This window comes from Kitasatospora sp. NPDC089913, from assembly GCF_044748625.1.
GTDB lineage: Bacteria > Actinomycetota > Actinomycetes > Streptomycetales > Streptomycetaceae > Kitasatospora.
In genome coordinates this window covers 1-57151 of record NZ_JBIVGI010000021.1, presented here as the reverse complement: position 1 = coordinate 57151, position 57151 = coordinate 1, and the positions used below count along the sequence as shown (strand labels likewise).

General features: G+C 75.0%; 47 protein-coding genes and 3 pseudogenes (1 of these 50 cut by a window edge). 28 read left to right on the top strand and 22 right to left on the bottom strand.

Annotated features, from left to right (window positions below; genetic code table 11):
• Both ACIPYS_RS27575 and ACIPYS_RS27570 read left to right on the top strand, forming a co-directional pair.
• Nucleotides 1-626, top strand: partial view of a hypothetical protein gene (locus tag ACIPYS_RS27575; RefSeq protein ID WP_093859783.1) — the 3' portion only. It extends 70 nt beyond the left edge of the window; 626 of the gene's 696 nt are visible here — the last part of the coding sequence; the start codon falls outside the window, past its left edge; its stop codon occupies nt 624-626.
• 256 nt (nt 627-882) lie between these two features.
• Nucleotides 883-1359, top strand: coding sequence for a hypothetical protein (locus tag ACIPYS_RS27570; RefSeq protein ID WP_093859782.1), 477 nt, complete (start codon nt 883-885; stop codon nt 1357-1359).
• Nucleotides 1360-1741: 382 nt separating this feature from the next.
• Here the strand turns inward: ACIPYS_RS27570 and ACIPYS_RS27565 are convergent, their stop codons facing one another.
• Nucleotides 1742-1981 carry a hypothetical protein gene (locus ACIPYS_RS27565; RefSeq protein ID WP_400750841.1) on the bottom strand — a complete coding sequence of 80 codons (240 nt, stop codon included), beginning with the start codon at nt 1979-1981 and terminating at the stop codon, nt 1742-1744.
• 37 nt (nt 1982-2018) lie between these two features.
• On the opposite strand from ACIPYS_RS27565, the gene ACIPYS_RS27560 reads away from it, so the two are divergent.
• The 5 genes and pseudogenes from ACIPYS_RS27560 to ACIPYS_RS27540 all read left to right on the top strand — a co-directional run bounded on the left by ACIPYS_RS27560 (nt 2019) and on the right by ACIPYS_RS27540 (nt 5201).
• Nucleotides 2019-2957, top strand: coding sequence for a MerR family transcriptional regulator (locus ACIPYS_RS27560; RefSeq protein WP_400750838.1), 939 nt, complete (start codon nt 2019-2021; stop codon nt 2955-2957).
• 84 nt (nt 2958-3041) lie between these two features.
• A complete protein-coding gene (locus ACIPYS_RS27555) occupies nt 3042-3497 on the top strand; it encodes a hypothetical protein (protein WP_400750835.1) in 456 nt (151 codons plus the stop codon).
• 104 nt (nt 3498-3601) lie between these two features.
• Nucleotides 3602-3733, top strand: coding sequence for a hypothetical protein (locus tag ACIPYS_RS27550; protein WP_400750833.1), 132 nt, complete (start codon nt 3602-3604; stop codon nt 3731-3733).
• Nucleotides 3734-3813: 80 nt separating this feature from the next.
• A pseudogene (locus tag ACIPYS_RS27545) lies at nt 3814-4464 on the top strand (Scr1 family TA system antitoxin-like transcriptional regulator); the annotation flags it as partial.
• A 155-nt stretch (nt 4465-4619) separates the two neighbouring features.
• Nucleotides 4620-5201: a DUF3995 domain-containing protein gene (locus tag ACIPYS_RS27540; protein WP_400750830.1), complete on the top strand. Its 582-nt coding sequence runs from the start codon at nt 4620-4622 to the stop codon at nt 5199-5201.
• Nucleotides 5202-5244: 43 nt separating this feature from the next.
• Here the strand turns inward: ACIPYS_RS27540 and ACIPYS_RS27535 are convergent, their stop codons facing one another.
• From ACIPYS_RS27535 to ACIPYS_RS27525, 3 genes are all read right to left on the bottom strand, one after another.
• Nucleotides 5245-7296, bottom strand: a complete 2052-nt coding sequence (locus tag ACIPYS_RS27535; RefSeq protein ID WP_400750827.1) for a hypothetical protein — start codon at nt 7294-7296, stop codon at nt 5245-5247.
• Between the two features lie 214 nt (nt 7297-7510).
• Nucleotides 7511-9103, bottom strand: coding sequence for a GNAT family N-acetyltransferase (locus ACIPYS_RS27530; RefSeq protein ID WP_400750824.1), 1593 nt, complete (start codon nt 9101-9103; stop codon nt 7511-7513).
• A gap of 160 nt (nt 9104-9263) precedes the next feature.
• Nucleotides 9264-10301, bottom strand: a complete 1038-nt coding sequence (locus ACIPYS_RS27525) for an aldo/keto reductase (protein ID WP_093859770.1) — start codon at nt 10299-10301, stop codon at nt 9264-9266.
• Nucleotides 10302-10395: 94 nt separating this feature from the next.
• On the opposite strand from ACIPYS_RS27525, the gene ACIPYS_RS27520 reads away from it, so the two are divergent.
• The 3 genes from ACIPYS_RS27520 to ACIPYS_RS27510 all read left to right on the top strand — a co-directional run bounded on the left by ACIPYS_RS27520 (nt 10396) and on the right by ACIPYS_RS27510 (nt 12969).
• Nucleotides 10396-10998, top strand: a complete 603-nt coding sequence (locus ACIPYS_RS27520) for a TetR/AcrR family transcriptional regulator (protein ID WP_400750819.1) — start codon at nt 10396-10398, stop codon at nt 10996-10998.
• A gap of 456 nt (nt 10999-11454) precedes the next feature.
• Entirely contained in the window at nt 11455-11673 is a 219-nt protein-coding gene (locus ACIPYS_RS27515; protein WP_093859769.1) for a ferredoxin, read from the top strand.
• A 90-nt stretch (nt 11674-11763) separates the two neighbouring features.
• Entirely contained in the window at nt 11764-12969 is a 1206-nt protein-coding gene (locus ACIPYS_RS27510) for a cytochrome P450 (protein WP_400750815.1), read from the top strand.
• Nucleotides 12970-13064: 95 nt separating this feature from the next.
• Here the strand turns inward: ACIPYS_RS27510 and ACIPYS_RS27505 are convergent, their stop codons facing one another.
• Nucleotides 13065-16259: a putative bifunctional diguanylate cyclase/phosphodiesterase gene (locus ACIPYS_RS27505; RefSeq protein ID WP_400750812.1), complete on the bottom strand. Its 3195-nt coding sequence runs from the start codon at nt 16257-16259 to the stop codon at nt 13065-13067.
• A gap of 128 nt (nt 16260-16387) precedes the next feature.
• On the opposite strand from ACIPYS_RS27505, the pseudogene ACIPYS_RS27500 reads away from it, so the two are divergent.
• From ACIPYS_RS27500 to ACIPYS_RS27485, 4 genes and pseudogenes are all read left to right on the top strand, one after another.
• Nucleotides 16388-16618, top strand: a pseudogene (locus ACIPYS_RS27500) (MbtH family NRPS accessory protein); the annotation flags it as partial.
• A gap of 132 nt (nt 16619-16750) precedes the next feature.
• Nucleotides 16751-20032, top strand: a complete 3282-nt coding sequence (locus tag ACIPYS_RS27495; protein WP_400751054.1) for an amino acid adenylation domain-containing protein — start codon at nt 16751-16753, stop codon at nt 20030-20032.
• Nucleotides 20029-20892, top strand: coding sequence for a leucyl/phenylalanyl-tRNA--protein transferase (locus ACIPYS_RS27490; RefSeq protein ID WP_400750809.1), 864 nt, complete (start codon nt 20029-20031; stop codon nt 20890-20892). The genes ACIPYS_RS27495 and ACIPYS_RS27490 overlap by 4 nt, the downstream gene beginning before the upstream one ends.
• 141 nt (nt 20893-21033) lie before the next feature.
• On the top strand, nt 21034-21807 hold the full coding sequence (locus tag ACIPYS_RS27485; RefSeq protein ID WP_093859766.1) for a serine hydrolase: 774 nt from the start codon (nt 21034-21036) through the stop codon (nt 21805-21807).
• A gap of 122 nt (nt 21808-21929) precedes the next feature.
• Here the strand turns inward: ACIPYS_RS27485 and ACIPYS_RS27480 are convergent, their stop codons facing one another.
• The 5 genes from ACIPYS_RS27480 to ACIPYS_RS27460 are packed head-to-tail and all read right to left on the bottom strand — an operon-like array spanning nt 21930 to nt 27862.
• Nucleotides 21930-23063 (bottom strand): FAD-dependent monooxygenase, encoded by a 1134-nt coding sequence (locus ACIPYS_RS27480; protein ID WP_093859765.1) that lies wholly within the window; start codon nt 23061-23063, stop codon nt 21930-21932.
• A gap of 44 nt (nt 23064-23107) precedes the next feature.
• Nucleotides 23108-23728 carry a GTP-binding protein gene (locus ACIPYS_RS27475; protein WP_400750804.1) on the bottom strand — a complete coding sequence of 207 codons (621 nt, stop codon included), beginning with the start codon at nt 23726-23728 and terminating at the stop codon, nt 23108-23110.
• Between the two features lie 3 nt (nt 23729-23731).
• Nucleotides 23732-24163, bottom strand: a complete 432-nt coding sequence (locus ACIPYS_RS27470) for a DUF742 domain-containing protein (RefSeq protein WP_400750801.1) — start codon at nt 24161-24163, stop codon at nt 23732-23734.
• A gap of 7 nt (nt 24164-24170) precedes the next feature.
• A complete protein-coding gene (locus tag ACIPYS_RS27465; RefSeq protein WP_045941106.1) occupies nt 24171-24602 on the bottom strand; it encodes a roadblock/LC7 domain-containing protein in 432 nt (143 codons plus the stop codon).
• Nucleotides 24599-27862 (bottom strand): nitrate- and nitrite sensing domain-containing protein, encoded by a 3264-nt coding sequence (locus tag ACIPYS_RS27460; RefSeq protein ID WP_400750797.1) that lies wholly within the window; start codon nt 27860-27862, stop codon nt 24599-24601. Before ACIPYS_RS27460 ends, ACIPYS_RS27465 begins: the two co-directional genes overlap by 4 nt.
• A gap of 549 nt (nt 27863-28411) precedes the next feature.
• Here ACIPYS_RS27460 and ACIPYS_RS27455 point away from each other — a divergent pair.
• Entirely contained in the window at nt 28412-28909 is a 498-nt protein-coding gene (locus tag ACIPYS_RS27455) for a YbaK/EbsC family protein (RefSeq protein ID WP_400750794.1), read from the top strand.
• A gap of 61 nt (nt 28910-28970) precedes the next feature.
• On the opposite strand, the gene ACIPYS_RS27450 is transcribed toward ACIPYS_RS27455, so the two are convergent.
• Nucleotides 28971-29510: a GNAT family N-acetyltransferase gene (locus ACIPYS_RS27450; protein ID WP_093859762.1), complete on the bottom strand. Its 540-nt coding sequence runs from the start codon at nt 29508-29510 to the stop codon at nt 28971-28973.
• 305 nt (nt 29511-29815) lie between these two features.
• A complete protein-coding gene (locus ACIPYS_RS27445) occupies nt 29816-31267 on the bottom strand; it encodes an MFS transporter (RefSeq protein WP_400750791.1) in 1452 nt (483 codons plus the stop codon).
• A gap of 130 nt (nt 31268-31397) precedes the next feature.
• Between ACIPYS_RS27445 and ACIPYS_RS27440 the strand changes: the two genes are divergently transcribed.
• Nucleotides 31398-32075, top strand: coding sequence for a helix-turn-helix domain-containing protein (locus ACIPYS_RS27440; RefSeq protein WP_400750788.1), 678 nt, complete (start codon nt 31398-31400; stop codon nt 32073-32075).
• A gap of 151 nt (nt 32076-32226) precedes the next feature.
• Here the strand turns inward: ACIPYS_RS27440 and ACIPYS_RS27435 are convergent, their stop codons facing one another.
• Nucleotides 32227-33387, bottom strand: coding sequence for an NAD(P)-binding protein (locus tag ACIPYS_RS27435; protein ID WP_400750786.1), 1161 nt, complete (start codon nt 33385-33387; stop codon nt 32227-32229).
• Between the two features lie 212 nt (nt 33388-33599).
• Here ACIPYS_RS27435 and ACIPYS_RS27430 point away from each other — a divergent pair, with 212 nt between their 5' ends.
• The 4 genes from ACIPYS_RS27430 (at nt 33600) to ACIPYS_RS27415 (ending at nt 39291) form a co-directional block, all read left to right on the top strand.
• Complete coding sequence (locus ACIPYS_RS27430) at nt 33600-35543, top strand: acyl-CoA dehydrogenase (protein ID WP_400750784.1); 1944 nt, start codon at nt 33600-33602, stop codon at nt 35541-35543.
• 239 nt (nt 35544-35782) lie between these two features.
• Nucleotides 35783-36910 carry a tyrosine-protein phosphatase gene (locus tag ACIPYS_RS27425; protein ID WP_400750781.1) on the top strand — a complete coding sequence of 376 codons (1128 nt, stop codon included), beginning with the start codon at nt 35783-35785 and terminating at the stop codon, nt 36908-36910.
• A 108-nt stretch (nt 36911-37018) separates the two neighbouring features.
• The gene (locus ACIPYS_RS27420; protein ID WP_093859757.1) at nt 37019-37693 is read left to right on the top strand and encodes a helix-turn-helix domain-containing protein; all 675 of its coding nucleotides are present in this window, start codon (nt 37019-37021) and stop codon (nt 37691-37693) included.
• 89 nt (nt 37694-37782) lie between these two features.
• Nucleotides 37783-39291 (top strand): ArnT family glycosyltransferase, encoded by a 1509-nt coding sequence (locus tag ACIPYS_RS27415; RefSeq protein ID WP_400750777.1) that lies wholly within the window; start codon nt 37783-37785, stop codon nt 39289-39291.
• A 21-nt stretch (nt 39292-39312) separates the two neighbouring features.
• On the opposite strand, the gene ACIPYS_RS27410 is transcribed toward ACIPYS_RS27415, so the two are convergent.
• Nucleotides 39313-40764: a LuxR C-terminal-related transcriptional regulator gene (locus ACIPYS_RS27410; protein WP_400750775.1), complete on the bottom strand. Its 1452-nt coding sequence runs from the start codon at nt 40762-40764 to the stop codon at nt 39313-39315.
• Nucleotides 40765-40941: 177 nt separating this feature from the next.
• On the opposite strand from ACIPYS_RS27410, the gene ACIPYS_RS27405 reads away from it, so the two are divergent.
• On the top strand, nt 40942-41898 hold the full coding sequence (locus ACIPYS_RS27405) for an NADP-dependent oxidoreductase (RefSeq protein ID WP_400750772.1): 957 nt from the start codon (nt 40942-40944) through the stop codon (nt 41896-41898).
• 77 nt (nt 41899-41975) lie between these two features.
• On the opposite strand, the gene ACIPYS_RS27400 is transcribed toward ACIPYS_RS27405, so the two are convergent.
• The 5 genes and pseudogenes from ACIPYS_RS27400 to ACIPYS_RS27380 all read right to left on the bottom strand — a co-directional run.
• Nucleotides 41976-43241: a PP2C family protein-serine/threonine phosphatase gene (locus ACIPYS_RS27400; RefSeq protein ID WP_400750770.1), complete on the bottom strand. Its 1266-nt coding sequence runs from the start codon at nt 43239-43241 to the stop codon at nt 41976-41978.
• 127 nt (nt 43242-43368) lie between these two features.
• Entirely contained in the window at nt 43369-43791 is a 423-nt protein-coding gene (locus ACIPYS_RS27395) for a MarR family winged helix-turn-helix transcriptional regulator (RefSeq protein WP_093859752.1), read from the bottom strand.
• A gap of 52 nt (nt 43792-43843) precedes the next feature.
• Entirely contained in the window at nt 43844-45100 is a 1257-nt protein-coding gene (locus ACIPYS_RS27390) for a M48 family metalloprotease (protein WP_400750765.1), read from the bottom strand.
• Nucleotides 45101-45259: 159 nt separating this feature from the next.
• Nucleotides 45260-45595 carry a dsRBD fold-containing protein gene (locus ACIPYS_RS27385; protein ID WP_286158647.1) on the bottom strand — a complete coding sequence of 112 codons (336 nt, stop codon included), beginning with the start codon at nt 45593-45595 and terminating at the stop codon, nt 45260-45262.
• Nucleotides 45581-46018: pseudogene (locus tag ACIPYS_RS27380) on the bottom strand (universal stress protein); the annotation flags it as partial. The gene ACIPYS_RS27385 and the pseudogene ACIPYS_RS27380, both read right to left, overlap by 15 nt.
• Before the next feature lie 242 nt (nt 46019-46260).
• Here ACIPYS_RS27380 and ACIPYS_RS27375 point away from each other — a divergent pair.
• Entirely contained in the window at nt 46261-47550 is a 1290-nt protein-coding gene (locus ACIPYS_RS27375) for a CapA family protein (protein WP_093859750.1), read from the top strand.
• A gap of 339 nt (nt 47551-47889) precedes the next feature.
• Here ACIPYS_RS27375 and ACIPYS_RS27370 read toward each other — a convergent pair whose 3' ends face one another.
• The 3 genes from ACIPYS_RS27370 to ACIPYS_RS27360 all read right to left on the bottom strand — a co-directional run bounded on the left by ACIPYS_RS27370 (nt 47890) and on the right by ACIPYS_RS27360 (nt 50797).
• Nucleotides 47890-48591 carry a siderophore-interacting protein gene (locus tag ACIPYS_RS27370; RefSeq protein WP_400750761.1) on the bottom strand — a complete coding sequence of 234 codons (702 nt, stop codon included), beginning with the start codon at nt 48589-48591 and terminating at the stop codon, nt 47890-47892.
• A gap of 99 nt (nt 48592-48690) precedes the next feature.
• Nucleotides 48691-49449 carry a TetR/AcrR family transcriptional regulator gene (locus ACIPYS_RS27365; protein WP_400750758.1) on the bottom strand — a complete coding sequence of 253 codons (759 nt, stop codon included), beginning with the start codon at nt 49447-49449 and terminating at the stop codon, nt 48691-48693.
• A gap of 4 nt (nt 49450-49453) precedes the next feature.
• Nucleotides 49454-50797 (bottom strand): MFS transporter, encoded by a 1344-nt coding sequence (locus ACIPYS_RS27360; RefSeq protein WP_400750755.1) that lies wholly within the window; start codon nt 50795-50797, stop codon nt 49454-49456.
• 371 nt (nt 50798-51168) lie between these two features.
• Between ACIPYS_RS27360 and ACIPYS_RS27355 the strand changes: the two genes are divergently transcribed.
• The 6 genes from ACIPYS_RS27355 (at nt 51169) to ACIPYS_RS27330 (ending at nt 57017) form a co-directional block, all read left to right on the top strand.
• Nucleotides 51169-52026: a 2,3-dihydro-2,3-dihydroxybenzoate dehydrogenase gene (locus ACIPYS_RS27355; RefSeq protein ID WP_400750752.1), complete on the top strand. Its 858-nt coding sequence runs from the start codon at nt 51169-51171 to the stop codon at nt 52024-52026.
• Nucleotides 52027-52267: 241 nt separating this feature from the next.
• The gene (gene dhbC / locus ACIPYS_RS27350; protein WP_093859745.1) at nt 52268-53467 is read left to right on the top strand and encodes an isochorismate synthase DhbC; all 1200 of its coding nucleotides are present in this window, start codon (nt 52268-52270) and stop codon (nt 53465-53467) included.
• An 83-nt stretch (nt 53468-53550) separates the two neighbouring features.
• Nucleotides 53551-55230 carry a (2,3-dihydroxybenzoyl)adenylate synthase gene (locus ACIPYS_RS27345; RefSeq protein WP_400751050.1) on the top strand — a complete coding sequence of 560 codons (1680 nt, stop codon included), beginning with the start codon at nt 53551-53553 and terminating at the stop codon, nt 55228-55230.
• Nucleotides 55231-55369: 139 nt separating this feature from the next.
• On the top strand, nt 55370-56002 hold the full coding sequence (locus ACIPYS_RS27340) for an isochorismatase family protein (protein ID WP_093859744.1): 633 nt from the start codon (nt 55370-55372) through the stop codon (nt 56000-56002).
• Nucleotides 56003-56007: 5 nt separating this feature from the next.
• Complete coding sequence (locus ACIPYS_RS27335) at nt 56008-56232, top strand: phosphopantetheine-binding protein (RefSeq protein WP_030391815.1); 225 nt, start codon at nt 56008-56010, stop codon at nt 56230-56232.
• Between the two features lie 17 nt (nt 56233-56249).
• Nucleotides 56250-57017 (top strand): AMP-binding protein, encoded by a 768-nt coding sequence (locus tag ACIPYS_RS27330; protein ID WP_400750747.1) that lies wholly within the window; start codon nt 56250-56252, stop codon nt 57015-57017.
• Nucleotides 57018-57151: the final 134 nt, after the last annotated feature.

Below are 57151 nucleotides of genomic sequence, written 5' to 3'. Positions count from 1 at the left end.
TGAGGTGCGCGGTCGGCCACTACTGCCCGCTCGGGTTCGACTCGACGTGGTCGTATCTCAGTACGGCAGGAGCTCTGAGGACGGACGAACGGGCGCTGCTGCTGGCCCTGGACATGCTGGAGCTCAGCCGGGCAGCGTGGCTCGCCGAGCTCGGCGCCTTCGCCGACCGGCGCCGGACGGCGAAGCGGCAGCAGCAGCGGGCACCCTCGGTGGCGGAGCTCCGTCGTCTGAACGGATGGCGGTGGCCCGGGCCCGACGGGCACCGGGCCATGTTCCGTGAGATCGGGCTTCTGTGGGCTGTGCACGCCGCAGAGCCGTTCCCCGAGGTTCCGACTGCGGACAAGGGCGATCTGGCGTACTTGGACGCGACGGTCTCCGGTTGCCTCTCCACCTACCTCGCCCGCGGAGGCGCGCTGGGACCGGGCCACGAGGAAGTCCTGCGAAGCTGTCTGCCCAAGCTGCGCAGGGGCCTTGTCCACCTCGGCCACCCGGCGACGTTTCCCGGGGCGTTCGCCTACTTCCGCCGTCTGCTCAAGCTGGCCGAGCTGGCCGTCCACGACGACTCCCGGGACATTCCGGAGCGTCATGGGGCGGTCTCCGCCGGGAACGGACACTCGCGGGCCTGAGCCCGAGCCCGAGCCCGAGCAGGTCCACGCCTCGATCGAACTCGCCGAACTCGCCCGGGGCGCCCCGACCCTCGGGGGGTCGACTCACCCGGTCAAGATCACCTGGAGACCCACCCGGGGCGAGTAGGGGGCGGGTGCTCCTGCGCGGAAGTCGGCCGGCCCGACTTTCTGCGCAGGGTGGATTGCGCTCCCGCCGCGATAGCCTGCCCGACGGCCTGCAGGTAAGAGGGCTGGTACGAACGGGGGAGACGCGCGAGTGCTGATCGTCTTCAGATGCCGGCTGTGCGGTGCTGCGCTGTCGACTCCGCTGGAACTGCGCGAGTGGCAGCCTCTCGCGCGGGTGAAGGGGAGGGGCCATTACACCTACGGCCCGTCGACGATGGCGCAGGGTTCCGTCGCCGCCGACCCGGATCCGTACGGCCGTGACGGCGGGACCAGGACCTGGGTGATCAACCCGCTGGACGGCTTGCGGATGCGGCCCCATACGAACACGGCTCGGCTCTACGGGTGCTGCAGGCGGGACGGGATCGACGGCCCGAACCTGTTGTGCGCCGGTTGTGGCAGCGAGGTCGGCATCGAGATCTCGGACTGCTGGACCGAGTACGACATCCGGCTGGTGACCACAGCGGTGTCCGTGGATCCGCACCCCGTCGAAGCCGCCGATTCCGCGACCACCGATGCCGCCGTCGAACCGGGAAGCCTTGGCGGACTCTCGGGGCCGGACGGGTCGTAGGCTCTCCGCTCCCAGCCGACGACTCTCGCGGGAGGGGCCTCGTCCGCGCGGACGAGGCCCCTCCGCTGCGGTACTGACGTGGTGGAGCCGTGTCGATCAAGGGCCGTACGGGGCGTTTCCGGTGCGAGGCGGCACTATCGGCTTTCCCGTAGTGGAAAGCCGATGTCCGTGCGCCCGGGCCGCCCGAGCGTGAAGCATCGTCTCGAAGCCGGGACGAGGAGGAGCAGTGGCCCTGCGGAACGTGTCCGGAGACCCGGACTGCCTTCGCGTCGTCCGTGTGCCCGCGAAGGCGCCACCGGCTGGAGCCGGATGGGCGAGCTCCAGGTCGACTGACTGACCGGGTGGACCGACCGCGTTGACGGGGCCGTCGGAACGGCGCGTGTCAGGCCGTCGGTCCCGGCCCGTCCAGCAGCCGCGCGGCGAAAGCGTGCGCGGCTGCCAGGTCCGCGTCGTCCGGCCGCTGCTTGTTGATGCCGCCCACCGGCCGGAACGGCGCCCAGGTGTCGAACGCCCGGCACGAGAAGCTTCCGGCCACCTCGAAGCCCTTGCGTGCGAGCAGCCGGGACAGCGGCCGGGCGAACGGCATCGGCGGAAACTCGGGGAGCCCGCTGGTGGCGAACACTTGAGTCTCCCGTGGGGGGAGACGCGAGAGTAGGCGCATGGACGGGGACACGCTCTTCACGATCGGCGACCTGGCCCGGCGGACCGGGCTGACGGTCAAGACCATCCGGTTCTGGTCGGACTCCGGGATCGTGCCGCCGACCGACCGCAGCCCGGCCGGCTACCGGCTCTACGACCTCGACGCGCTCGCCCGGATCGACCTGGTGCGCACCCTGCGCGAACTCGGCCTCGAACTCGCCGCCGTCCGGCGGGTGCTGGACCGCGAGGTCTCGCTGACCGAGGTCGCGGCCGCGCACGCCGACGCGCTGGAGGCGCAGATCCGCGTCCTGCGCCTGCGGCGCGCGGTGCTGCGGGCAGTAGCGAAACGCGACCACTCCACTCCCGAGGAAATGGACCTCATGCACAAGCTCGCAAAGCTCTCCGACGACGAACGCCGCCGCCTGATCACCGACTTCGTCGACGACACCTTCGGCGGGCTCGACGCCAACGCCGAGTTCGTCGACATGATGCGCTCGGCCGTGCCCGAACTCCCCGACGACCCAGAGCCCGAGCAGCTCCACGCCTGGATCGAACTCGCCGAACTCACCCAGGACCCGGACTTCCGCGCCGCCGTCCGCCGCATGGCCGAGTACCAGGCGGCCGAACGCGGGCGCGGCGACACCACCGGCCTGCACCACGACCTCACCGAGGCCGTGCGCGACGCCGTCGGCCGCGCACTCGACGCCGGCCTCGCCCCGGCCTCGCCCGAGGCCGCCGCCGTCGTCGACACCCTGACGGCCGCCTACGCGCGGACCTTCGACCGGCCCGACGACGCGGACCTGCGGCAGTGGCTGCTGGCCCGCCTGGACATCGCCGCCGACCCGCGCGCCGAGCGCTACTGGCACCTGCTGTCCGTCGTCAACGGCTGGCCCGTCCCACCGAGCCTGGCACCGGTGTTCGGCTGGTTCACCGCCGCCCTGCGCGCCCGCGGCGCGTAGGCGCCGGGTGCCCCCTGCGCAGGAAGTCGGCCTGCCCGACTTCCCGCGCGGGAGCTCCACGGTGAGAGGTGATCTGATGGCCGCATGAGCCTTCCGCCCGACGACGAACCCCCCGAGCACCGGCGCTACCACTCCTACCTCCGCGCACTGGAGGGCGTCGTGGAGGCGGAGGAGGCCGACCTGTTGAGCGCCGTCCTGCGCGACGACGATCCGGCCATGGCCGAAGCCGCCGTGAACCAGCACCTCGAACGGCGGGCCGCCGAGCTGCTGACCGGTCCCGGGTTCCCGGCCTGGGCCGCTGCGACGGCCGCGGTCGTCGGTGACCGGGACTTCCTCGCCCGTCGGCTGCGCGAGTGGGCCCTGCTCAGGACGGTCGCCCTGGACGAGCCCTGGACGGACGAGGAACTGCTGACCGCGTCCGACTGGTTCCAGCGCACGGCGGTCACCGCCCGGTTCGTCACCTCCCCCGCCGCCCTGGGCCTGCTCGCGGAGCACGGCCGCACCCGCCGCGTCCGCAACGCGGCGAGCGGCCGGGGCTGACGCCACGAGGCACTCCTGGCTTTCCCGTAGCGGAAAGCCGATGACCTTGCGCCCCGGCCGCCCGAGCGTGAAGCATCAGCTCGACGCCGGAACGAGGAGGAGCAGTGGCCCTGCGGAAACTGTCCGGAGACCTGGACTGCCTTCGCGTCGTCCGCGTGCCCGCGGGCGTATGGGGGAGCTACTACCGGAACATCGCCCAGACCCACGCGACCCCGTTCGCCGACTACTGGCGGTAGCTCCCGTCTTGAGCGCTGCCGACGACATCGGAAAGGCCCTGCGAGCCCTGCGTGATGCCTCGGGACTGACCGGAGACGCGGTGGCCCGCAGGGCTTCCATGTCTCCGGGCAAGCTGAGCAAGATCGAGCACGGCAAGGTGCTCCCGAGTGTCCTGGACGTCGATCTCGTCCTCACAGCACTCGGCGTCTCGTGCGCGGCGAAGGAACAGTTCCTGGAACAGGCTCGTTCTGCCGCGACCGAGGAGACCGCCTGGCGGCTCATCCGTCGCACGGGCTTCTGGAAGCATCAGCAGGCGATCCAGGCCGTCGAAGACAGAACGCGGGAACTCAAGCTCTTTCAGGGACAGTTGATTCCAGGGCTGCTCCAGACTCCGGAGTACATCGCGGCGGTCTTCGATCTCTCGCCCGATCTGTCCGAGGAATCGCGGACTCGGACTATCGCCGCACGACTGGCCCGGCAACAGGCGCTTCACGATCCCGGCCGGTCTTTCCATTTCCTCATCTGTGAGCACGTACTCCGGTGGAGGATCTGCGACTCGACCGTCATGGCTGTGCAGTTGGACCGGCTGGTGTCGCTCTCCCGGCTCCCCAACGTAGTTCTCGGTCTGCTGCCCCAGGGTGCCCGGATGCCGGATTTCCCCATGACCTGCTTCAGTCTCCACGACGACCGCCTCGTCATCGTCGAGACGTTCCACTCGGAGATCACCACGCGCGATCCCAAGGATCTCGCGACCTACCTGGACACCTTCGAGCGCTTCGCCGCAGTGGCTGTCTACGACGCCAGGATGAGGGCGGCGGTCGAAGCCGTCCGGGGTGGCTCGCGCGGGGGAGGGGGATCGTCCCCGGGGACGATCCCCCGGGTCCCCGGAATCGCCACCGTGGAGTCATGGCGATCAAGGGCAGTGCGGGGGGCGTCCGGCCGGGAGCGCGGTGGGGGTACGCGGTCGCGGTGTGGGGGGTGCTGTTCGCGGTGCCCAGCTTCCTCTGGGCGGCGGGGAGTACCTTCGGCGCGCGGTCGACGGTGGCGCCCGAGCTGGTGCGGCTCGCCCAGGACCGGGTGCCGTGGTTCCTGGCCGTTCTCTGGATCACCGGTCTCCTCAAGCTCCTCGGGGCGGCGATCGGCCTCGGCCTGACCCGGATCCGGAGCCGACGGGTCGGCCGCTTCCTGGAGTTCTGCGGCGGCGGTGCGGCCGTCCTCCTCGTCTGGCACGGCGGCCTCTTCGTCGTCCACGGCATCCTCGTCGAGACCGGTGCCGCCACCGTCGCCCCCGACCTGGCCGGCCTCACCCGTTGGTACCTCTACTTGTGGGGCCCGTGGTTCATCGCCGGTGGCCTCGCCTTCGCCGCCGCGACCGCCCGATACCTCCGCGCCTACGACGCCCGCCGCCCCACCCGTCTCCTCGCCACCGTCGGCGCCCTCGGCGCCCTCCTCCTCTCCCTGGCCTCCACGGCCACGGGCCTCGGCTGACGCGCAGGAAGTCGGACCGCCCGACTTCCTGCGCGGCAGGCCGCTACAGGTAGCGGACCTGCGGCGGATGGCCGGTGGAGATGGAGAGCCTGGACTGCTGGATCTGGACGTCGCCGCGGATCAGGACGCCGTACTTCTCGGTCATCTCGACGCTGCCGTTCTGGAAGGCGATCGCGACGCCCTGGTCGAAGGTCACCCACTTCTTGAACTCGTTGATGCCGTAGAAGATGATCCGGTCCGGCATGGTGAAGAACAGCCGCTCGCCGTCGTGGTAGAGCTTCATCCCGCCGCTGGCGGTCAGCAGTCCCTTCACCCGCGCCTCGCCCGAGACCCGGGCCTCGACGGTGTGCAGTTCGTTGAGGTCGGCCTTGCCCGCGGTGACGGTGCCGAGGTCGTGGCCGCCGTCGCGCAGGACCCGGAGGCCCTCGGGCGGGAACTCGATCCAGCCGTCCGAAGTGCTGCGGCCCTGCACCCACTTGGTGTTGATGCCGTCGACGTCGGCCTTGTCGGCGTGCACGGTGCCCCACCCCTGGCCGCCGTCCTTGCGGATGTCGATGCCGTCCTGGGGGAAGCCGATCCAGCCGTGGCCGCCGTCGCGGTCGCCGACCCACTTGGTGTTCAGGCCGTTCAGGTCCGCCTTGTCGGCGATGACGGTGCCGAGGTCGTGGCCGCCGTCGCGCAGGACGCGGACGCCCTCGGCGGGGAACTCGATCCAGCCGTCCGAAGTGCTGCGGCCCTGCACCCACTTGGTGTTGATGCCGTTCAGGTCCGCCTTGTCGGCGGCGACGGTGCCCCAGTCCTGGCCGCCGTCCTTGCGGACGTCGATGCCGGACTGCGGGAAGCCGATCCAGCCCTTCCCGGCGTCGCGGTCGCCGACCCAGGTGGTGTTGATGCCGTTGACGTCCACCTTCTCCGCGGTGAGGGTGCCGAGGTCCTGGTTCCCGTCCTTGTGGAGGGTGGCGCCGGGCTGGGTGAAGTCGAGCCAGCCCTTTCCGGCGTCGCGGCTGCCCGCCCAGGTGGTGTTGACGCCGTCCGCGTCGACGCGGCCGGCGGTGAGGACGCCGGGGGTGCTGTCGTGGCCGTGGAAGACGTTGACGCCGCGGTCCGGGAAGGTGAGCCAGCCGGCGGTGTCGGTGCGGCCCTGGACCACCCTCGTCGTCACGTTGTCGACGTCGGCCTTGTCGGCCGTGATCCGGCCCAGGTCGCCGGCCGGGGTCCGGACGTCCGCGCCGTCGGCGGTCAGGGTCAGCCGGCCCTTGTTCGCGACGCCCTCCACCCACGGGGTGCGGGTCCCGCCCGCGAACTCGGGGACCACCGCGTGCACGGTGGTGGTGAGGAAGTAGCCGCGCTGCGGCCCGCCGCCGGCGGCCTTCGCGACCAGGGTGTAGGTGGTGCCGCGCTTCGGGGCGGCGGTGGTCCAGGAGTACTCCTGGTGGGCGGGAGCGGCTCCCGCCACCGCCGGTTCGCTGTGGACCTCGGTGCCGGTCTGGTCGAGGATCGCGTAGTCGAGGCCGTTGGGGCCGTCCCAGCGGAGCACGAGCTGCTCGCCCGCGTCGGTGTCCAGCAGGGACTTGTCCGGGCGGAAGTTGCGCGGGACGCGCGGGGTCTGCTTCGCCAGCCCGAGGTGGGTGGTGTAGTGGTCCTGCCGCATCGCGAGGTTGTCGTCCCCGCCGCCGGACCGCTCGCGGATCTCCAGCAGGCTCAGGCCGGCGCCCTCGGCGACCGGGATGTTCTCCAGCTTCAGCACCAGCGCGCCGTGGGCGTCCAGGAGCGCGAACTGCCGGGTGGACGGCCGCGCCTGGGAGAGCCGGGCCCGGAAGCAGTTGTTCGCGGCGTCCCAGGTGAACTCCAGCGGGTCGTCCCAGGGGTTGTTGTACGTCCGCTCGATGGTGGCGGTGACCGCCGAGGGGGTGTCGGTCAGGTCGGAGGACTGGGCGAGCAGCGGCAGGGCCACGTCGATGTAGTCCCACTCCACCTGGGCCTGGTGGGTGTTGGAGACGATCAGGTACACCGTCCCCACGGAGGGCTCGTTCGGGAGCGATGCTCGGAGTGATGTCGGATCCGCGACGATCTCGTAGTGCAGCAAGGACGGCACAGTACGGACTCCCTGGCTCGGCGGTGCGCGAGGTGCGGGCTGACGACGGAAGGGATGCCAACAGGCTCCTCGACCGTAGGCACCGCTCGGTCGTCCGGGTGCCACGATTTCCCGGAGCTGGCCCGAACCGGCCGCCGTCTGGCCGGAACGGACACGTGAACTGCGGTGAAACACAAGGTAGTTGGGAGAGTCGAGGCGGACCGGCCGCAGGTGCTCAGAGAGACGGCGCGGCGGCGGGCAGCGGCTTGGCCAGCACCAACTCGCGGGAGACGCCGTCCGGGAGCAGGTCGCCCGGCTCGCCGGTGTCGGTGAAGCCGCAGCGCTCGTACAGGGCGATGGCGTGCGGGTTGTGCGGCATCACCGCGAGGCGCAGGACGGGGAAGCCCCGTTCGACGGCCCAGCGTTCGATCTCGCCGATCAGCCGGGCCCCGGCGCCCCGTCCCCGGGCCTTCGGGCCGACCCACATCGAGATCAGCTCCGCGTGCCCGTCCGCCGGTACCCCGGTGGCCATCGCGGCGGGTTCGCCGTCCACGAGCGCGACGAGGTCGAGGGCGCCCGGGATCTCCAGCCGGGAGCGCCAGCGCTCCTCCCGGTCGCCCTCACCCTGCCAGTCGGCGAGGCGGGAGCCGAAGGCGTAGGGGGCTTCGGCCAGGGCGGCGAGGCGCAGCTCGCGGAAGAGCGGCCAGTCGTCGGAGGTCAGGGTGCGGAGTTCGATCATGGCAATGACCATGCACCGTCCCGACCTGCGACGACAAGTGGATTTGCGGGTCCCGCCGGCGGCCTCGCCGCCGGTCCGGCCGGTCCGGCCGGACCGCGCCCGGGCCATCGGGCGGGGCTCGCCGTAGCGCGCCTCGAACTGCGCGTCGTCCAGCGCCGCGAGCTCCTCGGGCGTGGCGCGGCCGCTCAGCAGGTCGGCGAGGAAGGCGGGCAGCGGGGTGGCCCGCATGGCGTCGGTCAGCGGGCCCGGTACGGTGCGGACCTCGGTCTCGACCCGGCCGTCGGGGTGCAGCAGGTAGGTGCGGTAGCCGGGGCCGTCGAGGCGGCGCAGTTCCGTGTCGATGCTCATGAAGCTGGACGGGCACACGTACACCGGCCGCCCCTCGAAGGTGCCGGAGAGGTCGCCGTGCAGATGGCCCGCGCCGATCGCCCGGATCGCCGGGAAGTCGCGGACGAGGAGCGCGAGTTCGCTGTCGCCCTGGGCGGCCGGGGCGGTCTCGGGCAGCGGCGGCTGGTGGAGCCAGAGGAACACGTGCTCCGCCCGGGCGGCGGTGAGGATCGCGCGGGCGCGCGCCGCCTCGACCGGGGTCAGGTTCGGCTGCGAGGCCGCGTGGACCCGGTCCTCGCGGTCGCGGTGGCCGCCGTCGGCCGTGGACTCGCGGCCGTCGGCGTTGGTGTCCAGGAGCAGCAGCAGCCAGTTCTCGATCCGGACGGCGGGTTCCAGGTGCACATTGGGGCGGGGCAGGCAGGCCTGGAGCGGGTCCTGGCGGTCGTGGTTGCCGGGCAGGCAGTAGACGGGGGCGGGCAGCGGGTCGAGCGCCTCGCCCAGCCGCTCGTACGCGGCGGGCTCGCCGAGGTCGGCCAGGTCGCCGGTGACGACGACCGCTGCGGCCTCCTCGACGGCGCGGGCGGCGTCGGCGAGCACGGCCGCGAGGCCGTCCTCGGGCTCGTGGGCGGTGAACGAGCGGGCGCCGGGGGCGGCGCGGAAGTGGGTGTCGGAGAACTGGACGACGCGGACGACGTGGACGTCGCCGGGGGCGGTGGCGTCCGGGGCGACGGGGCTCGGGGCAGGGTTCGCGGAAGGCGTCATGCGGGCGACGCTAAGGAAGTGGCAGAACTGCCACATGGCAGTCGTGTTAACTTCTGCGGGCCGTTCGCCGACGCCTCTGCCTCCCAGCCGCCCCCGCCCGGCCGTGCCCCGCCCCCGCCCGGCCGTGCCGCCCCCTGCTCGCCCGCCCCCGTCCGCCCGGTCACCCGACGAGCGGCGGGTTCAGCCGGGCGAAGGCTTCCTGACGCCGGTACGGGAAGTAGGGGTACGGCGCGGTGCGCACGCTCGCCGCGTCCAGCCGGGCGACCTGCTCCGCCGTCAGTTCCCAGCCGACCGCGCCGAGGTTCTGGCGCAGCTGCTCCTCGTTGCGGGCGCCGATGATGACGGACGAGACGGTGGGGCGGCGCAGCAGCCAGTTGATCGCCACCTGGGGCACGGTGCGCCCGGTCTCGGCGGCGATCGCGTCCAGCGCGTCCACCACGTCGTACAGCAGCCCGTCCTCGACCGGCGGACCGTAGTCGGCGGTGTCGTGCAGGCGGCTGCCGGGCGGGACCGGGGCGCCGCGGCGGATCCTTCCGGTGAGGCGGCCCCAGCCGAGCGGGCTCCACACCAGGGCGCCGACGCCCTGGTCCCGGCCGAGCGGCATCAGCTCCCACTCGTAGTCGCGGCCGACCAGGGAGTAGTAGACCTGGTGGGCGACGTAGCGGGGGCGGGCGTCGCGGTCGGCGGCGGCGAGGGACTTCATCAGCTGCCAGCCGGAGAAGTTGGAGACGCCGGTGTAGCGGACCTTGCCGGCCCGGACCAGCTCGTCCAGGGTGCCGAGCACCTCCTCGACCGGGGTGGCGGCGTCGTAGGCGTGCAGCTGGAAGAGGTCGAGGTGGTCGGTGCCGAGGCGGCGCAGGGCGGCGTCGACGGCGGTGGTGAGCCGGGCGCGGGAGGTGCCGGCGTCGTTGGGGCCGTCGCCGGTGGGCAGGCCGGCCTTGGTGGAGATCAGCACCTGGTCGCGGCGGCCCTTGACGGCCCGGCCGAGGACCTCCTCGGAGGCGCCGTCGGAGTAGACGTCGGCGGTGTCGAACAGGGTGACACCGGCGTCGATGGCGATGTCCAGCAGGCGGCGGGCCTCGGTCTCGTCGGTGGTCCCCCAGGCGCCGAACAGGGGGCCGCGGCCGCCGAAGGTGCCGGTGCCGAGGGAGAGTGCGGGGACGCTGAGGCCGGACGCGCCGAGGCGGCGGTACTCCATGGGGGATCTTCCTCTCGCTAACGGGACTGTGATGCCGTTAAGATGTCCCGACCCTAGCACCACCCTCACTACTAATGGAACAGGAATCCCGTTAATGACGCCCTCGGACATGCAGCGCCCCGGCGGCCGGACCGCCCGCGTCCGCACCGCCGTCCTCAAGGCCGCCGAGGACGCCCTGGTGGAGGCCGGGTTCGCCGGGCTCGACCTCGGCGACGTCGCCCGCCGCGCCGAGGTCGGCCGCACCACCGTCTACCGGCGCTGGGGCTCGGTCGGCGCCCTGCTCGCCGACCTGCTCACCGACATGGCCGAACAGTCCCTCCCGCGCGCCCGCACCGGCTCCCTCGCCGAGGACCTCCGCGGCAACGCCCGTCTGGTCGCCCGCACCCTCGCCGACCCCCGGCAGGGTGCCCTCTTCCGCGCCGTCCTCGTCGCCGCCGCCTGCGACCCCGACGCCGCCGCGGCCCTGCACCGCTTCTACCGCGTCCGGGTGCAGGAGTGGGCCCCGTGTGTCACCGAAGCCGTCGACCGCGGTGAACTCCCGCCCGACACCGACCCCGTCGAGGTCGTCCGCGCCGTCTCGGCGCCCCTCTACTACCGGATGCTCACCACCCCCGATCCCCTCGACGAGGCGACCGCCGACCGCGCCGCAGCCGCCGCCCTCGCCGCCGCCCGGGCCGGCGCCTTCCGCCGCGCCTGATCCCGCCGGGGTGCGGGGGAGGGCGGAGCGTTGCGCTAACAACCGTTTTCAGAAGAATTGTTGACGATTCGTCCGCTCCGCGCGGGTGCTCTCTGCACGCACGGGCAGACACCTTCTGTCCATGTGCGCAGACCTGCCCTCCGCGTATTCCCGGTGGCCGGGGCATGTCGCAGTATCGGGGCACGTGATCGTCCCAGGGCTGTGGCGATCCGTACCGGATCCGCCGTCAGAAACACCCGGCAGCGGATCATTTGTGCCGGTCATCGGGTGGGTGCGGCCACACCGAAGCGGGCCGGACCGGCGGCACACCGTCACGGGGCGCGGTGATCGCGACTGCCGGGAACAGGATCCGGCCACCGTGCGCCTCCGTGAGCGGACCGGCGGCGGCCGGGCCGACCACGACAACGAGAGGCGGCCGCCGGGCAGCCGGCGCCGCCCTGGCGAAAGGAGCCCGACATGCAGGTGAGCGTCGACCGGGACCGTTGCTGCAGCTCCGGACTGTGCGTGACGAACGCCCCCGCGGTCTTCGACCAGGACGACCGGGACGGTCTGGTGAGACTCCGTCAGGTCGTGCTGCTGCCCGAGCAGTTCGACGACGTGAGGACCGCCGCCGAGCTCTGTCCGGGCCTGGCGATCACCGTCACCGGGGACGAGCCCGCGCGGACCGGGGCCTGACGGACCCCGCCGCCGGCCCCGCGGGCCGCCGGGAACCTTCCCGCGCCCCGAACCTCACGAGAACACCCGCGACACGAGGAGACCCCCGCTGTGACCGCCGCACCCACCACGCCCGTCCTCGCGCTGCCGGCCCGGCACTCCGACGGCTGCCCGTTCGGCCCGCCGCCCGCGTACCCCGAGGCCGCCGCCACCGGGCCGATGACCAGGGCCGAACTGCCCGACGGCGACCTCTGCTGGCTGGTCACCGGCTTCGCCGAGGTCCGCACCGTGCTGTCCGACCGCCGGTTCAGTGCCGACATCCGCCACCCGGCCTTCCCGCTGCTGGTCGCCGGCGCTCGCGAGCTGATCACCGACAACCCGGACTTCCTGCGGCTCGACGACCCCGAGCACGCCCGCCAGCGCCGCATGATCACCGGGGAGTTCCTGGTCAAGCGGGTGGAGACGCTGCGCCCGGAGATCCAGCGGATCGTGGACGGGGCACTGGACCGGATGACCGAGGGCCGGACCACGGCCGACCTGGTCACCGACTTCGCACTGCCGGTGCCCTCGCTGGTGATCTGCCTGCTGCTCGGCGTGCCGTACGAGGACCACGACCGCTTCCAGAGCCTGAGTCGCACGATGCTCAGCCGGGACAGCACCGTGGAGCAGCTCCGGGAGGCCCAGGAGGGGGTCTGGAACTACCTGCGCGACCTGACGGCCCGCAAGCGCGCACAGCCGGAGGACGACGTCCTGAGCCGGCTCGCGGCGCGGGACGACCTGACCCCGGAGGACGTGGCCAGCACGGCCGTGCTGCTGCTGGTCGCCGGGCACGAGACGACCGCGAACATGATCGCGCTGTCGACCGCGCTGCTGCTGGAGCACCCCGAGCAGATCCCCCACCTGGCCGACCCGGCCACCCTGCCGGGCGCGGTGGAGGAGCTGTTGCGGCTGCTGACCATCGTGCACACCGGCCTGCCCCGGGTGGCGCTGGAGGACGTGGAGCTGGGCGGCGTCACCGTCCGGGCCGGGGAGGGCGTGATGGCGTTGCTCTCCACCGCCAACCGGGACGAGGCGGTGTTCGGCGGCGCCGGCCACCGGGCGACGGACGAGCTGGACCTGGGCCGGGACGCCCGGCGGCACCTGGCGTTCGGATTCGGCGTGCACCAGTGCCTGGGCCAGCCGCTGGCCCGCGCCGAACTCCAGATCGCCCTGGAGACGCTGTTCCGCCGGCTGCCGGGGCTGCGGCCGGCCGGCGAGCGCGAGTTCCGTACCGAGTCGTTCATCTACGGGATGCGGACCCTGCCCGTGACCTGGTGAGCGGGGCCCGGGGGAGCACCCGACCGGGAGCACCGCCCCGTGCCCGGAACAGAGGGCGGAGCAGGTGACAGCCGCATGATCGGCCGGCCCGCGTCCTAGTTGGGCGGGACGCCGGGCCGGTCGACCGGGGCGGTGTGCTGTTCGATGAAGGCGCGGGCCTGGTCGGGCGTGAGCGGGCGGGCGAAGAGGTAGCCCTGGCCGAGGGGGCAGCCCATGGCGGCGAGCAGGTCGCGCTGGTCCGGGTGCTCGATGCCCTCGGCGATGACCTGGACGCCCAGGGTGTCGGCGATCCTCGTGATGCCCTCCACCAGGGCGTACTGCTGCTGGGAGAGGCTGAGTCCGTCGATGAAGGACTTGTCGATCTTCAGGATCGAGATCGGGAACTCGCGCAGGTAGGAGAGCGAGGAGTAGCCGGTGCCGAAGTCGTCGATGGCGATGCCGACACCGAGGTCGCCCAGGGTGCGCATGTCGGTGTGGACGCGGTCGTCGCGGCGCATCAGGACGGACTCGGTCAGCTCCAGGACCAGCGACTGCGGCTGGATCCCGGAGGAGCGGATCGCACCGCGCACGACGTCCACGAAGCCCGCGTCGCGGAACTGGCGGGCCGAGACGTTGACGTTGACCCGCAGCGGCGGGAGGCCGGCGGCGGCGCGGGCGGCGGAGCTGGTGGCGTGCCAGGCGGCGGTCTCCTGGGCGGCGCGTTCCAGTACCCAGGCGCCGAGCGGCACGATCTGGCCGCTCTCCTCGGCGAGGGCGATGAACTCGTCCGGCAGCACCATGCCGCGCCGGTCGTGCGGCCAGCGCACCAGTGCCTCGAAGGCCACCAGCGCCCCCGAGGCCAGGTCGACGATCGGCTGGTAGTACAGCCGGAACGCGGACTCGGCGATCGCCGAGTCCAGGTTCTCGTTCAGCTCGTGCCGCGCGACCAGGCCCGCCTGCAACGACGGCTGGTAGTGGCACCACTGCCGCTTGCCCGCCGACTTCGCCGAGTACAGGGCCAGGTCCGCGTGGCTCAGCAGCTCGGTGGCGTCCACACTGTCCTCCGTCGTCGCCACCCCGATGCTGGCCGACACCCGCACCGCGCCCGCGCTCAGCCGGAACGGCTCGGCGAACGCCGCCAGCACGCCGTCCGCGAGCGCCCCGACGTCGGCCGGCTCCAGCGCGTCCTCCACCAGCACCGCGAACTCGTCGCCGCCGAGCCGCGCCGCCGTGTCCGAGGTCCGCAGCGCCGTCGACACCCGCAGCGAGACGGCGATCAGCAGCTCGTCCCCGACCGCGTGCCCCTGGGTGTCGTTGACCATCTTGAAGTCGTCCAGGTCGATGAAGAGCACCCCGGTGACGGCGCCGCTGCGCTCGCCCCGGGAGAGCGCGTGGCCGACCCGGTCGAGGAACAGCACCCGGTTCGCCAGGCCGGTCAGCGAGTCGTGGAAGGCCCGGTGGGTCAGCTCGCGCTCCATCTGCCGCTGCTCGGTGACGTCGCGCAGGGTGAGCACCAGCCCGCCCACGGTCGGATCCGCCCGCAGGTCGTTGGCGTGCACCTCGACCTCGATCGGGGTGCCGTCGGCGCGCAGCAGCCGCCAGTGGTCGCGCTGGGTGTCCAGTCCGGAACGGCCGGAGCGCGCGGCGGGGAGGCTCGCGTCCCGGCTGCGCATCCGGGCCAGCGCCTTGCCGACCGACCGGCTGTCCTCGGTCGGGACGAGGTCGGTGATCAGGGTGCCGGAGAGGCTGGGGTAGCCGAGGACGCGCTCGGCGGAGGAGCCCGAGGCGTAGCGGACGGAGTCGTCGCCGTTGAGGATCAGGATGACGTCGCTGGCGCTCTGCACCAGGGTGCGGAAGTAGGCCTCGCTGTCCCGTCGGGTGATCTCCTGGCTCAGCATGACCCGCTCGACGGCGAACGCGGCCTGGCCGGCCAGGATCTCCAGCGAGCCCCAGAGGCTGGTCAGCTCCTGCTCGGTGCCGGTGACGATGAGGGCGCCGATCAGCGGGTCCCCGGACGGGCGCTCGGCCAGGGTGAGCGGGCACAGCAGGGCGCTCGGCATGCCGTCCAGCCGGGTGGCGAGGTCGTTGCCGATGTCCTCGACGGACAGCAGCCTGGTCTCCCGGTAGGCGGCGAGGGCGAGCACCTCGTCGGAGTCGTGCTCGGCGCCGAGCAGGTGACGGCCGGCGCCGCGCTCGGCGTGCCGCACGTGCAGGACGCCGCCCTCGGTGACGGCGAGCAGCGCGACATGGCCGGGTTCGGTCGGCATCAGGGTGGAGGCGGCGGCCTGGACGGCGTCGGCGACCTCCTCGACGGTGACGGCGGAGGTGAGGGCGGAGCCCGCGAGCCGCAGCGCGCGTTCCCGGGCGACGGCCTGGCGGCGGGCCCGGACCACGACCGCCAGCCGGGCGAGCACGAGCAGGTAGATCAGGGCGGAGAAGGCGCCGATCACCCCGGCGTTGCTGGTGTTGCCCGCGCCGGCCTCGATCATCAGGATGGTCGGCGCGATCAGTGAGGCGGCGGTGAGCAGGGCCAGCCGGCCGGGGCCGAGGTCCGGCTGCTGGCTGGGGATGGGCCGGGTCAGCTCGACCATGGACGGATGCAGGGCGGCCGCGCCCCAGGCGGTGTAGAAGGCGGCCCAGCCGAAGTCCACGGGGGTGCCGATGTGCCAGTTGCCGTGCAGCACGATCAGCCCGTAGGCGATGTCGGCGACCAGCAGGCCGACCGTGCCGACGGTGAGCAGTTGGAGCGAACGGCTGACGCCGCCGCGTGGTACGACCAGACGGAGCAACAGGGCCAGTACCACGACGTCACCCAGCGGGTAGGCGATCGAGACGGCCTTCTGGAACCAGTCGAGGTCGGGGTTCCGCGCGTAGGGGAGGATCAGGTAGATCCAGACCAGCAGGGCCAGGCCCATGGTGAGGATGAGCGCGTCCAGCAGGCTGGCCCGGTCCTGGTGCGCCGTCCGCCAGCGGATGAAGCCCAACACGCCTGCCGCGTACAGCAGGTACTCGGCCAGGTAGAAGCCGTCGGCGATGGACGGGAACGGGCTGCCCAGATGCAGGAACTGCATCTGGATCACCTGGACCACCTCGCCCGCCGTGAAGCTGAGGTTGGCGAGCGCGAGCAGGTACCAGTAGCGGGCGTGCGAGGGGTGGTTGAGGCGGACGCCGACCACGATGGCGGCGACGCCGCCCAGGCCGATGCCCGTCCACCAGATGATCCGCTGGGAGGGATTGGCGTAGTAGATGCCGGTGAACACCACCATCCACACCAGGTAACAGGCCATCAGGCGTTGGCGCCGACGTGTCAACGAGCTACCTCCTCCGCGACATCACCCCGTCCTCCCGAGGTGACGGGTGGTGGGATTTCCGGGCAGGGGCTCGCGAGCGTCCGGGCCGGACCGGGGTGGTCCGGTCGAACGTTCGAAATGGGCCTTGAGTGCGTATAGTCGGAAATGTCGCACCTCCCAGCATTCTGCCGCTACAGCACGAGGTCAAGCCGGTGGATGAAGCAGCGGACAGCGCACGGGGTGTACGTGCCGGAGTGGGCTCCGGACGTCACGCCGTGCTGGTCAACGAGGACGGTCAGTATACGATCTGGCCTGGGGACTTCACGGTTCCGAGCGGTTGGCGGACGGTCTTCGGGCCCGCCGGGCGCGAGGAGTGCCGCCGGTACGTCGATCGCGAGTGGCGTGCGCCGGGGCTCGGCACGGGCCCGGGCGGCCCCGGGAGCGCCGTCGGCCGCCGAGGTCGCGACGCCGGTGACGCCGGTGACGCCGGCCGGACGGGCCCCGAGGGCACCGTGCACGGGCTCGTCCGGGCCCGGGCGGCGGACGCCCCGGACGCCGTCGCGGTGGTCACCGACGAGGAGACGCTCACCTACCGTGACCTGGACACCCGCAGTGACCGGCTGGCGGGCGTGCTGCGCGGCCTGGGCGTCGGCCCGGAACGGGTCGTCCCGGTCTGCCTGGAACGCGGCGCGGACCTGGTGACCGCCCTGCTCGGCGTGCTCAAGGCGGGCGGCGCGTTCCTGCCGCTGGACCCGGCGCACCCGCGGCGGCGGCTGGCCCGGCTGGTCGAGGACTGCGGGGCGGACGTGGTGGTCTCGGCGGACGGGCGCCCCTTCCCGGGGGTGCGGACGGTGACGCCGGACGGCGGAACGGGCGAGGGTCTCGACGCGGGCGGGCGCGGGGGCCTCGACCCGGGCGAGGACCCGGCCGGGCCGGACGACCTCGCCTACCTGATCTACACCTCGGGGACCACCGGCACCCCGAAGGGCGTGCCGGTCACCCATCGGGCGCTGGTCTTCACCCTGGGCCGGGTGGTCCACGCCTACGGGCTCACTCCGCGCGACCGCGTGCTCCAACTGGCCGCACTCGGTTTCGACACCTCGCTGGAACAGGTCTTCGCGACGCTGGCCGCGGGGGCCACCCTGGTGCTCGGCGGCGCCCGTACCTGGGCGCCCACCGAGCTGGCGCACCGGATGCGCGAGCTGCGGCTGACCGTCGCCGACCTCACGCCCGCGTACTGGCACCACCTGCTCGGCCTGTTCCCGCCGGGCGGTCCCGCGCCGGAGGGCCTGCGACTGATCATCGTGGGCGGCGACACCGTGCACGCCGACGACTGCCGGGCCTGTCTGGAGCGGCTGCCGGGGGTCCGGCTGGTCAACGCCTACGGGGTGACCGAGGCCGCCGTGACCTCCACGCTCTGCGAGCTCACGGCGGAGGTGCTGGAGCCCGGGGCGCAGCACGCCGGTCCCGGCCATCCGTCCGCCGCGCCGGTCCCGATCGGGCGGCCGCTGCCCGGGGTGCGGCTGCACCTGCTGGACGCCCGGCTCAGCCCGGTGCCGCCCGGCGAGAAGGGCGAGATCCACCTCGGCGGCCCGGGCCTCGCCCGGGGCTACTGGCGGGCGCCCGGGCTGACCGCGGAGACGTTCCTGCCCGACCCGTACGCGCCGGAGCCCGGAGAGCGCATGTACCGCACCGGCGACGCCGGCCGCTGGCGGGCGGACGGCAACCTGGAGATCCTCGGCCGCTTCGACGACCAGCTGAAGGTCCGCGGCCACCGGGTCGACCCCGCCGAGGTCGAGTCCGTGCTCGCCGCTCACCCCGACGTCCGGCAGGCCCGGGTCGCCGCCGAGGGCAGCGCCGACGGCAGCCGCGTCCTCATCGCCTACTACACGCTCACCGCGCGTGCAGCCTCCGGACCGCACGCCCGGCGCGGGCGGATCCGCTCCTACCTGGCCGAACGGCTGCCGGACTTCATGGTCCCGGCGGACTTCGTGCTGCTCGACAGCATGCCGCTCACCGCGGCCGGGAAGATCGACCGCCGCCGGCTGCCCGACGCCGTCCCCCAGTTGCAGCGGCGGGACGGCCGGGGCGGCCGGGACGGACGGGACGCGGCCGGGGGCGGCGACCCGGCCGGCGCCCGCCGGGCCGGGGCGGGGGCCGGGGCCGGGGCGGGCTCCGCCTCCCCGAACGGCTCGGCCCCGGCCGGGGGCACCGCCTCCGCCGTCGAGGTGGGCGTCGCCCAGTTGTGGTCCGAGCTCCTCGGCGTCGAGCAGGTCGGGCCCGAGGACGACTTCTTCGACCTCGGCGGCAACTCCCTGCTCGCGATGGAGATGCTCGCCCGTGCCCGGATCATGTTCGGCATCGACGTCACCCGGATCCGCTTCCTCACCCGCTCGCTGCTGCGCGACGCCACCCTGAGGGCCTTCGCCGCCGACACCCTCGCCGCCCGCACCGGCGGCCCGGCCCGGGCCGAGGGCACCGCGGACGGCGGCACCGCGGGCAGCGGCCACGACCACGACGGCGGGCACGGTGGCGCCCCGGTCGACGGCAGCGGCGAGACCGCCGTCGACTGGGCCGCCGAGGCCCGCCTGGACACACCCGTCCGGCAGTCCTGGAGCCCCGCGCCCTCCCGCGCCGAACCCACCGAGATCCTGCTCACCGGCGCCACCGGCTTCTGCGGCGCCCACCTGCTCGACGCCCTGCTGCACACCACCGACGCCCGCATCCACTGCCTGGTCCGCGCCCCCGACGAGGAACACGCCCTGGAACGTCTCCGCGCCGCCCAGCAGCGCTTCCTCCGCCAGGACCTCGCCGACCGCCGCGTCGTCCCGCTCGTCGGCGACCTCGCCGAACCCCTGCTCGGCCTCACCCAGCAGCGCTTCGAACACCTCGCCAACACCCTGGACGCGATCCACCACCTCGGCGGCCTGGTGAACTTCATCTACCCCTACCACCAGCTGCGCGGCGCCAACGTCGACGGCACCCGCGAGATCGTCCGGCTCGCCGGGCACTCGCGCGGCATCCCCGTCCACTACCTGTCCACCCTCGCGGTGGTGGCGGGCTTCGGCGCGGCGGGCATCGCCGAGGTCACCGAACGCACCCCGCTCGACCACGCCGACCGGCTCGCCGTCGGCTACGTCGAGAGCAAGTTCGTCGCCGAACAGCTCCTCCACCACGCCGCCGAGGCCGGGCTGCCGGTCACCGTGCTGCGCACCAACGACGTCACCGGCGACCTCCGCACCGGCGTGATGAACACCGGCACCGAGATGTGCGCGCTGATCAAGTACATGGCCGAGAGCGGGAGTTGCCCGGATGTCCGGCTGCCCCTGGACTTCGTCCCGGCCGACCGGTTCAGCCGCGCGATCTGCCACATCGTCACCCACGCACCCGCCATCGGCGAGGTCTACCACCTGACCTCGCCCGCACCGGCCGGGCTCCCCGAACTCGCCGAACGGCTGCGCGCCCGGGGCCACCCCGTCGAGGAAGTCCCGTACGAGCAGTGGGTGCAGGGCCTGGTCCGGTTCGCCGCCGGGCACCCCACCCACCCGATGACGCCGTTCGTACCGCTGTTCGTCGACCGCGTGCCCGGCACCGGACTGTCCATCAGCGAGATGTACTTCCGCCCCACCTTCCCGCGCTTCGACCGGGCCAACACCGAACACGCCCTGGCCGGCAGCGGCGTGGTGCTGCCCGCCGTCGACGGCGGCCTGCTGGACTTCTACCTCGACCGGCTGACGGCGGAGGGCTTCCTCTCCCCGCCGCTCGGCACCTCGCCGCTCCGGGCGGTGCGATGACCGCCACCACCCCCGAGGAGCTCTTCGCGGCGGTGGACGTCGCCCGCGCCCCCGCCGACGGACCGGCGGCGTTCGGCGGCGATCTCGCGCCGGGCACCCTGCTCGCCGCCTACCGGTACGGGCTGTTCCCGCTCCCGGCCGCCGACGACTACGCGAGCGCCTTCAACGAGGCCCGCCACGAGGAGGCGGTGGAGGCCGGCCGGATCGTCCTGCTGCCGGGGGCCGCGGACGCCGACCCGTACGCGCTCGCCTGGTGGTCGCCCGATCCCCGCCCCGTCCTCGCCCCCGACGGCGTGCGCCTCGGCCGCAAGCTCTCCCGCCTGCTGCGCAACCGGCTGGACTGGTCGACCACCGCCGACGCCGCCTTCGAGCAGGTGCTCGCGGCCTGCGCCGAGGGCCGCGAACCCCCGTGGCTCACCCGGGACCTGCGGGAGGCGCTCACCGCGCTGCACCGGCTGGGAGCGGCCCACAGCGTCGAGGTGTGGGAGGAGGGGGAGCTGGTCGGAGGGGTGTTCGGGGTCGCGGCCGGGCCGGTGCTCAGCCTGGACTCGATGTTCCACCGCCGCCCGGACGCCGCCCGGGTGGCGGTCGCCGACCTCGCCGCCCGCTTCGCCGCCGCCGGGGGGCTCCTGCTGGACGCCCAGTGGGACTCCCCGCACGTGCGCTCCCTCGGCGCCGCGCCGCAGCCCCGGGAGCGCTACCTCGCCGCGCTCGCCGCCGGGACCGGCCCGGTGGCGCCGCTGGACACCGCCCGGCTCCCGGCCGTCCGGCTGGCCCCCGCGCAGCCCCGCCCGCCGTGGCCGCCCGGGCACCGGCACGGGCGCGGCCACGGGCCCGCCGCGAGCGCCGGTGGCGGCTGACGCGTCGCTGCGCGGTGCGCGGGCGGCCACGGCGCGCGGTGCAGGTGCAGGTGCAGGTGTCGGCCTCGGTGTCGGTGAGCGGTGGTCCGCGCGTCCGGCCGACCGGTTTCGGGGCGGGGACCGGTGGGCACGGTGGCGGGCATGCTGTCGGTAGTGGTCGCCCCCTGGGGCGGGGAACCGGTGTTCGAGCGGGGCGGGGACGAGCCGCACGAGGCCGCGAGCACGATGAAGGTCGCCGTCCTGGCCGCCCTGCACCGCGCCGGGGCCGACCCCGACGAGGCCGTGCCGGTGGTGAACTCCTTCGCGTCGCGGGCGGGCGGGCGGTTCGCCAACGACCCGGACCGGGACAGCGACCCCGTCCCCTGGGGCCTGCTCGGCGGCACCGCCCCACTGGGCCTGCTCGCCGAGCGGATGATCACCCACTCGTCCAACCTCGCCACCAATCTCTGCCTCGCCCGGGCCGGCCACGAGGCCGTCGCGGAGGTCTGGCGGCACGCGGGCGCCACCCGGAGCGGCAGTCCGCGCGGGATCGAGGACTATCCGGCGCGGGACGCCGGTCTGCACAACCGGGTGACGGCCCGCGATCTGGTCCGGCTGCTCCAGTCCCTGGCCGGGGAACCGGAGTTGCTCGCGCTGCTGGAGCGCAACGCGTTCCGGGTCGACCTCGCCGCCGGACTGCCGCCGGGGACGCCGGTGGCGTTCAAGAACGGCTGGATCCCCGGTGCCCGGCACTGCGTGGGCCTGGTGCGGCCCGGGGACTGCCCGCCCTACCTGCTGGCGGTCTGCTACACCGGCCCGCTGGCCTCCGGCGCGGACGGCGCGGAGGACGATCCGGCGGCGCGGCTGGTGGCCCGGGTCTCGGCGGCGGTCTGGTCCCGCCGACACACGATCACCGGCGCGGTGGCCGCCGACTGACGCCCGGTGGCCGCCGGCCGATGCCCGAAGGCTGTCGACCGGCGGCCGTCCGACCGTCGGAGAGCCGGCCCGTCGGTCCGGCTCGGTACGGCTCATTACGGCTGAGCACGGCTGAGTACGGGTCAGTACGGCTTCACCAGGAAGTGCGCCGCACCCGGGATGCCGACCTTCAGCAGCTCGTCCTCCTCCGGCGTGGTCGGCGTGCCGGTCTCCTGCTTGAGGATCGCGCGGGACAGCGCCTGCACCCACATGGCGCGCGGGCGGCGGCGCTCCTCCCAGGCGGCGAGCGCGGCCGGGACCGTCTCCGCCGCGTCCAGGCTCTCGGCGAGGACCAGCGCGTCCTCGACCGCCATCGCCGCGCCCTGGGCCAGGTGCGGGGTGGAGGCGTGCGCCGCGTCGCCGGCCAGGACCACCCGGCCGACGTGCCACGGCTCCTCGACGGTGACCTGCGAGATCCGCGAGTAGACCACCGCGGCCGGGTCGGTCACCTGCGCCAGCGCCTCGGCGATCGGCCCGCCGAAGCCGGCCAGCCGCTCGCGCAGCTGCTCGTGGGCGTTCTCCGGGTCCGGCCGGAAGTCCTCGGCCTCGGCGAACACCGAGCCCAGGTACATCAGGTCCTCGCTGATCGGGGTGAGCAGCGCCTTGGCCTTCAGGTTGCCGGTGGACATCACCACGCCCTGCACCTCGGGCGAACGCGGCAGGGTGACCCGCCAGTTGGCGAAGCCGGTGTACTCGGGCGCGTACTTCTCGCCGTAGAGCCGCTTGCGCAGCGGCGAGCCGATGCCGTCGAAGCCGACCACCAGGTCGTAGCGTCCGCTGCTGCCGTCGCTCAGGGTGACCGCCACCTCCTCGCCCTCGTCGGCGAGTTCGGTGATCGTGGTGCCGAACCGCAGGGTCGCCCCGGCGGCGGTGGCCGCCTCGCCCAGCACCCGGGCCAGCGCGGGGCGGGGGATGCCGTTGTTGGACGGCGCGCCGTCCATCCGCGGCTGCGGGATCTTCGCCAGGATGCCACCGGCCGGGTCGCAGATGGTGAGCACCTCCCACTCGAACCCGGCCGCCAGGCACTGCTCCAGCACACCGATCCCGCGCATCACGTGCAGCGCGTTGGACGGCTGGATGATGCCGACGCCCAGGGCCTCCAGGGCGTCGCGCAGCTCGACGACGTCGACCCGGTGGCCGCGGCGGGCGAGGGCGGTGGCCGCGGTCAGGCCGCCTATGCCGCCGCCGTGGACGAGGACGCGCAGGGGTGGGGTCATGACGGGGTTGCTCCAAGTGTGGTGGGAGAAGTGGGGGAAACGTTTCAGCGGACCGGCGTGCCGGCCGACAGCTCCATGAGGTGGTCGACCAGCGCGAGCAGCAGGTCCCGCCCGAACGACCGCACCCGCACGTCGCCGATCAGCATCGGGACCTGCGGGTCGAGGTCGAGGGCGGCCCGGATCTCGTCCGCCGTCCGGGTGTTGTGGCCGTGGAAGCAGTTGATCGCCACCACGAACGGGATGCCCCGGCTCTCGAAGAAGTCGATCGAGGCGAAGCTGGTGTCCAGCCGGCGGGTGTCGGCGATCACGACGCCGCCCAGCGCGCCGTTCACCAGGTCGTTCCACATGAACCAGAAGCGCTCCTGTCCGGGTGTGCCGAACAGGTAGACCACCAGCTCCGGGTTGACGGTGATCCGCCCGAAGTCCAGTGCGACCGTGGTGGTCTCCTTGTTGTCCACCCCGGAGAGGTCGTCGACGCCTTCGCTGGCGCGGGTCAGGTACTCCTCGGTGCGCAGCGGCGCGACCTCGCTGACCGCGCCGACCAGGGTGGTCTTGCCGACCCCGAAGCCGCCGGCGATGAGGATCTTGACGGCCGCGGGGACGGCGGGGGCGGGGGAGGGGAGCGAGGAGGAGGGAGAGGAGGGGCGAGGTGCGGATGGTGCCATGGTTCAGAGCCTCCGGAGTCCTTCACGTACGGCCGTCAGCAGCCCGAGGTCCAGACCGCCGTCCCCGGCGGCCCGGGCCACCGAGATCGGGGCCCGGGCCAACAGCATTCCCTGGGCGATCAGGTCGCCCAGGAGGATCTTGGTGACCGACACCGGCAGGTTGAGCCCGGCGGCCACCTCGGCCACCGCGGCCGGCCGGCGGCACCGTTCGAGGATCAGCCGGTGTTCCGGCTGGAGCCCGCGCGGACCGGACGACCGGGTGGCGAGCACCTGGTCCGCGAGCTCCTCCACCGTGGTCATCAGCGTGATCAGGGTGAGGTCGTCGCGCTCCGGCGTCGTCCGGCCGCGGGTGATGGTGTAGGGGCGCACCATCGTGCCCGCGCCGTAGTCCTCGTCCTCGTCCTCTTCGGGCAGCTCGCTCCAGTGCGGCCTCACCGGGGACTCACCCCCGGTTCCTGGCGGCGAAGGCGTCGAACTCGCTGCGGACCGGCGTGGTGAGCTTCTGGCCGACCTGCTGGACGAGCTGGTGCATGGCCACCGACATGACCTCGGCGTCCACCTCCTGGTCGGCGACCACGGCCAGGTGGGTGCCCTGCGCGGCGGCGATGACGAACAGCCAGACCTCGGCCAGCTCGACGATCACCTGGTGGACCGGGCCGCCGTCGAACAGCTGGCCGATGCCGCGGGCGAGGCTCTGCTGACCGGTGGCCACGGCGGCCAGCCGCTCGGCGTCGGACCGCTCGATGGTGCGGGAGTGGCTGACCACCAGACCGTCGTCGGAGAGCAGCACGGCGCTTCTCGTCCCGGGGACCGTGTCGACGAGTCCGTCCAGCAGCCAGTCGAGGTCCTGATGGGTGGCGATGGTGCGGTTCATGACTGCTCTTCCGTCCTCGTGGTTCGGGGGTCCGCGGCCGGGAGGGCCCAGGGGGAGGGACCCGGCGCGGGAGTCGGGGTTCCGGTGGCCGTGGGGGAGGCCGGGCCGGACGGGGGGAGGGTGCCGCGCCCCGGCGGCAGGGCGCCGGCCGCGGGGCCGTCGGCGGGGCGCCGGTCCTCCGCGGCGCCGAGGCCGCGGGCGGCCCGGGACTGGCGCTGGAAGGCGCCGACCGTGGCGCCGGAGCGGCGCGGCGGGCGCTGGAACGGGCCCTCGGCGGTACCGGGTCCGCCACCGGACCCGGTGCCGGGTCCGGTGCCCGTGCCGACCCCCGGGTACGGGGTGCGGGGCGGCGGCGGGATGCGCAGCTCGGCGGCCAGGCTGGCCTGGCGCACCCGCTGGGGCAGCGGCGGCTGGAGGCCGCCGGTCGGGGCGTCCGCGGAGTGCGGGGCGCCGGCCGGTGCGTCCGCCGGTGCGACGGCGGACCCGGGGAGCGGGTTCGCCGGCTGTCCGTCGTGCTGCCGCCGCTCCGCCAGCCGGTAGTGGTCGGCGGGCCGGTACTGCTCGTCGGCGTACGGCGCCTCGGCGGGCATCACCGTCGCGTAGGCGATGTCCGGGTAGGCGGGCGGGGCGTCCCCGGCGGAGCGGGGGGACGTGTCGTAGGGCTGCCCGTCGTACCCGTAGCCGCCCCCGACCGGGACCTGCGAACCGTGCTCGACCGGCGAACCGTGCTCGACCGGCTGGCCGTGCTCGGCCGGCGGGTGCAGATAGCCGTCCGCCCCGGTACCGGGGAAGGCGCCGTCGCGTTCGGAGCCGTCGCGTCCACCGGAGCCGTCGCGCTCGCCGAAGGCGTCCCGGTCGCCGAAGGCACCGGGCCCGCCGAAGACGTCACGCGCGCCGAAGGCGTCCTGCGCGGGGAAACCGTCGGGCCGGCCGAGACCGCCGGACGGGTCGAAGCCGTCGGGCCGGTCGAAGCCGTCGGACTCCCGCGGCTCCTCGGGCTCGCCGAAGCCGTCGTGCTTCCCGAAGTCGATCCGCACCGGAGCACCGAGGAGCTCGTCGTCCGACGGGGGCACGTACTCGACGTACCCGAACGCCTGGGCCTGGGAGGGCGCCTGGGCACCGGAGGCCGCGCCGGGGGTGACGACGGGGGCGCTGCCGGTGGAGAACCAGTCGCCGCCGGTCTGGCCGGGATGCGGAGCGGCGTCCGCGTGGGCGGCGCGCTCCTCCTCCTCGTCCACCGCGACGACCGCCGACGAGGTGGTGGTGTCCGCCGTCCGCACCGGCTCGGTCGTGGCCGGGAGCGCCGCGGACGGCATCTCGGTCACCGAGGCCAGCGGCACGGCCGCCTGGGCCCGGTCCGCCGGACGCTGGCGCCGGGCGAGCGGGATGGGCGTGACCGCGGCCTTGTCGGGAAGCCCGGAGTCGCCGTCGAGGATCAGTTCGCCGGGGACGAGCACGACCACCCTGGTCCCGCCGAACGCCGACGGGCGGAACTCGATCTGCAGGCCGATCGCCGCCGCCAGCCGGGCCACCACGTGGAAGCCGAGGCGGATGTCGTCACCGCGCGCCAGCATGTCCGTACGGGGCGGCTCGTCCGCGATCGCGGCGGCCATCAGGGCGTTGGCCGTGTCGTACTGCTCCGGGTCCATGCCCAGGCCGCGGTCCTCGATCTCGATCGCGAGCCCGCGGCCGACCACGGCCGCCCGGACGTCGACCGGCGTCGGCGGCTTGGAGAAGCTCGCCGCGTTCTCCATCAGCTCGGCGACCACGTGCGCGACCGGGCCCACCGCCCGCTCGGAGAGCCACGGGTGGCCCTCGACCTCCAGCACGATGCGGCGGTACTCCTGGACCTCGCCCTGCGCGGCGCGCAGCACGTCCAGCAGCGGCACCGGCTTGCGCCACTTCCGCTGCGGCTGGCCGCCGGCCATGATGACCAGGTTCTCCTCGTAGCGGCGCAGGCGGGCCGTCAGGTGGTCGAGGTCGAACAGGCCCTCCAGCACCTCCGGGTCCTCGTGCCGCCGCTCCAGGGCGTCGAGCTTGCGGAGCTGCTGACCGATCAGCAGCTGGGTGCGGCGGGCGATCCGCTGGAGCAGCCGCTCGAAGCCCCGGTGCTGCTCGGCCTGCCGGACGGCGGCCCCCAGCGCGGAGGTACGGGCGAGGTTCATGGCCTGGCCGAGCTGCGCCAGCTCGTCGCCGCCGCGGGCGTGCGCCCCGGCGGTGATCGCCCGGCTCTCCGCCTCGACGTCCACCTGTTCGCCGCGGGCCAGTCGCTCGACCACCTCGGGCAGGGTGTGCTCCATGTCCTGCGCCTGGGCGTGCAGGTCGTTGATCCGGCGGCGCAGCGAGCGGGTCAGCCGCCAGCTGGCGACGACCACGACGATCACCGCGAGCAGACCGATCACCGAGGTCAGCGCGACCCGGGTGAGCAGCGAGAGGATCGAGCCCTTGCCGACCTCGACCACGCCCTCGGTCCGGGTCTCGATGGCCTTCACCAGCTGCGGGTTGACCTGGTCGACGGCCTGCCGCCACTGGTCCTGGAGCTGCGGCAGCCGGACGGTGCCGGTGGCGTCGGCGGCGGCCGGGCGGGTGAGCGCCTGCTCGACGGCGGACTTGGCCTGCCAGGCCGGACCGCTCATCAGCTCGGACCAGGCGGCCCGCTCGTCGGCCGGCACGTACGGCACGACCTGGACGGTGAAGAGGTGCTCCTGGGCGCCGATCGACTGCTGCACCAGCTGGTAGTCGGAGGCGCTGAGCCTGCCGGACGGCCAGCCCCGGGCCAGGATCGCGTCCTCGCGGGCCAGCATCTCCTTGGCCCAGAAGGAGTTGACCAGGGTCTTGGAGATCCAGGTGACCTCGCCGGTGTCGACGTGGCTGAGCGCGGTGAACAGCCGCAGGTCGACCGCGATCAGGTCGGTGTAGTACGCGTAGACGCCCTGCTGGTCGGCGGTGCCCTTGTCGACGAGGGCCCGCTGGTCGCCCAGCTTCTCCATCGCGCGCCGGGCCTCGGCGACGGCCGTGCGCACCTCGGCGGGCGCGCTGTCGGCGGTCTCGCCGGACAGGGTCTGGAACTTCGCCACGGCCTCGTCGGTCAGCTGGCGCTGGCGCTTCAGCTGCTCGGCGACGCTGCCGGGCCGGGAGAGCGCCTCGGCGCTGAGCCGACGCTCCTCCTGGAGGTTGTAGTAGACGATGTTGGACGGCTGTCCCGCCTTCTGTGCCAGCAGGCCCTGGGCGGCCAGACGCTGGAAGTCGAAGAAGGTCACACCGCTGGTGACGGCCCAGAGGGCGGCCAGGGCGATGCTGGGGACGAGGGCCAGGACGAGCAGTGCCGTCCGCAGCGACAGGCGCGGCCGACGCCTGCGGGGGGCCTTCGGCGTCGGGGGCCGCCGATTCGCACGCGCGCGCAGAGCTGACTCCTTGGGACTGGCGGTCGGCCTGCGAGGGTCGGACCGTCCGGGGCACGGGCTTTATGACGAAGCGATACTAGTCATACGGTGTGTTAGGAGTGAAAGCCCGTTCGATCTTCGGACAGTGCACACACAAGTCCTTAACATCGCGGTAGTACGCGGTTCATGCCCGCACAGGGGCTCCCGGCGGTGGTCGGACACCGGTTCGTGGCCGGTCGGACGGTGTTCGCCGCCCGTTCGCCGCGCTGTCGGGAAGTGCCCGTCGGAGGAACGGGAACACCCCCGGCGGAGGTTCATCGTCAGGGCGCACACCCGGGGCGCGCGGCCGTGATTCACGCCCGGGGCGCATGCCTGGGGTGCGCGGCCGCGCCGCTCGGCGCCGGGAGGGTGGGGGAGGATGGTGCCATGACCGACGACAGCCTGCCCGCCCGCAGCCGGGCGGTGGCCGACGCACTCGCCGGGGCCGGACTGCCCGGAGAGGTCCGCGTCCTGCCGGACTCCGCCCGCACCGCCGCCGAAGCCGCCGCAGCCCTGGGGTGCGAGGTCGGCGCCATCGCCAACAGCCTGGTGTTCACCTGCGACGGCGAGCCGCTGCTCGTGATGACCAGCGGTGCCCACCGAGTCGACACCGGCCATCTCGCCCGTGAGCTGGGCACCGGCCCGATCACCCGGGCGAGCGCCGCACAGGTCCGGGAAGCCACCGGCCAGGCCATCGGCGGCGTCGCCCCGGTCGGCCACCCGGCGCCGCTGCGCACGGTCGTCGACACCGCCCTCGCCGGACACGACCTGCTGTGGGCGGCCGCCGGGCACCCGCACACCGTGGTGCCGATGACGTACGGGGAACTGCTGAGGCTGACCGGCGGCACCCCGTCGACGGTGGTGCCGCCGGAGCAGCGGGCGTAACGGAGCCGGGGTTCGGGGAGTCCGGCGGACCCGGGTCGCCCCCGGGTCCGCCGGGAAGGCGTTACGCGATGCCGAACGCGGCGGCCCAGCGGGCCGTCCCGGACGGCAGCGGGTGACGGGCCGGGTCCAGGCTCAGGGCCATCCACGCCTCGTCCGGCGCGTCGACGGTGAGCGCGATGCCGTGCTCCGAGGCCCGGCCGAAGCCGAACCTCGGGTAGTACGACGGGTGTCCGAGCAGGATCACGAACCGCTCGCCCCGGGCGCGGGCGGCGTCGAGTCCGGCCCGTACGAGGGCGGAGCCGGCGCCGGACCGCTGGTGGTCGGGGTGCACGGACACCGGAGCCATCGCGAGCGCCGGGGTGTCGCCGATGAAGGCGCGGGTGAGCAGCACATGGCCGACCGGGGCGGCCCCGGCCCCGGTGGCGGCGACGATCGAGAGACCGTCGATCCACGCCTCGTCGGCGCGCAGGGCCTCGACGAGGTCGGCCTCGGACGGCCGCCCGAAAGCGGCGACCGTCAGCTCGTGGACGGCCGGGAGGTCGTGGGGCCGCTCGATCCGGGTGTGCCAGGAGCGCGAGGAGGAGGAAGAGGAAGAAGACATGGGAGTCCCTTGGAGAAGGGGCCCCGGAGAGCGAAGGGCGTCAGACCGGGACCCGGGAGGTGAGAACAGTCCGGGTGCCGCGCAGCACGTGCGCAGCGGCTGTCACCGCGACCACAATTCACCTTCCCTGTCTCCGTAGCGGACTTCGTGCGAGCTCGAACGGCCGTCGGGCCGGGCTCGGACATCGACCGTAACACGGGCCCCGGACGAGGTGCGAAGGGTTTTCCGCGCCGTCCCGGCACCCTGCTCCGGCCGTCCCCGGGGACGGGTACCCGCCGCCGGGGTGCTCGGCGGCGCCGCGGTCCTCAGCGGCGGCGGGCGGCGCGGGCGACGACGAGCAGGAACAGGCCGCAGGCCGTGACCACCACCCAGCCGGTGCGGGAGGCGGCGGTGAGGCCGTCCGGGGCCGCGCCCGCGACCAGGCCGCCGGCGATCGCGATGCCGACCGCCGAGCCGAGCTGGCGGGCCGTGGAGGTGATCGCCCCGGCCACCCCGGCGCGGTCGGCCGGGAGTCCGCCCACGGCCGTGTTGGTGATCGGCGCGTTGGCGAAGCCGAAGCCGACCCCGAGCAGCAGCAGGGCGAGCAGCAGACCGGGCAGGTCCGCCGCGCCGGACAGGCCGTCCGCGCCGTGCGGGCCGTCGTCGACCAGGAACGCCCGGACCAGCAGCAGCGCCCCGCCGGCCGTGGTGGACCAGGCCGCGAGCAGCAGCGGCCGGCGCGGCCCGCCCCGGCCCACCAGCACGCCGGACAGCGGCGCGCAGACGGTCGCGCCCAGCGCCATCGGCAGCGAGGCCAGCCCGGCGGCCAGCGGCGTCCACGCCCGGGCGTGCTGGAGCTGGAAGGTGGTGAGCAGCAGGGTCACCGTGAGTGCGACGAACACCGCCACGGCTCCCAGCGCGGCCGTGCTGAAGGCCGGCCGCCGGAACAGCCCGAGGTCCATCAGCGGCTCCTCCCGGCCGCGTTCGGCGAGCACGAACCCGGCGGTCGCCGCCGCGGCCGCCGCGTACCCGGCGAGCGCCCAGGGCGAACCCCACCCGATCCGCGGGCCCTCGATCAGCACGGCCACCGTCGCGCACACCGCGACGGTGAGCAGGAGCTGACCGGGCAGGTCCGGCCGGCGGGCCCGGGGCGCGCGCGACTCGGGCACGAAACGGATGCTCAGCAGGACGGCCGCCAGCACCACCGGCACGTTCACCCAGAACACCGAGCGCCAGCCGAGGGCCGCCACCAGCGCGCCGCCGGTGACCGGCCCGGCCGCCATGCTCAGCCCGAACACCGACGCCCAGACCCCGATCGCCCGGGCCCGCTCCCGGGGGTCGGGCATCGCGTTCACCACGATCGCCAGCGCCACCGGGCTGAGCATCGACGCGCCCACACCCTGGAGGGCGCGCGCCGCGACCAGCGCGCCGGCGGAGGGCGCGAGCGCGCACACCAGTGAGGAGAGGCCGAAGACGACCAGTCCGCACTGGAAGACCCGGCGGCGTCCGAACCGGTCCGCGAGCGCGCCGGCCGAGATCAGCAGGCTGGCCAGGACCACGGTGTAGGCGTCCACGATCCATTCCAGGTCGCGGGTGCCGACGCCGAGTCCGTGCCCGATCGCGGGCAGGCCGACGTTGACGATCGTGGTGTCCAGGCCGACCAGGAACAGGCTCAGGGCGCAGACCGCGAGCACGGTCCACCGTCGGAGCGCGCTCAGCGGGGGAGGGGCGGGGGCCGCGGGGGACGTGGGGGCCGCGGTCGCGGGGGAGGTGGTCATGGGTGGGGCGCCTTCCGGTCGGAACACGGGCAGGGGACTTGCTGGTGGTCGCCATGTTCGGGCCGGCGACGGCCGGCCGCCCAGGGTCCTTGCGGAAACCGCAAAGCGGCGGTCGGGGCAGAATCGCCCCATGGACGCCGACCCCGCCGACTTCGCCGGTTCCGCCGATTCCGCAGGCCCCGCCGACCCCGCCGGTTCCGCCGGTTCCGCCGAGCCGGACACCACGCCCGTCGCGACCGACGACGTCGAGGGGATCGTCGCCGCCATCGGGCCCCGGCTGCGTGCGCTGCGGCTCGGCCGGGGCCTCACCCTGGACGCGCTGGCCGCGGTCACCGGGATCTCGGTGAGCACCCTCTCCCGGCTGGAGTCCGGCCACCGCCGCCCCACCCTCGACCTGCTCATTCCGCTCGCCCGGGCCCACCGGGTCGCCCTGGACCACCTGATCGCCGCCCCCGCGACCGGCGACCCCCGCCTCCACCTCCGGCCCCGCCACCGGGACCCCGGCAGCGTCCTCGTCCCGCTCACCCAGTACCCGGGCCGGGTGCAGGTCTTCAAGCAGGTCCTGGCCCCGCGCGAGCCCAGGCTCGTCAGCCACGTCGGTTACGAGTGGCTCTACGTTCTCGCGGGCGAACTCCGCCTCCTCGTCGGTGACCGGGACCTCACCCTCCACCCGGGCGAGGCCGCCGAGTTCGACACCGCCGAACCCCACTGGTTCGGCCCCGCGGGCACCGAGGCGGTCGAGATCCTCCACCTCTTCGGCCCGCACGGCGATCAGGCCGTGCTCCGCACCGGCACCGCCGGGGGCTAGGGGGCGGCGCCGGTGGGTGTTGCGCAGGAAGTCGGCGGGCCCGACTTCCCGGGCGGGTGGGGATGGTGATCGGGCTGCGGTTCGCGCCGGTGCCGCCGGGGGTCGGTGGGCGGGAGGTCGGCGGGCCCGGATTTCCGCGCGCCGATGTGCCTCAGCGGGCGAACTCCCGGCTGGGGCGGTGGCCGAGGGCGAGGGAGACGGCCTCGAGGGCGCTGGTGAAGGAGACCTCGCTCAGCACGCCGGGTGCGGCGACCTGGTCGCCGACCAGGTGGACGCCGTCGCCCCGGTCGACGGCCGGACGGTCGCGCCAGGTGGTCCCGGGGCGGTCCACGGCGCCGGTGCGGCCGTCGGCCACGGCGGTGCGGCGCCACAGCACCCGGTCGGACCAGCCCTCGAAGCCCAGGTCCAGCAGGTGCTCGGCCCGGGCGAGGCCGGACTCCCTCGACTCGTCGGGGGCGAGCGGGAGCTGAGCCTGGACCAGCTGTTCGCCGCGCGGCGCCAGGCTGCCGTCCTGGGTGGTGAAGCGCTCCACCCAGCCGGTGCCGTCGAGGTCCGAGACGAAGAAGGCGTCGCCGCGCCGCGACCGCAGCGCCACGTCCAGCAGCAGTGTCCGGCCGCTCTCCCCCCGCAGGCCCGGGTCGCCGAGCAGGCGGCGTGCCGACTCCAGGGAGGTCGCGACGATCACCGGGTCCCCGGTCGCCGGAAGTGCGTCCAGCCGTGAACCCGTCTCGATCCGCACGCCCAGCTCCTGGGCCCGGGCCGCCATCCGGTCGATCACCGACTGCCAGCCGCCGACCGGGTAGACCGCCTCCGGCGGCAGGCTCGCGGCCCGGCGCAGCCGCTCCTGGGTGAACGCCGCCGACAGCAGACCGGGCGCGTGGTGGAAGGTCGCGACGGCCGCGAAGTTGGCGGCCGCCCGGGCGGTCCGCTCTCCCGCCACCTCGGTCGCCCAGCCCAGGAAGGTCCGGCCGACGGGCGCGTCCCGGCGGGCCGCGAGCCGGGCCAGTGCCAGCGGCGGCAGCGCGCGCAGCCGGCCGTCGAGCAGGTAGCGGGTGCGCGGCAGCGCCGTCAGCGGCACCCGGGCGAGCGGTCCGACCAGCCCGCGCTCTCGCAGCCACGTCCAGTGCGGGCCGCGCCGGTAGAAGGCGTGCGGGCCCTCGTTGGTCCGGTAGGGCGCCGGGGCGGTGCGGGCCCGGCCGCCCAGCGTCCGGTGCGCCTCGTGCAGCGTCACCTCGACGCCGGCCTCCGCCGCCGAGACCGCCGCCGTCAGACCGCCTAAGCCCCCGCCGATGATGGTGATCCGCCGTGCCATGTCCCGTCCTCCAGTTCGTTCGCGCCGACCGGTCCGGCCGCCGGGGTGGTGGCTGTCGCCGCCGCCGCTGTCGTGGTCGTGGTCGTTGTCGGGGAGGAGACGACGTGGTGCCCCCGGATGTGACGGTCCGACGGCCGGCCGGAGCCGCGATTGCCCGGTGACCTTGATCACAGAGCCGTTACCCGGGAATTGGTTGGGCTCTTAGGAATGACATGACCACGATTCCGCACCGCAGGAACCCCGACGAATCCGCGATCCCACCCGGCCCCGCCGGTCCCGGAGCCGTGACGGCCGGACTGACCCGGCTGCTCTTCGGCCCCGGCGACACCCACGGTCACCGCTCCTGGCGGGCCCTGGCGGCCGATCCGGCCATGCACCGGCGGACGGACGCCCCCGCCGCCGAACAGGTCGCCGACTCCTACCGGCGGCTGCGCCGCCTCAACGGGCGCGTCGACGCCACCGCGCTCGCCACCGACCCCGCCCGGCTGGCCGCACTGCACGAGTGGACCGGTCCCGCGGACGGCGCGCTCACCGTGATCGCGGGCATCCACTACAACCTGTTCCTCGGCAGCCTCCTCGACCACGACCCGGACCCCAAGCGCCCGTTGGACGAGTACCTGCGCATGGACCGGATCGGCACCTTCCTGTGCACCGAACTCGCCCACGGCAACGACGCCGCCGCACTGGAGACCGTCGCCGACTACGACCGCGCGGACCGCACCTTCACCCTGCACACGCCCCACCCCGGCGCCCGGAAGTTCATGCCCAACACCGGACCGGCAGGCGGCCCGAAGTCCGCCGTGGTCGCCGCCCGGCTGCGGGTCGACGGCCGGGACCACGGCATCTTCCTCTTCCACACCCCGCTCACCGACGAGGCCGGCCCGCTGCCCGGCGTCACCGTCCGCGCCCTGCCGCTGCGCCCGGGCAGCCCGGTCGACCACTGTCTGACCTCCTTCGACCGGGTCCGCCTGCCGCGCGAGGCCCTGCTGACCGGCGCGCACGGCCGGCTCGCCGACGACGGCGCCCTCACCAGCGTGCTCGGCAGCAGGCGGAAACGATTCCTCGCGGCGATCGGTCGGGTCTCCGTGGGCAAGCTCTGCATGAGCGCCAGTGCCGTCGGCGGCGCGCGGGCGGCGCTCGCCACCGCCGTCCGCTACGCCCACCACCGCGAGATCGCGGACACCCGGCCGGACCGCCGCCGTCCGGTGTGGACCCACCGCACCCACCACGGTCCGCTGCTGTCCGGCCTGGCGACCGTCTACGCGATGACCGCGCTGCACCGGGCGGCCGTCGCCCGCTGGACCGGTCACGACCCCGCCGACCCGGCCGACCGGGCCGCCGCCGAGCGCGCGGCCGCCGTGACCAAGGGCTGGACCACCTGGCAGGCCCGGGAGCTGATCATCGAGGCCCGGGAGCGGTGCGGCGCCCAGGGGCTGTTACCGGTGAACGGGCTGACCGCGCTCGCGTCCGACGTCGAGGGCGCCATCACCGCCGAGGGCGACAACCTGGCGCTCTGGGCCAAGGCCGGGGCGGAACTGCTCCTGGAGGCCCCGGACGACGGGTCCGAGGACCCGGCGGTCACCCCGGGGGGTCCCGCGGCGCTGGGCGACCCGGTCTTCCGGCAGGCCCGGCTGCGTGCCGCCGGGAGGCTCCGGCTGGCCCGCGCCCGCACCCGGATGCGGGAGGCGCCGGCCGGGGACACCCTGCGCCGGTGGAACGCCGCCGCGCCCGACGCGCTCGCGGCCGTCACCGCGCGGGCCGAGCACGACGCCGGCGCCGCGCTGCTGGCCTGGGCCGACGCCGCCTGCGCCGACGGTGTCTGGGCCGACGGTGCCGGCGCCGGTCCTGCCGGTCGTGCCGGTGCCGCCGCGGCTGGTTCCGGTCCGGCCGGTTCCGGTCCGGCGGTCCGGGCCCTGCTGCTCGACCTGCACCGACTGTTCACACTGGACCGGATCGCCGCCCACGCGGCGGCGCTGATGGTCGCCGGAGAACTCACCGCCGAACAGGCCGCCGCTCTTCCGGACCTGCGGGAACGTTCCTTCGCCCGGCTCGCCGGCCATGCGCTGCCCCTGGTCGACGCCTTCGACCTCCCGCCGACGCTGCTCGGCAACCGGCCGATCGCCACCCCGGAGTACCAGGAGGCGTTCGCCGTCTGACGGCGGCGCGGGCGCCCGCGGAACTGTCCGTTCCGACCCGGCATCGGTGCATCCCTCCGCGACCGCCCCATCCCTCCGGACCCGCCCCGTTCCGAGTGTCGGCATCCGTTCCGTCCGGCCCCTCCGGCTGGGCGGAACGGCCGCGGAACCGCCGTTCACCTGGACGTTCAACAAACTGTTGCCAGTGCGCCACCCGGTGGCCACGGGGCGACACTCCACGCTGCCTACCGTGCCGGGCCATGACCATCTCCCGCACCCGGCTGACCGCGGCCGTGGCGCTCACCGGCGCCCTCGTCCTCGGCACCCCCGCGCTGGCCGTCGCCGCCCCGGCCGCCGGTTCCGCCTCCGCCGACCCCTCGGCCGCCGCCCCGGCCGTCGCCCGGCACGCGATCCCCTTCACCTCGGCCACCGCCACCCAGCAGGCCGACGGCAGCTTCACCCTCACCTGGGCCGCCCCCGGCGCCCGCAACGTCACCGTCTACGCCGGCACCGACCCGGACGACATCCGCCACCGCAAGGCCGTCGCCAAGGGCGCCGGTTCCGCCACCGTCACGGTCACCGGCCTGGCCGCCGCCGACCGCTGGTTCTTCGAGCTGGTCCCGGACCGCGGCGCGCCGCTGGTCGTCGCCGACCGCTCGCTGCACCTCGCCTCCGCGCCGAACTTCCGCGACGCCGGCGGCTACCGCACCGCCGACGGCCAGTGGGTGCGGATGGGCGTCGTCTACCGTTCCGGCGACCTCTCGAAGCTGACCGACCAGGACCTCGCGAAGCTCCGCCGCCTCGGCATCCGCACCGTCTTCGACCTGCGCACCCCGGCCGAGCAGAAGACCGCCCCGGACCGCGTCCCGGCCGGTGCCACCGTCGTGAACGCCAATGTGCTGGGCGTCGCCGACACCGGCGCGTTCAACGTCACCAGCCCGCAGGCCGCCGTCCAGGCGATGGTCGACGCCGAGCGCACCATGGTCTCCGCCGACAGCGCCCGCACCGCCTACCACTCGGTGCTCAACGCCCTGGTCGAGCGCGACGACGAGAACGTGCTCTTCCACTGCACCGCCGGGAAGGACCGCACCGGCTGGGCCTCCGCCGCCCTGCTGACCGCGCTCGGCGTGCCGCGCGAGACCGTCGAGGCCGACTACCTCGCCAGCAACACCTACCGCGCCGCCGAGATCGCGGCCACCCTCGCCCAGCTGCCGCCGGCCTACCAGGCGATCTACAAGCCGCTGCTGGACGTCCGGTCCGAGTACCTGGCGGCCGGGTTCGACGAGGTGCAGCGGAAGTTCGGCTCCTTCGACGCCTACCTCAAGTCCGGCCTCGGTCTGGACAAGCGGGACCTGCGCGACCTGCGCAGCCAGCTGCTCGTCGGCTGACACCGCGCTCCCGGCGTCCCGCCGGGTCGGGCCCCGGGAGCACCGGGCGGTCCGCCCCGGCGGGACGCCGCGTTGCCGGAACCGGAACGCCCTGCTTCGATCGTCCGTATGGACCACCAGGACGCCGCCCCCGCTCCCGCCCCCGATCCGGCCGTCGGCTCCGGCCCCGGCCCCGATCCGGCCGCCAACGCCGCCGCCTCGGCCCCCGCCATCGCCGCCACCCTGCGCCAGATCGGCCCCCGGCTGCGTCGGCTGCGCGAGCGCAAGGACCTGTCCCTGGCCGACCTGAGCCAGGCCACCGGGATCTCCAAGAGCACGCTCTCCCGCCTGGAGTCCGAGCAGCGCAAGCCGAGCCTCGAACTCCTGCTGCCCATCGCCGCCGCGCTCGCCGTCCCGCTGGACGAGATCGTCGCCGCCCCGCGGATCCAGGACCCGCGGGTCCACCAGCACCCGGGCCGGGCCGACGGGCGGACCTTCGTGCCGCTCTCCCGCCACCGCACCGAGCCCCGCGCGTTCAAGATCATGATCCCGGCCGCCCACCACACCCCGACGCTCGCCACCCACACCGGCCACGAGTGGCTCTACGTGCTCTCCGGCCGCCTCCGGTTGCTCCTCGGCGAGCACGACGTCGTGCTCGCGCCGGGCGAGGCGGCCGAGTTCGACTGCCAGAACCCGCACTGGTTCGGCTCCACCGGGGCGGGCGACGTGGAGGTCCTGAGCCTCTTCGGCAAGCAGGGCGAACGCCTCCACCTGCGCGCCCGCACTCGCCCGAAGGAGTCCTGAGCCGCCCCCGGCGCTCCCGCTCCCGGACCGGCACCGGAAGTCGGCCACGGCGACTTCCCGCGCCGCCGCGGGACTGTCACACTCCCCTCGTGAACACACGGGGGTTGTTCGCGCCGAAGCCGTTCGCCCGGGGGCCGGTCGCCGCCGTCGCGGCGGGTGCCGCCACGCTGCAGATCGCGACCGCGGGCCGGTACGGCTTCCACCGCGACGAGTTGTACTTCCTGATCGCCGGTCGCCACCCCGCCTGGGGATATGTCGACCAACCGCCGCTCACCCCGCTGCTCGGGCGGGTGTCCACGGCGCTGTTCGGCGGCGGACCCGGCGACGGACCGGTCGGTCTGCGGGTCGTACCCGCCCTGCTCTGCGCCGCCACCGTCGCCCTGGTGGCGCTGCTGGCCCGGGAGCTGGGCGCCGGACGCGCCGGGCAGCTGCTCGCGGCCGCCGCCGCGGCCTGCTCGGCGTTCGTGCTCGCGGTCGGGCACCTGCTCAACACGGCCACCTTCGACCTGGCCGCCTGGCTGCTGGTCTGCCTGTTCGCCCTGCGCCTGCTGCGCACCGGGGACGGCCGCCGGTGGCTCGCCGTCGGCGCCGCCACCGGGGTCGCGCTGCTGAACAAGGACCTCGTCCTGCTGCTGGCCGCCGCCCTCGTCCCCGCCGTGCTGCTGGTCGGGCCGCGCGCGGTGCTGCGCGGGTGGTGGCCGGTGGCGGGTGCGGCCGTCGCGGTGGCCGTCGCGCTGCCGAACCTGTGGTGGCAGGCCGCGCACGGCTGGCCCGAACTGACCGTCGCCGGGGGCATCAGCGAGCAGGACGGCGCCGGGAACCGGCTGCTCTTCGTGCCGATGCAGTTCCTCTACCTGTCACCCGTGCTGGTGCCCGTCTGGCTGGCCGGCTTCCGCCGCCTGCGCCGGGACCCCGAACTCGCCTGGGCGAAGCCCTTCGTGGTCGCCTACCCGCTGATGTGCCTGTTCGTGGTGGCGAGCGGAGGCAAGCCGTACTACGTGCTGCCGGCGCTGCTGGTGCTGACGGCGGCCGGCTGCGAACCGGTCGCCCGGCGGCTGACGGCGGCCGGACCGCGCCGGATCCGCTCGTTCGCGGGCGCGCTGGCCCTGGGAGCCGCCGTCAACCTGGTCATCACCCTGCCCGTCCTCCCGGCCCGGCTGACCCCGGCCGTCAACTGGATCCAGCACGAGCAGGGCGAGCAGATCGGCTGGCCCGAACTCGCCGCGGCCGCCGCCCGGGGCTGGAACACCGTCCCGCCCGAACTCCGGGACCGGGCCGTGGTGTTCGCCGTCAACTACGGCGAGGCTGGCGCCCTCGCCCACTACGGCCCGCCGCTCGGCCTCCCGGCGCCGTACTCGGGCCACATGAGCCTCGCCGACTGGGGGCCGCCGCCGGACCGGCAGGACGGGCCGGTGCTGCTCGTCCACCCCGAGGGATTCCCCGACGTGGAACGGTACTTCGCCGACTGCCGGCGGGTCGCCCGGGTCGACAACGGTCACGGGGTGGACAACGAGGAGCAGCACGCCCCGGTCCTGGTCTGTCCGGGACCGCACCGGCCGTGGTCGGTGCTCTGGCCCGAACTGCGGCGCTACTACTGAGACTTCTGCCTCCGGGGCGCCTCAGGACGCGGCGTGCAGCGCGGTCGGCGGGCCCACCGTCGTGCCCGCCGTCGCGCCGGCCGCCGGGCCCGTCGGCAGGCCGGCCCGGTGGGCCAGGGCGGCGGCCTCGCCCCGGGAGCTCACCTCCAACTTGGCCAGGATGTTGGCCACATGGAACTTCACCGTCGACTCGCTGATGTGCAGGGCGGCGGCGATCTCCCGGTTCCGGCGTCCCCGGGCCAGTTGGTCCAGCACCTCCAGCTCCCTGGGCTGCAGGCCCTCCAGCGGCCGGGCCGCGCCGATCGGCCCGGCCGGGGCGTGCAGCGGCAGGTCGACCGTCACCGTGGTGCCCCAGCCGGGCACCGCCTCGACCGTCAACCGGCCCGCCAGCGCGGCGATCCGGTCGGCCGTGCGGTGGACGGCCAGTGCGTCGGCGGTCAGCAGGCCCGGGCCGTCGTCCCGGACGACGGCCCGCAGACCGTCCGCCACGAACTGCCAGCTCACGTGCAGCCGGGTCAGGTCGTCCTGCTCCAGCATGGTGAGCACGGCGGAGCGGACGGCGGTCCGGGCGGTGTGCGCGGTGTCGGTGGGCACCGAGCGGTCCCCCTCGGTCGGCGCCAGCAGGTCCAGCCGGACCGGGCTGTGCCGCAGCAACGGCCGCACCAGGTCGGCGAGCCGGGCGAACGCGGTGGCGGCCGGCTCCTCGCTCAGCTCCCGGTCGAGGTCGCCGGCGCTGCGCAGGTCGAGCAGGGCGGTCACGGCCAGCTCGGTGGCGTTGCGCCGCGCGGTGGCGTCGTCCAGTCCGGCCGACCGCAGCGGAGCGAGGATCGCGGACAGCGCGGAGGCGTGGGCGCCGGTGAGTTCGGCGATCGCCCTGGCCCGGGCACTGGCCGAGGCGCGGGAGGCGGCGGCGTGCGCGGGCGCGGCGTCGACGGCGCGGTGGTGGGAGTGGGTGGTCAGCACCTCCCACAGCTGCTGGAGCAGGCCGAGCGAGCGCTCGGGCAGCGGCTCCGGCGACCCGTGCGTCCCCGTCGCGCGCCCGGCGGCCCGTCCGGGCGCCCGTCCGGCCGGGTCGGCGCGGACCAGCACCAGCAGAGCGCCGTTGCTCCCCGGCGGGGCCGACGCCACCGCGACCGCGGGCCGGGGGCGCCCGCCGAGCACGGCCTCGCCCTGCCACGGGCGCCCGGGGGTGACCCGCTGGGCGACCCCGGCCAGTTCGGCACCGGTGATCCGGGCCGACAGTTCCTCGGGGCCGACGGCGTTCGCGGGCGAGTAGGTGCAGACACCGCTGAGCTGCGCCACCGCGATGTGCGGGACGAGCCCGGCGAGCACCTCGGAGAGCTTCGGCAGGATCGTCGCCCGGGGGGTGCGCAGCACTTCGGCGGCGAGGGCGAGCACCCCCTCGGCGTCGTCCCACGACCACTCGCCGCCGGGACCGCCGCCGGAACCCTGCCCGCCCTCGCGTTCGACCATGGCTCCCAGCGTAGCCCGCGCCGGTGCGCGCCCGCCTGGCCGAACGGCCAGGTGGAACCGGCCGAACAGACGGCCGTCCGGGCCGGGCCGCCGTACCAGGCTGGAGCACGTCACCAGGACGGCGGCGGCCCCCGGCCCCGGCGTCCGCCAGGTCCGGACGAACGCTGGAGATCCGCCATGAGCAGCACCCCCGACACCACCCCCCTCACGACGAAGGCCGTCGCCATCACCGAGTACGGGTCCGTGGACGTCCTGCGGCCCACCGCGGTCGAGGTGCCCGCGCCCGGCCCCGGCCAGGTCCGGGTGGCCGTGCGCGCCGTCGGCGTCAACCCGCTCGACCACAAGGTCCGCTCCGGCGCGCTCACCGACCTGTTCCCGGTCGTCTTCCCGGCCGTCCTCGGGTACGAGATCGCGGGCGTGGTCGAGGCCGTCGGCCCGGACGTCACCGAGTGGCGGGTCGGCGACGAGGTCTTCGGGCAGGTCCTCGGCGGCGGATACGCGGAGCACGCGCTGGCGGCGGCGGACCAGCTGGTCCGCAAGCCGGCCGCGGTGGACTGGACGGTGGCCGCGGCGCTCCCGGTGGCCGCCGAGACGGCCTGGCGGTCGCTCGACCTGCTGGGCGTCGAGCCCGGCCGGACGCTGCTGGTGCACGGCGCCGCGGGCGGGGTCGGCACCCTGGTGGTGCAGTTCGCCCGGGCCCGGGGGGTCCGGGTGATCGGCACCGCGAGCGAGGCCAACCACCCGTACCTGCGCGAGCTGGGCGCCGAGCCGGTCACCTACGGGGAGGGGCTGGCCGAGCGGGTCCGCGCCGCCGCGCCCGAGGGCGTGGACCGGGTGCTGGACGTGGTCGGGGCGGGCGTGCTGCCGCTGTCGATCGAGCTGGCGGGCGGCGCCGAGCACGTGCTGACCATCGCCGACTTCCAGGGCGCCGCGCAGCACGGGGTCCGCGCCACCAGCGGCGACGAGCCGGCCGACTACCTCCGTCCGGCCCTGGAGGGCGCGCTCGCCCTGGCCGCCGAGGGCGGTCTGAACCTCCCGCTGCACCGGGTGCTCCCGCTGGCGGAGGTGGCCGAGGCGCAGCGCGAGAGCGAGCGCGGCCACGTCCGGGGCAAGATCGTCCTCACCGTCGGCTGAGGCCGGGGGGCGGCCGGTCGCGTGGTCGGCCCTGATGGTCGCTGTCGCGGGGCGGCGGCCGCTCGCCGGGCCGACGGTCAGCCGAGGTGCTCGACGACGACCATGGCCGCGTCGTCGTCGAGCCGTCCGCCCGCGTGGGCCAGCAGGTCGCGGCGCAGGTGCAGCAGCAGGGCGTCCGGCGGTTCGGCGGGGTGCGCGGCGGCCCGTTCGGCGACCCGTTCGGACAGCGGGTAGAACCGCCGCTCTCCGTCGCGGGCCTCGATCACGCCGTCGGTGTAGATCAGCAGCCGGTCGCCGGGCAGGAACGGGAACTCCTCCACCACGTACGGCGCCGCGACCAGTTCGCCGAGGCCCAGCGGCGGCGAGGTGCGGCGGGGCTCCAGCGCGGTGACCCGGTCGCCGTGCAGGAGAAGGGGCGGGGGGTGGCCGCAGTCGACCAGGCGGAGCACGGCTCCGTCGTCCGGGACGTCCAGCACGACGGCGGTGATGAACGACTCGCCGCTGTCGTCCGCCGGGGTGCCGGGCGGCCCGTCGTCCGGCCGCCGGGTGCCCGGCGGGGCCCCGGTGTCCGTCGGCCCGGCGCGCCGGAACGCGCGCAGGCGCGGCTGGGCGCGGAGGCCGTCCTCGCGCTGCGCGCGCTGCTGCTCGGCGAGCTGGGCGAGGTCCCAGGCGATGCTGCCGTCCAGGTGGCCGACCAGGCCGGGCAGGTCCGGGTACAGGTGCGCGGCCGACCGGAAGGCGCCCAGCAGCAGCGCCGCGTCGCCGAGCGAGGCCAGGCCCTTGCCCCGGACGTCGCCGACCAGCAGCCGGGTGCCGGTGGCGGTGCGGGCCGCCGCGTAGAGGTCCCCGCCGACCTGGGCCTCGGCCTCGGCGGCCAGGTAGAAGGAGGCGAGGCGCAGCGGTCCGGTCCGGTCGGGCAGCGGGCGCAGCAGGACCCGTTGGGCGGCCTCGGAGACGGAGCGGACCTGTGCCAGCTCGCGCTCGTGCCGGTCGCGCAGGACCCGGAGGCCGACGATCAGCGCCGACACGGCGAGCAGGGCGCCGAGCTGGGTCTCGTGGTTCCCGGTGGTGAGGCCGTCGCGCAGGATGCCGATGACGGTGAGCGCGGCGAGCGAGAGCAGGGCGACGACGGTGGTGGCGCGGGCACCGGCCAGCGAGGCCGTGAGCGCGGGGGCGACGATCAGCAGCGGGCCGAGGTGGATGTCCGGCGGGGCGAGCACGTCCACCACCGTGATCACCACGATCAGGGCGAGCGGGACGACCGTCAGGGCGCGGCGGTCGGGCGGCCAGGACCGGCGGCGGTCACGGGGACGCCGGTCGTCGGAAGGCTGCCGGAGTGGCACCTCTCCTCTGTACACCGTCCGGGTGGTCCGCCGCACCCCGGGGAGCACCCGGCGGGCGTGCGGCGGGCGTGCGGCGGGCGCCCGGGGATGCTCGGCGGGTGCTCCCCGGCCGGGCCGCCGGGCCGGGTCAGTCCTCGGCGCCGTAGCGGGCCAGGTAGTCGGCGAACCGGGCGACGTCCTCGTCCGACCAGCCGGTGAAGCGGGCCGAGAAGGAGAGCCGCCGCTGCTCGTTGGCCTCGCGCAGGAGGGTGAGTCCGGCCTCGGTCGCCAGCAGGATCTGGCCGCGCTGGTCCTCCGGGTCGGTCTCGCGCCGCAGCAGCCCGAGCTTCTCCAGCGCGGTGACCTGGCGGCTGACCGTGGACTTGTCGAGCATGAAGTGCGCGGCGACGTCGGCGGCCCGGCAGCCGCCGCGCTCGGTGATGAGGTCCAGGATGCTGTAGGTGACCAGCGAGAGGTCGGGGTGCAGCTGGGAGGCCTTGTGCCGGGCGCGGCGGGCGAAGGCGGTCAGTTCGCGCTGGATGGTCGCGATCGACGTCTCGCGGTCGGGCACGGGAACCTGCCTCCTCGGGGCCGGGGGATCTGCCGTCCGGCAATTTGTTGCATTATACAACGACTTCGTGGGTGCTCGAAGCTCCCGGCGGACGGTCCGCGGCGCCCTCCCGGCGCGCCTGCCAGGCGCGCGCCGCCGCGATCCGGCGGGTGGCGCTCGGATGAGTCGCGAACAGTAGCTCAAGCACCCGCGGCGGGTCGACATCGGACACATTGGTCACCGCGAGTCTGCGCTGCATCGCCACGAACTGCTCGGCGTCCCCAGTGAGTTCGAGCGCGTGCCGGTCGGCCCTGGCCTCCACCCGGCGGCTCACCGCGCACTGCACCGGGCCGGACAGCGCGCCCAGCAGCGCCGCGACCGCCGCCAGCAGCGGGAGCGACCGGGGATCGGCCGCGTCCGCCGCGCCGGCTGCCGACAGCAGCACGTCCCAGCCCGACGCCAGGCCCAGCAGCACCACCACCACGGCCGCGCCGACCGCCCCCAGCACCGTCCCGGTCAGGACGTCCCGGTGTTTGACGTGCCCCAGTTCGTGCGCCACCACCAACTCCACCTCGCGCGGATCGGCGCTGGTCAGCAACGTGTCGTAGGCGACGATCCGCCGCGTCGCCCCCAGGCCCGAGACGTAGGCGTTCAGCGCCGTGGTCCGGCGCGAGGCGTCCGCCACCAGGACGTCCCGCACCCGGACGCCGTCCCGTGCGGCCAGGCCGAGCAGCGCCTCGCGCTGCGGGCCCGGGGCCATCGGGGTGAAGCGGTTGAACACCGGCTCGACCAGGAGCGGGTAGAGGAAGGAGAGGGCGGCGGTCAGCAGCGCGGCCGCGCCCGCCGCCGGGAGCCACCAGCGCTCCGGCGAGCGGCCGGTGAGCGCGTACAGTCCGAGCACCACCGGCAGGGCGAGCGCCAGGGTGAGGGCGAGTCCGCGCAGTGCGTCCACCGCCCAGCCGGCCCAGCCCTGGGTGACCAGCCCGAACCGGGCGCGGACCGACCGCGTGCCGGCCCCGAACGGCAGCTGCGCCGCCCGGCCGACCAGTACCAGGGCGGCCGTCCCGGCGAGCACCTCGGCCGTCCGGGAGCCGCCGAACCAGCCGCCGGCCGTCGACACCAGCCCGGCGCCGGCCGGTGTCAGGCCGAGCGCGAGGGTCAGCCCCAGGCCGGTGACCCGCGCGCCGAGTGCCCAGGGCAGCTGGGCGCGCCGCAGTGCGCGGCCCCGGGCGCGCTCGGCGGGGGTGAAGTCGGCGGGGGTGCCGGGGGTGCCGGGGGCGGCGCCGGGCGTCGGGTCGTCGCCCGGGAGTGGGCCGACAGAATCTGTCATCTGTTGTCCGTCATCCGAAGTCCGTCAGTCGTCAGTCGTCAGTCGTCAGTCGTCGGGCGTCAGTCGTCGGGCGTCGGTCCTCGGGCGGCGTCCGTCCTCGGGCGTCGGCCGTCGGGCGACGGGGCGTTCGTGGACCGTCGTCCCCCGACAGCCAGCATGTCACTCCTCGGCGGGCCCGGTGGCGTGCCGGGTGCCCGCCCGGAGCAACTGGTGGCCGAGATCGATCAGCGCCCGGCCGACCGCGAACTCGTCGCCCACCGCGGGCGCCGGATCGTCCAGCGGGTTGCGGCGGGCGTACGCGTCGCTGTGCAGCACCGCGCCGTCGGCGTCCAGCACGGCGTGCACCCGGGTGGTGTCGCGCTCCTCGACCAGGTGCAGGCTCAGCTGCCAGTCCTTGGTGCTTCGGACGGGGGGCTCCGTACCGCCCTCCTCCCCGACGGTCGCCGGGACCGGCCCTCCCGGCGGGGCGGCGCTCCCGTCCGCGCGGACGATCACCACCGGGCACGACGCGTGCGCCGCGCACCGGGTGCTCACCGACCCCAGCAGCGTCCGGGCGAAGGCCCCGCGACCGCGACTGCCCAGCACCAGCAGCTCCGCGCCCTCCGCCAGTTCCAGCAGCACCTCCGCCGGGTGCCCCAGCAGCAGGCTCTCCGTCACCGGCACCGGCCGCTCCCGGCCGACCACCTCGTCCACCTCGGCGGTCAGGGTGCGCATCGCCGTCCGCTCGAAGTCGTCGTCCGGCAGCGGTACCAGCCACCCGTGCAGCGAGGGGGGCTCCCACGCGGCCACCGCGTGCACCGCCGCCCCGGTCAGCGCCGCCTGCCCGACCGCCCAGCGCAGCGCCGCCCTGGACGGCGCCGAACCGTCGATCCCGACCACGATCCGCCGCCCGGCGTCCGTGCTCCCGTTGTCAGCCATGACCCACCACCTGCCGTCCGCTCCCCGAGCCTCGCCTGCCGGTCCCCGCGCCTCCGGGCGCCACCTCCGCACCTCCGTCCCGGTGGGGGCTTCCCGCCGTGCTTCCGGAAGCCTCTGTACCTCCACGCTGCCACTCCGCGCGCCACCCGGCGGCCCGGCGCGGATTGTGGCCGCGGCGCGGAGACGGCGCGGGGGAGTGGCGTAGGCTGACCGCTTCCGGAACGACCCTTGGGGGAACACACATGCGCCGTGCCGCGGCCGCCGTCGCCCTGCTGCTGGGGCTGATACCCGTGGCCGCCTGTGGACCGGACGACCCCGACCCGGCCACCGTCAAGGCCTCCCGGTCCGCCAAGGCCGCCGCCGACGCTGCCGCAGCCGCGAAGGCCTCGCCGGGCGCCGCCGACGGGTCCGCCACCCCCGGGGACCAGGCCTCCGCGGACGGTGCGGCGCCCCGTCCGGACGGCAGCATCACGGTGGCGTTCGCCGGCGACGTCCACTTCGAGGGCCGCACCGAGGGCCGGCTCTCCGTGCAGCCGCCCGAGACGGCGCTCGGACCGATTTCCAAGAGCCTCGCCGCCGCCGACCTCTCCGTCCTCAACCTGGAGACCGCGATCACCGACCGCGGTGCGCCCGAGCCCAAGACCTACACCTTCCGCACCTCGCCGAAGGCGCTCACGGCGCTCAAGGACTCCGGCGTCGACGTCGTCTCGCTCGCCAACAACCACGCCGTCGACTTCGGCGCCGACGGTCTCGCCGACACCCTCGCGGCCAAGGCCTCCTCGCCGCTCCCGATCGTCGGCTTCGGCCGCAACTCCCAGGAGGCGTACGCCCCGTACGTCACCACCGTGCGCGGGGTGAAGGTCGCGGTGGTCGCCGCCAGCCAGGTCGAGGACCTCACCAACCAGAAGTGGCGCGCCGGGGCGACCAAGCCCGGCATCGCCTCGGCACTGGACCAGGCCGCGATCGTCAAGGCGGTCGAGGAGGCGAAGAAGCAGGCGCCGGTGGTGCTGGTCTACCTGCACTGGGGCGAGGAGGGAAAGGCCTGCCCGACCGCGGCCCAGACCGCCATCGCCAAGAAGCTGGCCACCGCGGGCGCGACCGCCGTGGTCGGCACGCACGCGCACACCATGGTCGGCTCGGGCATGCTCGGCTCCACCTACGTCGGGTACGGCTTCGGCAACTTCCTCTGGTACGGCACCTCCAACTACGCCAACTCCAACGAGACGGGCGTCACCACCCTGACCGTTGGCCCGGGCGGCAAGGTGCTCGGCGAGGCGTTCGCGCCGGCGACCATCGACGACAAGGGCATGCCGGTGCCCCAGACCGGCGCCGCCGCGACCGCCGCGCTCAAGCGCCGGGACGGGCTCCGGGGCTGCACCGGCCTGGCCCCGGTCCCGGGGGCCGCCCCGGCGCCGGCGTCCGGGGCCGCTTCCCCGTCGGCGTCCCCGTCGGCTTCCCCGTCCGCGCGCGCGACCGGTCCCGCCGCCCCGGCCGCGCGGAGCGCCGCGCCGGCGTCGGCCTCCTCGCGCTGAGCCCGCCCCGGCGGCCGGTGCGGAAGCGGGGCGGCAAGCCGGTCGTCGCTCGCCGTGCGGTGGGTGCTCGGGTGGTGGGTGGTCGGGCGGACCGGCGCGTGGATCCGCGCCCTCCGAGACCTGCGGATCCGCCGGGACGTCCGCGACGGCCTGCACGGGGCCTTCCTCGAACACGCCTGCTGCGTGACCACGCGCCGACGCGTCCGAGCCTTGTGCCGGCTCCTCCTGGGCCGCCGGAACGCCGGAACGCCGGAACGCCGGAACGCCGGCCGCCGGACCGCCTCGCCCGCCGTCGGGCGGGTACGGGTCCCGGGGCGGGGGGCCGACGGTGTCCGCCCGTCAGTCCTTGTGGTTCGCCTCGCCGAGCTTCCAGTAGCCCTTGCCGTGGACGCGTTCGCGGGGCAGGGCCCAGTCGGTGAGCAGGTGGCGCCGGACGGTCGCCACGGCCTGGGACTCTCCGGCCAGCCAGGCGGCGGTGCCCGGTGGGACGTCGGTCGCGAGCAGGGTGTCCGCGAGCGTGCGGCCCTTGACCTGGTCCTGGGGACGGGTCAGCCAGTGGGTGGTCAGACCGGTTCGGGCGGGCAGCGGCAGGGTGGCCCCGGAGGCATCGCCGACCTCGACGTAGAGCGTCGCCGGCACGGTCGGCGGCAGCTCCTCCAGGATGGTGAGCGCGGCGGGAAGGGCGCTCTCGTCGGCGGCGAGCAGGACGTGCCCGGCGCCGTCGAAGGAGGGCCGGCGGCCGCGCGGGCCGGCGATCAGGGCCCGGTCGCCGAGGCGGGCGGTCGCCGCCCAGCGGGACAGCGGACCGTTGCCGTGCAGCACGACGTCGATGTCCGTCTCGCGCTCGTCGGGGCGGTGGTGCCGGATCGTGTAGGCCCGGGAGTGCCCGTCGGGGGTCGCCAACTTCACCCACTGGGTGGCGTGTTCGACGTCGAGGGTGTCCAGGGTCGGTCCGGCGAGGGTGAGCCGGAGCAGGGCGGGAGTGAGCGGGGTGACGGCGGTGACCCGAACGTCGTGGGTCGGCCGGGGGCGACGGAACACGGAGACTCCAGGTGATCGGACGGCGCCGGCGCGGGCCCGGGGATCGACACGGGCGGCGCGCTGCGGCGCGGAGGGGAGGAGCGAGGAAGGGGGTGGGGCTCAGCGCGGGAGGTGCTGGTCGAGCAGCGCGTCGACGAACGCCCGGTCCAGCGGGCGACGCAGCACCAGGGCGCGGTGGTAGAGCGGGGCGAGCAGGGCGTCCAGCAGGACGGCGGCCTCGTCCGCCGTCCCTCCGAGACAGGCCCGGGTGTTCGCGACGTCCCGGGAGCGCAGGGCGTCCAGGAAGCCGCTGTGCAGCAACTCGGCCGACCTGGCGTCCAGTTGCGCATGGCCGAGGAGGGCCTGCAGCACCTTGCCGGCCGGCGCCGCGTCGAGGAAGTCCGCGAACCGGTGGAGGTAGGCGCGCAGATCGGCCGGATCGGAGGGTGTCTCGGCGGGCCAGGCGAGACCGGTGGCGGCGTCCAGGACGAGGTTGTCGAAGAGGATGTCCACCTTCGACTTCCACCAGCGGTAGATGGTCTGCTTGGCGACCCCGGCGGCGGCCGCGATGCCCTCGATGGTCAGGCCCTCGAAACCCTGCTCCACCAGGAGGTCGTCGGCGGCGTTGAGTACCGCCAGCCGTGCGGCCTCGCTGCGCCGACCGTTGCCGACGGTGCTCGCCGTGTCGTCGTTCTTCTTCGTGCTCCCGCTCGCCCCGGCCGCCCGCGCGGCACCGGCGGCACGGCCGCCGACGGCGCGCTCACCGGCGGCGCGGCTCGCGCCGGACCGGCTTCCGGCGGCGGGGCGGGGCTGGGCGGCGATGGCGGTGTGGTCCTTGTCCGGGGGCGGCTGCTGGCCGTTGACGACGGTCGCGGCCATCCTCTCACGCCTTCCCGGCCGGGGTGGCCGGTGCCGCTGCGGCCGCCGGGTCCGCTGTCGCTGTCGCTGTCGCTGTCGCTGTCGCTGTCGTCACCGGCGCCGGTGCCGGCACCGGTGACGCCCCGCCCCGCGGCCGGCGGACCAGTCCGGCCGCGACCGCGAGGGCCAGGACGGCGACCGCCGCGCTGAAGGTGACCCCGGCGGTGCGCAGCCCGGTCGCCCGGACGAGCACGCCGACCCCGATCACCGGCACCGAGAGCATGGTGAACAGCACGGCGAAGAACGCCGACACCGTCTCGCCGCGCCGGTGCGGCTCCACGCCGGCGTTGACGGTGCCGAGTCCGGTGCCGATGGCGGTCCCGGTGGCGAGGCCGTTGACGCAGGCGCCGAGCAGCAGTGGTGGCAGCGTCCCGCCGAGCAGGGCGCCGGCCACCAGTGCGGCGGCCAGGACCAGTCCGGCGCAGGCCAGCGGCAGGGCCCGGTCCGGCGGCAGGACGCGGACGAGCAGTTGTCCGACGGCGGTGGAGAGGAAGGCCAGGGCGACCACGAGTCCGGTGAGCGCGTGGTTGTGCAGGTTCAGCACGGTGGCCAGGAAGAGTCCGCTGACGGCGGTCAGCACGCCGGTGACGGCGAATCCGGCCCCGCCGGCGAGCGCGGCGCGCAGGAACGCGGGGCGGATGCCGGGCGGCACGTGCAGCGGTCGCGGCCGGAACCGGGAGGGGCTTCCGGCCGGGGAGCCGGCCCGGCCCGTGCGCCGGACCGCGGCGGGCACCGTCTCGGGGACGGCGAGCAGCCCGAGCAGGGCCGCGCCGGTGAGGACGAGCGTCACGGTCCAGGGCAGGCGCAGCGGTGAACCGGTCCATTCGGCGAGGGCTCCGGCGAACAGGGTGCCGCCGGCCAGTCCGCCCATGTTGGCGGCGAGGGCGACGGTCTGGGCGCGCAGCCGGCGCTCCGGCGGAGCGAGGTCGAGCAGGGCGGCCGTGGCGGCGCCGGTGACGAGGGCTGCGCCGAACCCGGAGAGGACCCGGGCGACCAGCAGCCAGGGCAGCGAGTCGGCGAGTTCGAACAGGGTGGCGGCGGCCGCGGCCAGCAGCAGGGCGGCGAGGACCACGGGGCGCCGGCCGATCCGGTCGGAGAGGCGGCCGAGGGTCAGCAGACCGGCGACGACGCCGAGCGCGTAGACGGCGAAGATCACCGTGACGGTGAAGGTCGAGAAGCCGAAGGCGCGCTGGTAGAGCGGGTAGAGCGGGGTCGGGACGGTGGTCCCGGCCATGGTGACCCAGAAGGCGAGGGCGACGGCGGCCGGCGCGAGCGGGCCGCCGGGGCGCCGGGGCGGGGCGGAGGGCATGGGTGCTCCTCGGGGGTGACGGTGTGGGAGGGGGCGCGTCGGGGCCGTCGGTCGGGCCCGCGCCGTGGCGGACCGAAGATGGACGCAACGTTGCGTCTCGGTCCATGTCCCGACGCTAGCACTGGACGCAACGTTGCGTCTATGTTCGCCCGCGGGCCGTCCTCCGGGCGGTCCGCGGGGTCGCCCTCCGGATCGCCCGCCGGGTCGTCCGCAGGGTCGCCCTCGGCTCGCCGCTCGGACCGGCGCCCGTCCCGCGCCGTCCGACGGCCGTATCCCTCCGTCCCCCGGCCGACGACAGTTGACGACCCCGCAGTGTCGGCCCGTGCCGACGGGCCCCCTCGGAGAGTCCGAACAATTGTGTTAGGTTAGGCTTGCCTAATGTTGCTGGTCGGAGGGGATTTTCAGTGCAGCAGTCCGAACTCGCGGGCGCCGTCGCGATGGTCACCGGCGCCGGACAGGGGATAGGCGCGGCGGTGACGCGCGCGCTCGTCGCAGCGGGCGCCGTCGTCGCGGCGGTCGACCGCAACCCCGGTCCGCTCGCCGAGCTCGCCGACGAGCTGTCGGGTCGTCCGGCCGACGCGGCCCCGGGCGGCGCGGCCTCCGGCGGACCCGTCCACCCCTACCTGCTGGACGTCTCCGACGCGGCGGCGGTCGAATCCACCGTCGAGCTGATGGAAAGCCAACTCGGCCCGATCGGCATCCTGGTGAACGTCGCGGGAATCCTGCGTGTCGCTCCCGCGCTCGAGCTCACCGACCAGGACTGGGCGGACAGCTTCGCGGTCAACACCACCGGGGTCTTCCACACCACCCGCGCGGTCGGCCGACGGATGGCCGAGCGCGGTGGCGGTGCGATCGTCACCGTCGGCTCCAACGCGGCCGGCGTCCCGCGCACCGGGATGGCCGCCTACGCGGCCTCCAAGGCGGCGGCCACCATGTACACCCGGTGTCTCGGCCTGGAACTCGGCCGCTCCGGGGTGCGCTGCAACATCGTCTCGCCCGGCTCCACCGACACCGAGATGCAGCGCGGGCTCTGGCAGGACGACGCGGCGGCCGCCGAACGGCGCGTCATCGACGGCGACCCGGCCAGCTACCGGGTCGGCATCCCGCTCGGCCGGATCGCCCAGCCCGCCGACATCGCCGAGGCGGTGACCTTCCTGGTCTCCGACCGGGCCCGCCACATCACCATGCACGACCTCTACGTGGACGGCGGCGCCACGCTGCGGGCCTGACGCCCGCGCACGGCCCCCGACCCGGATCCCGCACACTCCGGCACGACTCCACGACGGCCCCGCCCCGGACCGTCGCGGCCCCCGACACCCACGGCGGGGCCGGACCCCCGGGGCGAGCAGCACCCGGGGCCCGGCGCCCCACCGGGACCGCGCCCCCACCGGGGCGGGCCCCGGACCAGACCACCGCCGACCGCCGCGACGAGCAGCGTCCGGCGACCACTCGCAGACTGGGAGATTCCAGGTGACCACGGTGCATCACGCCCCCGCCGGGACGGACCACACCGTCATCGGCGCGGCCAGCGGGCTGCTCGGCCAGTACCGGGCCGCGGCCGACGAGGCGTTCTTCGCCTCCCCGACCCGCACGCTGCTCGCCGAGGGCGTGCACGCCCGGGTGCCCCAGGACGGGCGCCCGCTGGTCGACCGGGTCGCCGAGACCCTCGCCCGGGCCCGCCAGGACGGCGTCGAACACCCGCTGGTGGTGGGCGCGGTGGCGTTCGACCACGACAGCCGGGCCGAGCTCGTCGTCCCCGCGACGCTCCGCACCTGCGGCGCACTGCGCGACGACCCGCTGATCGCGCTGCCCGCCCCGGCCGCCGACCGGATCGACTGGGACGTCCGCCCGGTGCCCGCGCCCGAGGCGTACGGGGCCGGTGTCGCCGAGGCCGTGGAACTGCTCCGGGCCGACGGCGAGCTGAGCAAGGTCGTGCTCTCCCGGACCCTGGAGCTGCACGCCGACCGCCCGCTCGACCTGCCCGCGATCCTCCAGCGGCTCGGCCGCCGCGACCCCGGCGGCTACACCTTCGCCGTCCCCGCCGGCGGCGGCCGCACCCTGATCGGTGCCAGCCCCGAACTGCTGCTCTCGCGCACCGGTACCGCCGTCGTCGCCAACCCGCTGGCCGGATCGGTGCCGCGCAGCGCCGACCTCGGCGAGGACGTCCGCCGCGCCGCCGCGCTGCTGGAGTCGCCGAAGGACCTCCAGGAGCACGCCTTCGTCGTGGACGCCATCCACGCCGCGCTCGCGCCGTACTGCCGCGACCTGGTCGTGCCGGCGCGCCCCACCCTGGTGCGCACCGCCGCGATGTGGCACCTGGCCACCACCATCACCGGTGAGCTGATCGACCCGGCCGTCTCCGCCCTGGAGCTGGCCGTCGCCATGCACCCGACCCCGGCGGTCTGCGGCAGCCCGACCCCGCTCGCCCGCGAGGCGATCCGCGGCATCGAGCCCTTCGACCGGGGCCTGTACACCGGCATGGTCGGCTGGGGCGACGCGGACGGCGACGGCGAGTGGGTCGTCACCCTGCGCTGCGCCGAGGCGGACGAGCGGACGCTGCGGGTGTTCGCCGGCGCCGGCGTGGTCGCCGAGTCCCGGCCGGAGTCCGAACTCGCCGAGACCAGCGCCAAGTTCCGCACCTTCCTGGACGCCGCCGGGGTGCCGCAGTGACCGACCCGACTACCCCGGGAGCCTCCGCGGTGACCGATCCGACCGCCCCGGGAGCCTCCGCCGTGACCGATCCGCACCACCCGATGGCCGAGGTGCTGGCCGGATTCGCCCCGTACCCGGACGAGTTCGCCGCGCGCTACCGGGCCGACGGCCACTGGCGCGGCGAGACCTTCGGCTCGATGCTGCGCGAGCGCGCGGCCGCCCACCCCGACCGGGTCGCGATCGTCGACCCGGCCGGCGGTACCGGTGACGACCCCACCCGCCGCTGGACGTACGCCGAACTCGACCTGCGGGCCGACCGGATGGCCGCCGGACTGCGCGCCCGCGGCATCCGCCGGGGCGACCGGGTGGTGGTCCAGCTCCCCAACGTCGCCGAGTTCTTCGAGCTGGTCTTCGGGCTGTTCCGGGTCGGCGCGCTGCCGGTCTTCGCGCTGCCCGCGCACCGGTACACCGAGATCTCCTACTTCTGCTCCTTCACCGGCGCGGTCGCCTACGTGGTCCCGGCCGTCGAGGGCGGCTTCGACCACCGCGAACTGGCGGGCCGGGTGAAGGCGGAGACGCCCTCGCTGCGGCACGTCCTGGTGGTGGGCGGGGACGCCGGGGAGCACACTCCGCTGGCCGAGGTCCCGGTCGACCCGGCCGGGGCGCCGGCGGAGGAGCCGCAGCCCGGGGACGTCGCCTTCCTCCAGCTGTCCGGCGGCAGCACCGGGGTGCCCAAGCTCATCCCGCGCACCCACGACGACTACATCTACTCGCTGCGCGGCTCGGTCGAGCTCTGCGGCCAGGACGAGCACAGCGTCTACCTCGTGGTGCTGCCCGCCGCGCACAACTTCCCGCTCAGCTCGCCCGGTTCGCTCGGCACGCTGTACGCGGGCGGCCGGGTGGTGCTCTGCCCGCAGCCGAGCCCGGAGACGGCGTTCCCGCTGATCGGGCGCGAGGGCGTGACCATCACCGGCCTGGTGCCGCCGCTGGCGCTGCTCTGGCTGGACTCCGCCGAGCGGATCCGAGAGGCCGGCGGGAGCACCGGTCTGGAGACCCTGGAGGTGCTGCTCGTCGGCGGCGCCAAGTTCAGCGAGGAGGCGGCCCGGCGGGTGCGCCCGGTGCTGGGCTGCACCCTCCAGCAGGTGTTCGGGATGGCCGAGGGTCTGGTCAACTACACCCGGCTGGACGACCCGGAGGAGGTGATCGTCACCACCCAGGGCCGGCCGATCTCCCCGGACGACGAGGTGCGGGTGGTCGACGACGAGGACCGCGACCTGCCCGACGGCACCACCGGCCACCTGCTCACCCGCGGCCCGTACACCATCCGCGGCTACTGGAACGCGCCCGAGCACAACGCCGCCTCCTTCACCGCGGACGGCTTCTACCGCACGGGTGACCTCGTCCGCCGCACCGGCACCGGTCACCTGGTGGTCGAGGGCCGGGCCAAGGACCAGATCAACCGGGGCGGCGAGAAGGTCGCCGCCGAGGAGATCGAGAACCACCTGCTGGCCCACCCGGCCGTGCACGACGCGGCGGTGGTCTCGATGCCCGACCCGTACCTCGGCGAGCGCACCTGCGCCTACGTCGTCCTGCGCGAGGAGCACCGCGCGCAGCCGCCGAAGTCCGTGGAGCTGAAGCGCTTCGTGCGGCAGCGCGGGCTGGCCGACTTCAAGGTGCCGGACCGGGTCGAGTTCGTCGACGCCTTCCCCGCCACCGGCATCGGCAAGGTCAGCAAGAAGGACCTGCGCGCCGCCATCGCCGCCTCCCTCACCTCCTCCTGAGCCTCCGACTCCCTCTCTCCTGAGCCTCCGCCCCCCCTCTCTCCTGAGCCTCGCGTTCCCGAGCCTCCGGACTCCTGAGCCTTCCGACCCGTGAGTCCCCGGACTCCCGGATCCCCCTACACGTTAAGGACGCACCGCCGTGGGCCTGCCCCGCATCCCCTCCTATCCGATGCCCGCCGCCGCCGAGCTGCCGGCCAACCGGGTCGACTGGACGGTCGACCCGTCCCGGGCCGTGCTGCTGGTGCACGACCTGCAGAACCACTTCATGGGCGCCTTCGACACGTCGGCCGCGCCGGTCACCGAGCTGTTCGCCAACATCAACCGGCTGCGCGCCTGGGCCGCCGAGCACGGCGTGCCCGTCGTCTACTCGGCCCAGCCGGGCGGCCAGAGCGCCGAACAGCGCGGCCTGCAGCAGGACTTCTGGGGCCCGGGCATCCCGGACGACCCGCAGGCGGCGGCGATCGTGGACGAGGTCGCCCCGGCCGAGGGCGACCGGCTGCTCACCAAGTGGAAGTACAGCGCCTTCGTCCGGACCGACCTGGACGAGCTGCTGCGCGAGCAGGGCCGCGACGAGCTGGTGATCACCGGCGTGTACGCGCACATCGGGGTGCAGGCGACCGCCTGCGACGCCTGGATGCGGGACATCCGGGCCTTCGTGGTGGCCGACGCGGTCGCCGACTTCGGCGCGGACGAGCACCGCGCCGCGCTCAGCTGGGTGGCCGGGCGCTGCGGCGTCGTCACCGGTACCGACGCCGTCGTGGAAGGGAAGTGACAGCCATGGCCTTCACCGTGGAGCGAATCCGGGCCGAGGTCGCCGACCTGCTCGGCGAGGACCCGGCGGACATCCCGCTGGACGAGAACCTGGCCGACTGGGGCCTGGACTCGGTGCGGCTGATGGCGCTGGCCGAGCGCTGGCGGGCCGAGGGCGCCGAGGTGGCGTTCCTGCAGCTGGCCGAGCGTCCGGCCGTCGAGGCCTGGGCCGAACTGCTGGGCGCGTCCTGATGGAGTCCGGCACGGCGGTGGCGAGGCCGTCGCGAACGGAGCGGTGGCCGGCCACCACGGTGGTCGGGCCGATCGAGGCCCAGGCGGCACGGACGCCGGACGCCCCGGCACTGCTGCCGGCCGGCGCGGCGCCGGTGAGCTACGGCGAGCTGAACGCCGCTGCCAACCGGACGGCCCGCTGTCTGACGGACCGGGGCGCGCGCCCCGGCACGGTGGTCGGCCTCGCGCTGACCCGCCCGGCCGATCTGGTGCCGGCGCTGCTGGCGGTGGCCAAGACGGGTGCGGCGTACCTGCCGCTGGACCCGGACGACGCCCCGGGGCGGCTGTCCTGGCTGCTGGCCGACGCGGCGCCGGTGTGCGTGCTGGGGGAGGGGGTGCCGGACGCGGAGCGGCCGAGCGCCGCCGAGCTGGCCGGGCGGGCGGCCACCGACCCGCCGCGGGCGCTGACCCCGCAGCATCCGCTCTGCCGGGCCTACGGGCCGGGCGGGCGTCCGGCGGGGGTGTGGACGGCCCACGCCGAGGTGGACCGCCGGGTGCGTGAGCTGCAGTCCGTGTACGGGCTGGGCCCGGGCGACCGGGTGCTGCAGCTGGGCCTGCCGCTGTGGGAGTTCCTGTGGCCGCTGCGGACCGGGGCGGCGCTGGTGCTGGCCGATCCGGACCGGCCGGGCGAGGTCGGGGAGCTGGTCCGGGAGGCGGGGGTGACCGCACTGCGTGCGGCGCCGTCGGTGCTCGGCGAGCTGCTGCCCGAGCCGGGGCCGGTGCACCTGGTCCCGCAGCGCGGCTGACCTCCGGGGCCGGGCCCCGCGGGCCCGGCCCCGGGGTCGGGGGGGGGGCGGCGCCCCCCCCCCCCCCCCCGCCCGCGGCCGCCCCCCCCCCCCCCCCCCCCCCCCCCCCCCCCCCCCCCCCCCCCCCCCCCCGC

Coding starts and splice junctions, on each gene's coding strand:
- ACIPYS_RS27560 (WP_400750838.1), top strand. CDS start 2,019: ATGGACGGGGACACGCTCTTCACGATCGGCGACCTGGCCCGGCGGACC.
- ACIPYS_RS27555 (WP_400750835.1), top strand. CDS start 3,042: ATGAGCCTTCCGCCCGACGACGAACCCCCCGAGCACCGGCGCTACCAC.
- ACIPYS_RS27540 (WP_400750830.1), top strand. CDS start 4,620: ATGGCGATCAAGGGCAGTGCGGGGGGCGTCCGGCCGGGAGCGCGGTGG.
- ACIPYS_RS27530 (WP_400750824.1), bottom strand. CDS start 9,103: ATGACGCCTTCCGCGAACCCTGCCCCGAGCCCCGTCGCCCCGGACGCC.
- ACIPYS_RS27525 (WP_093859770.1), bottom strand. CDS start 10,301: ATGGAGTACCGCCGCCTCGGCGCGTCCGGCCTCAGCGTCCCCGCACTC.
- ACIPYS_RS27520 (WP_400750819.1), top strand. CDS start 10,396: ATGACGCCCTCGGACATGCAGCGCCCCGGCGGCCGGACCGCCCGCGTC.
- ACIPYS_RS27515 (WP_093859769.1), top strand. CDS start 11,455: ATGCAGGTGAGCGTCGACCGGGACCGTTGCTGCAGCTCCGGACTGTGC.
- ACIPYS_RS27490 (WP_400750809.1), top strand. CDS start 20,029: ATGACCGCCACCACCCCCGAGGAGCTCTTCGCGGCGGTGGACGTCGCC.
- ACIPYS_RS27485 (WP_093859766.1), top strand. CDS start 21,034: ATGCTGTCGGTAGTGGTCGCCCCCTGGGGCGGGGAACCGGTGTTCGAG.
- ACIPYS_RS27480 (WP_093859765.1), bottom strand. CDS start 23,063: ATGACCCCACCCCTGCGCGTCCTCGTCCACGGCGGCGGCATAGGCGGC.
- ACIPYS_RS27475 (WP_400750804.1), bottom strand. CDS start 23,728: ATGGCACCATCCGCACCTCGCCCCTCCTCTCCCTCCTCCTCGCTCCCC.
- ACIPYS_RS27465 (WP_045941106.1), bottom strand. CDS start 24,602: ATGAACCGCACCATCGCCACCCATCAGGACCTCGACTGGCTGCTGGAC.
- ACIPYS_RS27455 (WP_400750794.1), top strand. CDS start 28,412: ATGACCGACGACAGCCTGCCCGCCCGCAGCCGGGCGGTGGCCGACGCA.
- ACIPYS_RS27450 (WP_093859762.1), bottom strand. CDS start 29,510: ATGTCTTCTTCCTCTTCCTCCTCCTCGCGCTCCTGGCACACCCGGATC.
- ACIPYS_RS27445 (WP_400750791.1), bottom strand. CDS start 31,267: ATGACCACCTCCCCCGCGACCGCGGCCCCCACGTCCCCCGCGGCCCCC.
- ACIPYS_RS27440 (WP_400750788.1), top strand. CDS start 31,398: ATGGACGCCGACCCCGCCGACTTCGCCGGTTCCGCCGATTCCGCAGGC.
- ACIPYS_RS27435 (WP_400750786.1), bottom strand. CDS start 33,387: ATGGCACGGCGGATCACCATCATCGGCGGGGGCTTAGGCGGTCTGACG.
- ACIPYS_RS27430 (WP_400750784.1), top strand. CDS start 33,600: ATGACCACGATTCCGCACCGCAGGAACCCCGACGAATCCGCGATCCCA.
- ACIPYS_RS27425 (WP_400750781.1), top strand. CDS start 35,783: ATGACCATCTCCCGCACCCGGCTGACCGCGGCCGTGGCGCTCACCGGC.
- ACIPYS_RS27420 (WP_093859757.1), top strand. CDS start 37,019: ATGGACCACCAGGACGCCGCCCCCGCTCCCGCCCCCGATCCGGCCGTC.
- ACIPYS_RS27410 (WP_400750775.1), bottom strand. CDS start 40,764: ATGGTCGAACGCGAGGGCGGGCAGGGTTCCGGCGGCGGTCCCGGCGGC.
- ACIPYS_RS27405 (WP_400750772.1), top strand. CDS start 40,942: ATGAGCAGCACCCCCGACACCACCCCCCTCACGACGAAGGCCGTCGCC.
- ACIPYS_RS27390 (WP_400750765.1), bottom strand. CDS start 45,100: ATGACAGATTCTGTCGGCCCACTCCCGGGCGACGACCCGACGCCCGGC.
- ACIPYS_RS27375 (WP_093859750.1), top strand. CDS start 46,261: ATGCGCCGTGCCGCGGCCGCCGTCGCCCTGCTGCTGGGGCTGATACCC.
- ACIPYS_RS27365 (WP_400750758.1), bottom strand. CDS start 49,449: ATGGCCGCGACCGTCGTCAACGGCCAGCAGCCGCCCCCGGACAAGGAC.
- ACIPYS_RS27360 (WP_400750755.1), bottom strand. CDS start 50,797: ATGCCCTCCGCCCCGCCCCGGCGCCCCGGCGGCCCGCTCGCGCCGGCC.
- ACIPYS_RS27345 (WP_400751050.1), top strand. CDS start 53,551: ATGGCCGAGGTGCTGGCCGGATTCGCCCCGTACCCGGACGAGTTCGCC.
- ACIPYS_RS27335 (WP_030391815.1), top strand. CDS start 56,008: ATGGCCTTCACCGTGGAGCGAATCCGGGCCGAGGTCGCCGACCTGCTC.